The sequence below is a fragment of the Exiguobacterium sp. J17977 genome, assembly GCF_018616375.1.
In the GTDB taxonomy this organism is placed as follows: domain Bacteria; phylum Bacillota; class Bacilli; order Exiguobacteriales; family Exiguobacteriaceae; genus Exiguobacterium; species Exiguobacterium mexicanum.
This window is the reverse complement of the sequence record NZ_JAEQBB010000003.1, coordinates 286,984-343,090: the sequence shown is the minus strand read 5'-3', so window position 1 is coordinate 343,090 and position 56,107 is coordinate 286,984. Positions and strand designations below refer to the sequence as shown.

Sequence of the window (56,107 nt, the reverse complement as noted above, 5' to 3'; positions counted from 1 at the left end):
ATTCATCAAGACCGGTCACCTCGTAGTTCGGTACACCGCCCGCTAAGATAGACAAGGCGTACGGAATCTTCAAGGCGCCACGCACTTCGTAACCGCCCGCTCCGTCTTCTTCAAGCCATCCGCCTAGAATCAGTTCGGCTTCCGAGGAGGTTTCAAAATGCCACTCCGCTGCCGCCAATTTGTCTGGCTGATACTTCGCCAAGTATTTACCTGAGAAGTCTCCCACGAGGGCAGTCGCAATTGCAAAGATGAGTGCGACCGTCATCGTCAAACGAAGACCCTTTTTATGATATTCGATTGACAACTTGTCGAGTTGGTTCCGTCGTTGACGGAGCAACTGGACAGCCGCGATAGCGGCCAGAATGAACGCCGATGTCAGAATGGCCGACGTCAAGACGTGCGCCATTTTGGTCGGCATCGCCGGGCTGAACATCGCCTCGAGCGGACTCACGTTGGCGAGTCGGCCATCGACGATATCAAATCCGACCGGCTGGTTCATAAAACTGTTGACGGTCGTAATGAAGAACCCTGAGAACAAGGCACCGACCGCGACCGGAATCCCGACGAGCATATGATGCCACGGGTTTTTAAACCGATCCCACGTGTACAAATAAATCCCGAGGAAAATCGCTTCAAAGAAGAAGGCGAACGTTTCCATGAACAGTGGGAGTGCGATCGTTTGACCGGCGACCCGCATGAGGTTCGGCCAAAGTAAAGACAGCTGGAGCCCGATTGCCGTACCTGTCACGACACCGACCGCTACTGTGACGACGTATCCCCGTGACCACCGACGGGCCATCACGGTGTATTTCGGATCTTTCTTTTTAATACCTAGAAACTCTGCCAATAAAATGAGTAATGGAACCCCGACGCCGATTGTGGCAAATATCACGTGGAAACCCAACGTGAGTGCCGTTAACGCCCGGCTCATCAGGACAGGATCTTGAAACATCTATTGATTACCTCCTATCTCTCTCTAGCGCGTAAAACCAATGTCTATCGCGCAACATCACAGATGATTTCCCTTGGATACCCTTATCATAATGATTTTATATAGCGCTGTAATGTCTCAATGCTTGAGTTCGCAAAATGTTCACATTTGAGCAAGCTTAACAATATCGACGCTTTACAACTCTTACTTTTTTCCCAAATCTTTAACGGTTCACGCACAATTCAACACATTTCATACAAAAAAACGGACACATTCGTGTCCGCTTGCCTCATTTAATAATGGCCGTTCTAAAGAAATGATCGAACAGCTCGATGGCGACATCGATGGCCCGTTCATCCGGATTGAGCGTCGATTGATGAAGTCCCGATCCCATATCGTTCACGCCGAGCCATACCATAAACCCTGGTACTTGTTTCAGCATGTAGCCAAAATCTTCCCCGGTCATGGCCGCTACACACGTCTTGTATGAGTATCCGACTTCCTCGACCGCTTCTTCAAATTGGAACAAATACCGCTCGTCGTTGACGACCTCATGGTATCGGTTACCGAACTCGAGGTCGATGTGGACGTTATACGTCATCTCCACCCCGGCGATGATTTGACGGATACGACGCTCGAGCACGACCATCTCTTTGTCCGACAAAGCCCGAATCGTACCATCGAGCTTCGCCGTGTCCGCAATGATGTTCTCTTTCGTCCCGGCCACGACTTTCCCGATTGAGACGACCGCGCTGCCCATCGGGTCGATGTTCCGCGAGACGACCGTTTGCAGCTGCATAATCAATGCGGCCTGGACGATGACGGCATCAATCCCGGCGTGCGGGAAGGCGCCGTGACCTCCTTTCCCATGAATCGTCAGATGCAATTCGCGCGCACTCGCGAACAACACACCTGGACGCGACGCAATCGTGCCGACCGGGTATTCCGGTGCGACGTGAAGCCCGAACATCGCATCGGGCCGGAAGTGATAGAACAGTTCCGACACGGCCATCGGTTCGGCACCGCCCGGACCTTCTTCGGCCGGTTGGAAGAAGATGACGAGATGGTGGTCTAGCGGTTCTTCGACGGCACGCTTAATCAATCCAAGGGCGATCGCCATGTGAACGTCGTGGCCACAGGCGTGCATCATCCCTTCATGAACCGAGGCGAACTCGAGACCCGTCTCTTCCGTGATCGGCAAGCCGTCCATGTCAGCCCGGTAACCGATCGTCTTCTCTCCGACGAGCCCATCGATGCGGACGAACAAACCGGTGCGCCAATGCGAGATGTGCACCCGCGACGAGTTCAAGGACCGAATCAGTTCCTCAAGTGTCGCCTGTGTCTTGAACTCCTCATAGCCTCGTTCTGGAATCAAATGTAACTGCCGTCTTGCCTCAATTGCCCAACTCATTCCACACTCTCCTTTGTCACTTCATCAACAATTTCCCAAAACGCCTTCACTTGCGCCAACTCGAGCATCGACTCGGTCGAGAGCATCCACGTATCCCGGACGAGCGGTGTTCCGTCTGACGAGGTGAGCGGAATCTTATTCATCGCCTCGACATCTCGAAGTGTCGACTCCGGTAAAATCGCGAATCCGATGCCGTGTAACGCCATCTGTTTGCACGTCTCGATTTGGTCGACGACAAGCGTCGTGAGCGGCGGGCTCGAGAAGCGCTCTTGCCACCACTCCAAAATTTCTTGATAATACGTCGAGTCGCTCTTGAATTGGATGAACGAACGCTCGTTATTTTTTAATTGTTTCAAGTCGGTCATGCGCAAGTCGACCAGATGGAGCGAATCCGAGAACAGTTTCATTTTCTCGCCGCGCCAATCCGGATTCCCGCGAATGATGCCGATATGGAAATTTTCCTCTAGCATATAGCGCATCATCTCGCTTGACCAGCCTGTGACGAGTTTGACCCGCACCGACGGATACCGCTCGACGAATCGTTTCAAAACGCGCGGTAGCCAATACTGCCCCATGATGGATGCGACGGCGATTTTTAATGTACCGTACACCTCACCTTGTTGCGCTGTCAACTCCCCACGCAGCTCCTGCTCTTCGCTATACATCTTCTTCGCGAAGTCGATGATTTTTTCACCGTCCGGCGTGAGCGCGAGGCCCCGTGTCGAACGAACGAATATTTTCTTGCCCCACTGATGCTCGATTGTGACGAGTCGCTGACTGAGGGCGGGCTGGGAGACGAACAAGCGCTCCGCCGCTTTCCGCATATTCAACTCTTCGGCGAGGACGATTAACACTTCCACTTCTGATACTTGCATGACGTCACCTATTTCTCTATCGTTTCAAAGATTGTATACTGGATACGTTATTGCTTCACTGTATCATATCATGTTTGTCGATTAGTTTTGAATCGTCAGGAGGAAATCAGATGCAACGTCATCATTTTGCCTTTATTGTCGCCACCATTGCGACGCTCGGCAGCCTTTATTTCTCAGAAATCATGTTGTACGTGCCATGCAAGCTATGCTGGTTCCAACGCATATTTATGTATCCGCTCGCCATCTATTACTTGACGGTGCTACTCTCGAACCGTTCCGTGAACAAATTGTTCGTCGGCCTTATGGCCGGAGCGGGTTGGGCGATTGCGCTCTATCACGTCATTCTCGAACGCATCCCGAACGGCGACGCATTCTGCAGTAACGATTGCTTGATTCGTTGGGTGAACTACTTCGGGTTCCTCACGATCCCGCTGCTCAGCTTGATTGCATTCACGCTCATCTTGCTCATCCAATTCGTGCCGACACACTCGAAGCGCTAATGAATCATTCGTCAAAATGGAACCGGTCTATCGATCGGTTCTTTTGTTTGATTTACGATTGCTTTGGCCGGCACCCTCCGTTCCTGGGGCGATGCGGATGCCTCCGCATCGTGAATCGCGCTTTACGGGGTCATCCTTGCATCGCTCTCCCCTAGGAGTTCGGTTGCCGGCTTTTGACATCGATTGATCTGTAGCATAGTGAAATCCCCTCAATCCGGCCCGTGGCGCCCTGACTCATGCAGGAAAGCAATCCGACGAAGACCCCGCAGTGCCGGATTCGGCGCGAGGAGGCTTCGGGATTGCCTGCTGAAAGCATGAGCGCCTAAAGGGACGGTTCGAAAATTACCACATAAAAAAGAACCAACCCGAGGGCTGGTCCACTGTGATTACTGCCACCACTCGTCATAGAGCGAAGCCGGCATATGATGTTTATGGCGCGACCGTTTGAAGATCGTCTCAATCCGTTCGGCGATGGCTGGATCGACTGACTTCCCTTCTAGATAGTCATCGAGTTGGTCATACGTCATCCCGAGAGCGACCTCGTCCGGGAGCCCCGGCTTGTCATCTTCTAAATCCGCCGTCGGTACTTTGTAAATCAAGCTCTCATGGGCTTCCAGTTCATGGAGCAGCGCCTTCCCTTGACGCTTGTTCAACCCAGTGAGCGGCGTCAAGTCGGCCGCCCCGTCCCCGTGCTTCGTGTAAAAACCAGTGACGTATTCGGCCGCATGGTCCGTGCCGACGACGAGGGCCCCAAACGTGGCCGCGATGTCGTATTGCGCTTTCATCCGCTCGCGCGCTTTCGTGTTCCCTTTATGGAAGTCGCCGAGCTCGAGTCCCGTCGCTTCAAGGAACGATTTGGCTGAGGCATCGACGGCCGGTTTCACGTTGACCGTGAGCGTCTTGTCTGGTCGAATGAATTCGAGCGCACGTTTGGCGTCGGCCTCATCATGCTGCTCGCCGTATGGAAGACGAACGGCGTAGAATGTATAGTCCGCGTTTGTTTCTTCACGCAACTCTTCCATCGCGAGTTGGCAAAGCTTGCCCGCGAGCGATGAGTCCTGACCTCCCGAGATTCCGAGGACGAGCCCTTTCGCGCCTGCCCGTTTAACATAAGCCTTCAAAAAGTCGATTCGGCGACGAACTTCTTCGGCCGGGTTGATGGATGGTTTGACGTGTGTCGATTCGATGATATGTTGCTGCATTCTCAACTTCCTCCCTGTCTAATATCGGTTTGCCTAATTGTCTGACAATCTATGGATGCCGTCAACTTGTTTCATTCCCGAAACAAAACGACGGAAACCTAAGTTTCCGTCGTCCGGTTATTGTATGCGGAACGATGCGACGTCGCCGCCGATCGGTGTCATCTCCAAGAATAACGTCTTTCCTGCCGCTGGTTCTTCATCCAATAAGACACCAAATGTGAAGCCGCCGCTCGTCACTTCGGCCGCACCTTGGGCATACAGGTTATGACCGTCCGAGACGCTCCATTCGAATTCTTCGACGTCCGTGTAGCCAGAAACGTCAAGCGTATTACCGTTCAATTTGATGGCTACATCGCGGAACGAACCGTCCGTTTGCGCAGGTTGATCGCTCGGCGCTTCTGCCGGTTCTTCTGTCGTCTCTTCGGTCGTATCTTCAGCCGGCTCTTCCGGCGTTTCTTCCGTCGGAACTTCGGCCGCTTCAACGGTCAACGACTGCTGATCTGTGACCGCCATCTCAGGAGCACCTTCGACTTGGGCCAGACCGACGAAATCCACCGTGTACTCGCCCGCTTCGAGCGTGAGTGGGAACACCTCGTCAAACACTTTCTTCTCGCCCGGCGCCCACGTCTCTTCAATAATCGATTCTGTAAACATATATTCACTGCCGTAATCAAATACGGTCGTATCCCCGTTCATGACCGTCATCTGAAAACGCTGCGATGAATTGAACGTCACGTTGACGGGCACCTCGTTCGGATTCGTCATCGACACCGTTGCCGACAACTGTTTTGTCTCGGCGTCGTAGCTTACATCCGTCTCAAGCGTCAATAAGGCAGGCGGTGTCGACGCGTTGCCGTCTACATCGCTCGGATTCGCTTCTTCTTTGCTGCATGCCGCGACGACCAATATCATCGTCGTAACGATGGCCAATAACCAAGTTTTCTTCACGTATCCCACTCTCCTCTGCAAAATAAAAAAACGTCTATAGCACTAGTGTATACGTTCGTGCAGACGTTTGTAATGGGTTTACGGATATTATTCACCTTTATTATGAAACTTGGACGTTTTCCACGTATTGTTGCCATCCTGTCATGAACAGCGCGTCAGCGACGTCGATATCGGATCGAACTTGTGCAGAGATCGAGAACGTCTCGCTGTGAATCGACTCAAAGATGACCGTGATCATACCATCGACGACTTCCTTATAGGCTACGAGTTCTGGTGTTTCTGCAAAAAGCATCATGAGTGTGGCTCCTTTTCGGTTATAAGATATGTATAGTGTATCAACGATTAGATTGAGAATAACGTCCCATCGTTCGACAGGCCAAAAGACCCGTTTACCCAACTGTCGAATTGCTGGTATCGATTGTTAGTCTTTTGGATGAATTATCAAATTATTCGTGCAAAAAGAGAGACGAATCGCAATCTGATTCGTCTCTCTTCCTGTAACTGTAAAAATAATTAAATGCAAAATTGTCGAATGATTTGTTACTTCGTTCGGTTTGAAATTTGTTGCCACACTGTCCCAAGCGCTGTTTCGCCGCTCGTAATTCGCTCTTTGGCAAGCCGAGCCTGCAACGACACCTCGAACTCACGATCGTCTTCGGCGATTTTGAGGGCGGGCACAGCCTGCTCATCTCCGCAGTCGAACAAGAATCGAGCGGCCCGCCACCGGACGAGCTTGCTCTTATCCTTGAGCGCCTCGATCATCGACGGCTGCGACTGCGGCAACGCCCAATCGGACACCGTGTCGCCGGCGGTACGGCGGACGATCGGTGACGAGTCGACGAGTGCTTGCTCGATGTACGTGACGTACTCTTCCCGATTCTCTTCGAACATGCCGATCATGACGACCGCTTGTCGACGAATGGCCATCACTTTGTCCTCGAGGGCCCGGCGGAAGTACGCCATGTTGTCCGGGGTAATCTCGAGCTCGTCCAAGAACGCCAAGCGCGCTTTCCAATCGTCTGATTGCAATTGGTTCGCATTGGCCTCATAGTCGGCTTCCCGGCCAAACGCCCGGGCGACGATGCGGGCGACCCGCTCTTCGGGATACGCCGCCTCGAGCTCTTCTTGCGCGACGACGCTTACGTCTTCGAGTTCGCCGTAACGTGGGGCTTGTTCGACCCAGCGCCGGTCTTGAATGACGTTTTTTACTTGAGCCTGCACGTCGAGTGCGGCATCGACGAACCGTTTCGACAGGCCGACCCGTTTTTCCGAGTCGCCTTTGACGAGTTTCAATTGCATCGGGACGTCGAGAACGAACTGGACCGAGACGTGAACTGGTTCATAGTCCGCCGCCATTTGGCTCGCCTCGACTTCCGGCACGTCTTCCCCGAACGCGCGGCGAATCTCGTTCATGACGTCGTGCCAATCATGTTTCGGATGGCGTTCGACGGCGAGGAAATCGGAGACGGCATAGACCGACTTGACCCCGCGTAAGCCGACGATGTCCTCGATAATCGGTGGCATGTCACGGCTCGCCTTGTCATACGTGACACCTCGGCCCGTGAACGCCGGTTCGACAATAATCTTCAAGTTGTTTGGACTTGGAGTTGGTTCGATTGCTACTAATTTCATCCTCATCACCTCACTCTCAATCGTGACGAAAACGACAAAAAAACGCAAGCGAGTCGCTTGCGTCGTGAACATCAAAATAGGGCGATGAACTGTTGGAGCGAATACTCGTCTCCTTCGACGGTGAACGTATCATCTGCTGACACGGGCTCGAGGAAGAAGCGCTTCTCCCCATCGGCCTTGACGTATCCGAAGATATGGCTCGTTTGATAGAACAACTCCACAATCGTCACCCGACCGAACGTCATCCCATCATTGATGATCGCCCGATCCTCCAACTCGCCGCCATTATACAGTTCAATATACGTTTGCATGTTTGTCGTCGCTCCCTTTGTGTTTGTTTTCACAATTCATTTCTATCAAACAATCAGGGCGACTTCAAGTTAATTTTTTGCGTGACGCTTCCAAAAATCAATCCAGTTATAATACTCAGATAACACTCGGTCGATTTGTTGACGTGACTTTTCATCATGCAATCCAGTATCATCAATCTTTTCTTTACAATGCGTGATAAAGATTTCGTTTCCTGGTAAAACGTTAGCACGATTTGTGGCAAATACTTGACGGAGATGAATTTGACATCGTGCCGTCCCAAGCATGCCCGGAGACGCCCCGGCAATCATGACCGGTTTCTCACGGAGCGGCGTACCCGGTTCGAGCGACAACCAATCGATTGCGTTCTTCAACACGCCCGGGATACTGTGGTTATATTCTGGGGTGACGACGAGCAGACCGTCCGCCTCGCGCACGGCTCGTTTGAAGTCGAGCACGACGTCGGGTTCATCCGGGTCGATCAAGTCGTCGTTATAGAGCGGCATCTCAATCGAAGCGATCTCGACGTCGAACCGATCTTGCCCGAGCTCGATAATGGAATGGAGTAGCGCCGTATTGTATGACGCCTTACGCAGACTTCCTGATACGGCAACGAGTTTGAATTTAGACATCCTGTACCTCCTTGAGCCATTCATTGATGAGTCGTGCTTCGATCTCAGGTACTTCCATCATGCCCATATGACTACAAGATACGCTCTCGCGTGTATGGCGCTCTGCCCCGAGGAAAGCGCGGGAGCTGTCCATGTTCGGGTCTTTGTCACCATAGATGAATAGACCCGGTAGTTCGGTCGACCGGACCGTCTCCGTCTCATCGGCACGGTCGCGGATGGCCATCTGTGCGGAAATGATTCCTTCTTTCGACATCTCGTAGCCGATTTGTTTGGCGCGTTCAATCAGCGCGGGGTCGGATTCAGCGGCAAACACACTCGGGATCATCGTGTCGATGAACGGATGCACGCCTTCTTCCATCACGCGTTCAATCGCTTCATTCCGCTTCGCTTTGGCTGCCTCTGAATCAGCCGCCGCTGTCGAATGAATCAATCCGAAACCGGATAGCGCGTCCGGATGACGGCGGACGAGGTTGGTCGTGATGTAGCCCCCGAACGAATGACCGAGCACGATCGGACGCTTGAGATCGCGCAGTTTCATCTCAGAAAGTACCCAATCCGCAAACTGATCTATCGTCTCTGGTCCGGCCTCCGTCCCGGCATGTCCCGGTAATGTCAGCGCGTATACGTCCGCGTCCATCAACGGAATGAGTTCCTCAAAATAGTCAGGTGATCCACACAATCCATGTAACAGCACAACTTGTCTCAACGTCATTCCTCCCTTTCGTTCCATTCGTCTTTCAAGAGACGATACATCGTCAAATCCATGAAACGTCCGTGACTATAGGCATAATCATGGAGCAGCCCTTCCTCCGTGAAGCCGAGCTTTTGCACCAACCGGTTCGACCCTTCGTTCCCCGGGGCGACGAGCGCCGAGATGCGATGAAACTTGAACTCGTCAAACCCGTATCGAATAACGGCAGACGCCGCCTCGTACGCGACACCCCGGCGCCAATGGCTCGGCGCGACCTCGAAGCCGATTTCGGCCCGAAAATACTGCGGGGTCCAGTTGTGAAAGCCAATCGTCCCGATCAGTTCGTTCGTTTCGCGGTCACAGATCGCCCAGCGAATCGCTTTTCCTTGCTGGAACTGATCTTTGAAATACGCGATGACGTTCTTCGCCTCGTAGACGGCCAGCAAAGGATCGGACCCGTAATAACGCATCACTTCCTCGGTCGAAAGAATCACATAGAGTGCCCTTGCGTCACGGGGTTCGAGTTCCCTTAAGATGAACCGACTCGTCACGAGCTCGGGAAAGCTTTTTTTCAACCCCCACATATGGAATCCGCCTTTCTGCTTCTTTTCCTCAATTATAACCATTTTCCCAAAAAAACCATCATCTCAATCCTCTAGAACCGCTCAAACATGGCGCACCACGAACGGATTTGCTAGAATCAAACTATAGTGACTTCGAACTGAGGGGATAAATATGTCAAAACAGTTGTTCTATATTAAACAAGACCGAGAACTGCAACGTTTTACACTGCATGGCGTGACTTTAAACGATGTCACCGAGGCGTTATCACTCGCCCGCCCGATGATTATTTGTCGGACGGACATGAAAGGGATGAGACAGTCGTCCCGGACCCGGTTCCGCTATATCGAGGCGCACGAACTGTCGACGTTCTCGACCAAGTATTTGAATAACCAAACGAGTTTCACCGCCATCGACTTTCCTGACTATCATCTGCTCGAATCGCTGTCGGATCACGAGATTGCTGAAATCTTGTTCCTCAGTCATATGGAACGCGGCTTAAAAGGACCGTTCCTGAACTCGATTCAAAACGAGATCGCCTTCTTCAACGAATCGAACGATCGTCACAGCAGCCTGTACATAAAAGACTGGTCGACGATCTCGCACTTCCTGCAGAGCGTGTTGCAAAGCAAGCTCGACCGTGACATTCGCAATATCAGTTTCGTCCCGATTCCGCTTCCGGTCATCGATGAGATTTTGGCGCTGTCACCGCAAGGCTTGATTATCGATTTTGATCATACGAAACGGAGCCTGTTCAATCGCCAAGTCTCGATCGCTTTTTATGTCGCCGGGCGTTACGAGGACATGTCGGTGCTTGAAGAAGACTTTGATGCGAAGAAAGAATCCATCGCATTGAAAGGACAATTGACGTATCGCCGTCGCACGTGGGAGATTGAGCGTTTTTGAGTTCATCCATGCAGTAATCATTGTCGAACCTGATTCAATCAGGTTCTTTTTTGTTATCCCGCTCATACGGATCACGTTTTAAATCCCATTGCCAAGCGCCTGAGACACTATTTTTAAAAATTGATAACAAATTGTCTTAATTTTTCGTTAAATTAACTCTTTTCTTTTATCGCGAGGAGGGTATACTAGGAATAACCTTCTGGAGGAATGGAAGGCAATATAGAGAAAGCGAGGTGAAAATCTATTCATCACGCGGATGAATAGATACACGAGATGGAACAACTGAAAGTACAGGGAATGTCTTCGTTCACCAAGTTTGCGACGAATGGAAAAATGCTGAAATTAAAAGATGCAGTAGCCGGCGAGCAACGGATTTCGCTTCAAGAAGCGACCGATATTCAAGTCTCGATGCTCGACGAGGACCATTCGCGCTTCACTATATTCGGTCAGTCACACCCACTTGTCGAACTGACCCTTCCTCACCATTCTTGTGAAGTGTTACATGCCTGGTTATTACACAAGTTAAAACGACAAAAAATCAAATTGGCTTCTAACGCCTAAACAAACAAAGCGCGTTCCTCTTATGAGGACGCGCTTTGTTTGTTTTTTCGATAAATCGTCACGCCTCCATGTTTCGCTTCCCCGACGACTTCAAACAGCCAGCCCTTGTCGACCAAGAGCGAGCGGACCGTCAAAAAATCGTCTTTCGGGACGATGAGTTCGTCGACCGTCCCGTCGAGAAGTTCTTGAATCTTTGGTTCCCATTCGTTCATTTCAGTTCATCCCTCTCCGTTTGTTGTCGGTTCGCCCAGGCGAACAATCGTTCACTCGTCTGCATCACATTTCCCGGCACGAACAAATCTTCGGGAACACGGGGATGCGACGCGGCCGGCTCATCGATGGCGAGCACGACCGTTTCACCGAGTGCCCGCTCCACATAATCGGCTACAAACGCGAGCCGTTCACTGTACGTTTTTGGCGCAGCGTCGTCAAGTGCGGCCGCATATGCCTCATCGACTTCGTTGTCCTTTAATAACACACGGCCCGATTCGAGGATGGCGAATGGCGGGACCGCGTCGACGTGAAACACCTCATAGGCGCGGTATGCCCCCTCATCGCATGATAAGAGCGGCACGAAACGACGTTGCCCCGTCCACTTCTTGAGCTGGAACAACGTCCGCATCGCTGTGAACGATTTTGCCCCGGACGCATCCTTTTCGACCAAAATCGTCGGAACATCGGCCGCGTCCGCTCGATGTTGGTCCATGAATAACCATGTTTCGACTTGTGAGACTAAAATCAATGTTGTTTCCTCCTTATCACTTCTGACCCTGCCACGATGACAAGCGCGACGAGCCAGCCGCCGATGACGTCACTGAAATAGTGGACGTTCAAGATGACCCGGCTGAACGAGACGGCCAACACCATCGCCACAAGCAGGCCGAACCCGATCAAGTTCTCATTGCGGCGGTACATCACAATCGCCAGCATGCCGTACAAGGCGAGTGACCCAGAGGCGTGTCCGCTCGGGAAGCTATACGTCGTCGCGTCGAGCGCGGCATCGATGGACGGTCGGTCAACCCCGAACACGAGCTTCAGCACTTGTGTCACGAGGAGTGTGGCGATGACGACGATCGGCAAACGGAACGCCTCAAAGCGGTTTCCTTGCCATAAGAAATAAAGCATGCCAATAAAAGATAGACCGATCAACACTTTCACACTGCCGAGCTCGGTCACATAAACGAACAACGGTCCTGCGAGTGGTTCAAGTGAAGCGGTGACAAAACGGTCGACCGGTACGATCCAACCTAAAACGACGACCACCGAGAAGAGAACGAATCCAATCGTCCCGGTGATCGCCAGCGCTCGTGAGCGAGAAGTCATCAATATAACCCTTTTCGTTCCCGCATCTCGTCTTCGCCAAAGTCGGTCATGTCACGCAGACGGTGCGCCAACCGGCCCGAGGCGTTCGCCGCGATGGCACCGACGAGGTCATCCATGAACGTGTGGACTTGGCCATCGTCCATTTTCGTGTCGAGTTGTTTGATGATCCCGATTTTCGCTTTGTCTAAGTATCCGAACGTCGTGACGGCAATCGAACCATATGTGTTGACGGCCCCGATCGCAATCGTCTCATCGACACCGAATAAACCTTCATCCGATGCCACGATTGACAAGAGCGGCTCCGACAATTGCCCGCGCTCGGCGAGAATATCGAGTTCTGACCCGACGAGAATCGCGTGTTGGAGCTCACGTTTATCTAACACGGCCTCGACCGAGTCCATGCAGTCTTTCAATGACAGGTGTGGCGAATACGGTGCTTGCATTTGATAGACGATTTCGGCGATCGATTCGATCGATACGCCCCGTTCAATCAAGCGAGCCCGTGCCGCGTCGCGTACGTCGCGTGAGTGTGGTACATGTTTCATCATAGATGCGGGAACATTCCCGCTACACATCCTTTCATCTCGAGAAAGAGCTTCTCGAAGTACTCATTGTCTATTATACTGAAAACTCGAAAAAAAGACTAAGCCCGCTTTGACTTCATTCAATAAATCGGTCATCATAAAAAAGTAGACCACTTTATAAAGGGGGAACTGGAATGAAGATTGGGGTAGTCTTATTTCCATCAAAACAAGTTCAAGACTTCGCTAACTCGTATCGGAAGCGATACGACACGAAGTATGCGTTGATCTCACCTCACGTGACGATCAAGGAACGCACTGAAATCGACGAGGCCGATTTGCCGAAGGTGCTCGAGTATCTCCAGCAAGTCGCCGACTCGACCAAACCGGTTCAATTGAAAATCGACGGGGTCCGCTCGTTCGCACCGACGAACAACGTCCTTTACTTAAAAGTATTGCCGACGCGCGAACTGTCAGCGCTTCACGACAAACTGCACGACGGTCTGCTCAAGCAACCTCCGAAATACGAGTTTCTGCCGCACATCACCATCGGGCAAGACTTGACCGATGCCGAACTGTTCGACGTGCTCGAGCGGATGCGGATGGAGCAAGTGCATTTCGAGGAGACGATCAATCGCATGGCCGTCATGTATGAGCTCGAAAACGAAACATGGAACGTCTATGAGACGTTCCGGTTCCGAGGTTAAGATTACACGCTCCGGTCGACGAAACGACCGGGGCTGTTTTGTTGTTCGGCTTCTAACCATTCTTCTTGACGGGGCCGGATGCGTTGGACACGTTGAATGCGTGTGACCGGCTCGATGTTCGCCCGTTCTGTTGGTTGAACTTGGCGATTTCCGTATTGGACGACTGTGAAATCAATCTGATAAGGACCCATGATTCAACCTCCTTCACAAGTCCTTACCCGAAATTGTTTCCCGATAATACAAAAAAGAGCGTATCGCTACGCCCTTCCCCATCTTTACAAAATGTGATACCCGCTGTCGACGTGGATGACTTCTCCTGTCACGCCGCTGCCCATGCTCGACAAGAGGAACAGGCCGGTCGAGGCCACTTCTTCTACCGAGACGTTGCGGCGCAATGGCGCTTTTTGCTCGAGTTCAGACAAGATGCTGTTAAAGTCGCCGACTCCTTTAGCTGATAACGTCCGAATCGGGCCAGCCGAAATCGCATTGACGCGGACGCCGTGCGGGCCGTACTCGTTCGCCAAATATTTGACGCTCGAGTCGAGCGCCGCCTTGGCGACACCCATCAAGTTATAGTTCGGGACGACGCGCTCGCCGCCGAGATATGTGAGCGTGATGACCGATGCGTCTTCTGCGAAGTACGGTTTGGCCGCTTTGACGACAGCCGTCAAGCTGTATGCCGAAATATCGAGCGCTTGCGCGAACTGGCCGCGTGTCATCTCTGAGAATTCACCGCGGAGCGCTTCTTTGTCTGCGAATGCGATCGAGTGCGCAATTCCTTGAATCGGGCCAGCTTGTTCATGGATCGTGCGGAACGTCGTGTCGATGGCTTCGTCGTTCGTGACGTCACACTCTAACAGTAAGGCTTCTCCGTTCAAATCGGCTGCAAGCGACTCGAGACCTGACTTGAAGCGTTCGCCCGCATATGTGAGTACGAGCTTCGCGCCTGCTGCGTCGAGCGTCTTCGCGATCCCCCAAGCGATCGAGCGTTTATTGGCGATTCCCATGACGACATACGTCTTATTCGTTAACGTTGGATAGATTGACATCGTAAACTCCCCTTTTTTAGTACCTGGTGATAATATCTGTTATCAGATTACAGAATGGTGTCTGTTTTGTCAACTAGCGCGTAACGTATTGCGATTTTTTTAACTTACGGTAAGATAAAATACGTAGAGAAAGGGTGAGACGACTTCATCATGAACCGCATTCAATCTTATTTTAAAAGTTTAGACACAACACTTTTGACAATCGTCTTTTTCTTGATGATCATCAGTCTAGGTGCCATCTATACGGCCCAGCCGATGTTGCCGACGCGATTGCAACATATTAACTTCGCCTTTGACCAAGGCATCCGCTATATCATCGGGTTCTTCGCCATGTTCGCCATCATGACCATCGAGTACGAACAGTTGCGAAAAATCCACTGGTATTTGTATGGCTTCGGGTTGCTGCTGCTGGCCGGCTTGATTCCGCTCCGCGATACGACTCTCGTTCCGAATATCAACGGGGCGTACGGCTGGTATAACGTACCGGGGTTCAGCTTCCAACCAGCCGAATTCATGAAGTTGTTCTTATTGATTTCCATGGCGACGATCGTCTATGACCATAATAAACGCTACGGTTCGTCCCAACAGGACACGTGGCTGTTAATGAAATTGGTGTTCCTCGCCATCCCGCCTCTCGCGCTGATTGTCACCCAACCAGACTTGGGGACAGGGCTCGTGCTAATCACGATGCTCGGAGCGATCATCATCGTGTCCGGTATCGGGTGGAAATGGTTGCTCGGACTGTTCAGCGCCGCTGCCCTGACGATCGGTGGCTTCATGTACTTGTTCTTCTCGCATTTCGAGTTGTTGCAAAGTTTTGTGCCGGGCCACGCCTTGAATCGATTCCAAGCTTGGATTTATCCGTACGAGTATTCCGATGACCTCGCGTTCCAGTTAATCAAATCGCTCCAAGCGATCGGATCTGGCCAAATGTTCGGGGCCGGCTATGGACAAGGGCTCGTCTATCTGCCAGAGTCGCAAACCGACTTTATCTTCGCCGTCATAGCTGAACATTACGGCTTCATCGGGGCAGCGATCGTGATTATCGTCTTCTTCTTGTTCTTGTACCGGATGATTCATATCGCCCTCGAGGCGAGCAGTCCGTTCGGAAGTTACATCGTCACGGCCGTGATTGCCATGTTCACGTTCCAAATTTTCCAAAACATCGGGATGACGATCGGCGTCCTCCCAATCACCGGTCTGACATTGCCGTTCATCAGTTACGGCGGGACCGGGATCATCATGAACATGATTGCCATCGGGCTCGTCATGAACGTCGCCTCTAAATCAAAAACGTATATGTTCGACGACGACTAAACAATAGTCCCGCACTCATCCGAGCGCGGGACTATTGTCGTTACGGCATCAATTGGAAATCAGCCGGTTCAGCGGCTTGGATGACCAGCCGCTCGCCGGTCATTGGATGATTGAACACCGCCGAGGCGCTATGGAGCGCGTGACGGTCGAGTACGGTCTTGCCGCCGTACATCGTATCCCCGAGCAACGGATGTCCGATATGGCGCAGATGGACACGGATTTGATGCGTCCGGCCGGTCTCAAGCGCAATCGATAGTGCCGTATACGCACCGCGCGGCTCCGCTTCGAGGATGTGTGTGACGGCGTGCTGTCCGTCCGCTGTCACGATTCGCTCCATGATTGAGTCGGGCGCGCGGCCGATCGGGGCATCGATCGTCTGTGGGTCGAGCGGCCCTTCAATCAACGCGAGATACGTCCGCGACAAGCCACCGCTCTGTTGCAACTCGCTGAAGCGATGATGCACGTACGCATATTTCGCGAACAGGACGACCCCGCTCGTGTCACGGTCGAGCCGGTTGATGACGTGAATCGCCGACTGCAATCCAATCTGTTCATAATAGCCGAGCACGGCGTTGGCGAGTGTATCGTCCGGATGGAGCCGGGACGGGATTGTCGCGATGCCCGCCGGTTTATCGACCGCGAGCAAATAGTCGTCCTCAAATAGGATTGTGAGCGGCCGCTTGGAACGGACCATCGTCTCCGCGGGCTGTTCGACCGGGAAGTGGACGGTCACCGTCTCCCCTTGCCGGATGTCATAGCGGACGGTGCGCGGCTGACCATCGACGAGGATGAGACCGCCTTGTTTGATTTGGGTCAACATCTTTCGCGAGATGCCGCAATCTGTCATTAAAAAGTCGCGCAACGGGACGGTTGTCTCCGCGACGCGACGTAATGTGAATCCGTACATCGGTTACTTCCCTTCTTCAATGAACGATTCGCGGACCCGTCGCCAAAATGGGAACGGCCGGAACCGGGCAAACGTCACTTTTTCTTTTGCGACCGCACAGCGGATGGAGCGCACGTTCGACCATGATAACGCCTCTTGATGATCGAACGCGAGTTCAAACTCGGTTTTCGTGTGCGGGGCAATCTTCACTTGATGATGTTTCGGCAATAACAGCGGTGATCCGATTGTGCGGTATACCAAGTTATTGATGGACGCCATCTCCGTCACTTGAATCGCCTCGATGGACGGATGGACGATGGCCCCGCCGAGTGCCTTGTTATAGGCCGTCGACCCGGACGGCGTCGAGATGCACAACCCGTCGCCCCGGAACGTCTCGAAGTAATCGTCGCGAATCGATAAGTCACAGACGAGTGTGCGCTTATAGTTTTTAATCGTACATTCGTTCATGGCGAGCTGTCGGTCAGTCGTCCCATCCTCGTAATCGATGAGCACCTCGACGAGCGGGTACGACACCGGCTCGAACGACTCGCTCGTAATCATCTCCGTCAACTCATCGAGTTCATCCGGTTGCCAGTCGGCGTAAAATCCGAGGTGGCCCGTATGGATGCCGACGAGCAACGTCTGATCGAGCCGATCGACATACTCGTGGAACGCCTGCAACATCGTCCCGTCGCCTCCGACCGAGACGACGATGCGTGGCTCTTTCGAGACCGAATGCCCCGCTTCGGTCAATTTATTCGTCAACTCTTGCGCGATGTCAGCCGACCGCGCGTCTCCCCGTGCTACAATCGCAAACTGCATGCCGTGGCCCCCTAGTCTTGGTCCGTCTGGACGTTCATTTCTTTATCCCGGAACACTTGCTGCGCATCTTGAATCTCGACGCGAAGCTGGCTCATCTCAGCGTCGAGCAAGAACGCCGCCTCGGCCGCTCGTCGCAACCGCTCTTGAACCTCGAGCGGCATATCCCCGTCGTATTTATAGTTGAGCGAATGCTCGATTGTCGCCCAGAAGTTCATCGCGAGCGTCCGAACTTGCACCTCGACGAGTGTCGGGAACTCACCATGAATCGTTTGCACCGGGTACTCGAGAATCAAATGATACGAGCGATAGCCCGATTCCTTTTGATGCGTGATATAGTTGCGTTCCTCGACGATTTTAAAATCGGTCCGATGATGGAGCAGTTCGAGGACGTGGACGATATCGTCCACGAATTGGCACATGATGCGCAGCCCGGCGATATCTTGCATCTCCGTCGACAACTTGTCATAAGGAATCTGCTTTCGCTTCGCCTTCTCGAGGATGCTGCCGACCGGTTTCACTCTTCCGGTGACAAACTCGATGGGAGAATGGTCATTTTGAGATTTATATTGCTTTCGAATCGCCTTGAATTTCACTTTCAGCTCATCGACCGCGATTTGATACGGCACTAAATATTGGTCCCAATCCATTGATTGCATATGCTGTCACCACTTTCGTTCGTATCGGAAAGCCCTGCTTTTTCCGTATGTATCCGATTGTATGGTATCATAAACCAACAATTGTTCATAGAATGGAGCGATGATTTATGACCCAAGAAGTGGAAATTGAATTTAAATCGATGTTGACGAAAGACGAGTACGAGACGTTGCTCGCCGCCTACGACTTGACGGACAAAGTGAAATGGCAAGCGAACGACTACTTTGACACGCCGACGTTCGAACTGAAGAACCACGGTGCCGCCCTTCGCATCCGTGAGAAAAAGAACGGCCAAGTGCTGACACTCAAGCAACCGCACGAGGTAGGCTTACTCGAGACGCACGCCGCCATCAACGAAGAGGAAGCCGAGAACCTATTCAAATACGGCATCATCCACGATGATCAAATGACGGCCGCGCTCGCTCCGTTCGACTTGTCTGGACCGCTCGAACACCTCGGTCGTCTCGAGACGAAACGGGCTGAACGAGAGACGCCGGACGGCCTGCTCGTCCTCGACGAAAGTCATTATTTGGAGATTCACGACTATGAAATAGAATTTGAAGTGACCGACGAGGCGACCGGTAAACTCGCGTTCGAACAGCTCCTCCGTGAGCACGGCATCCCCCTTCGTCCCGCTAAAAATAAAATCGTTCGATTCATGGAAGAAAAGGTGCGTCGAAATCAAGGTTGAGCAGATACGTTGCCAACCTTTTTTTTTCGTTGCTACAATGAGCATACGATATATTTGATTTTTGTTTACGAGAGGAGGCGACACAATGGAACTAGAACAATGTAATGAGTCATCCTGTTCACTGGAAGAATCTCCTATCCAAGTAACCTATAAGCCATTAGAGTTATTCTATTTCATGGACATTTCTGATCCAGACGGACTTCACGTGATGACGCTCATTAAAAAGCTCGAACTTGAATACGGTCACTTGATTCGTTTCCGTATGGTTTCGACGGTTCCTAGTTGTGTTGGCGGATGTCAAGAAGAGGTTCGCCTTCTCACGATGATTAAGGCTATGGAGTTACAAGGGAAACGTCATGCGATGCGTTTCTTACGCCATCTGCATATTAACGATATCTTTTTGAAGGATGGCTCGAGCGACAGCGACTTGTGGGAAATCGCCCGCTCATTCGTCGATTATGGGCTCGACATCGATGAGTTGGCGGCCGATATCCAATCCAATCAACTGCTCAGCGCCCTCGCGGTTGATCATGAGATTTTGAAAGATTGGGAGATCGAGTCATTGCCTGCTTTGACGTTCGTCACGCGTGACGAGGCGCTCAAAATAGAGGGATTGTACCCGTACGACGTCTATCAGGCCGTCATGGCCGAACTGCTCGGTTACGTCCCCTCTCGGGAGTCCGAGTGGAACGTCGAGAAAGTATTGGGGCGCTATGACGCCTCGACCATCACCGAGCTCGCTTTCATCTTGGAGCTCGAGAAGCCTGTCATCGAGAGAGAACTGAAAAAACTGTCACTCCAGCAACGGTGCCGACCTGTCCCAGGTTGCAGCGGACAAGCGTGGGCGACGAATAAATAACACAACAAAACCCACGGCCGGGGAGCCGTGGGTTTTTTGCGATGTTCCCCGCGGGGACGGAGAACATCACGACCCGAGTATCTATACAGATCACAGGTTGGGAGAAAGTTTACGGTCAATAAAGGGGTTTGTGATTGATTTCACACTTATAATATACCGAGACGGGCGCACCATGACAAGCACTTTGTTCATATTGTCACATAATGTTCACGCCCTTCCTCTCATTGGAACAATAACGTCTCCATCTCGTCGAGGACGGCCTCGAATTGATCGAGCGCTGCGAGCACCGGTGCTTTCGTCGTCATATCGACGCCGGCCGCCTTCAACACTTCGATCGGATAGTCGCTCGAGCCGGCCTTCAAGAACTTGTCGATGTAACGACGGACAGCCGGTTCGCCTTCGTCCATGATTTGTTGCGACAACGCGGCCGACGCCGAGATACCTGTCGCGTACTGATAGACGTAGTAATTGTAATAGAAGTGCGGGATGCGGGCCCACTCGAAGGCAATCTCACCATCGATGACGAGCTCGTCTCCGAAGTAACGCTTGTTGAGCTCAAGATACGTCTCATTCAAATATTCAGGTGTGAGCGAGACGCCTTCTTGGGCCGCTTTATGAATCATGTGCTCGAACTCGGCGAACATCGTCTGACGGAACAGTGTGCCCCGGAACGTCTCGAGTTGATTGTTCAACAGATAGAGTCGCTCTTGGCGGTCCGTGCGCGTCTTCAACAAGTAATCGTTCAAGAGCGCCTCGTTCGTCGTCGAAGCCACTTCGGCCACGAAAATCGAGTAGTCCCCGTACGGATACGGCTGGGTCGCCCGCGTATAATGGCTATGGACCGAATGACCGAACTCATGGGCGAGCGTGAACAAGTTGTTGACGTTGTCCTGCCAGTTCATCAAGATGAACGGTTGCGTGTCGTACGCGCCTGACGAATAGGCGCCGCTGCGCTTGCCGCGCGTCTCACGAACGTCGACCCAGCGGGAAGCGAGTCCGTCTTTGACGATTTGGACGTATTCGTCTCCGAGCGGTGCGAGCCCCTCGACCATCAAGTCTTTCGCTTCCTCATACGGGATTTTCATATCCACGTCTTTGACGAGCGGTGTATATAAGTCGTACATATGCAACTCGTCTACACCAAGTGCCCGTTTTCGGAGCGCGACGTAACGGTGCAACAAGTCGAGACGTTCGTTCACCGCCTCCACGAGTCCGTCGTATACAGACTCTGGAATGGAATTATGATGAAGTGCCGCTTGACGGGCACTCTCGAACTTACGGACCGTCGCATAGAAATTGTCTTTCTTCACGCTACCCGACAACGTCGAGGCGAACGTGTTCAAATATTGCTCGTACGTCCCGTACATCGCCTTGAACGCACCTTCGCGGACGCTGCGGTCACTCGATTCGAGGAACGTGATATAGCGGCCGTGCGTCAATTCGACCTCTTCGCCTTTCTCGTTCTTCACTTTCGGGAACTTCAAGTCGGCGTTGTTGAGCATGCCGAACGTCGAGCTCGACTGCCCGAGCACGTCACCGGCCTGGGCGAGAATCGCCTCTTCCGCTTCCGTCAACACGTGCGGACGTTCTTGCGCCAACTCGTCGAACGCGTGGCGGTAGACGTTGAGGGACTCGTGCTCACTCATGAACGCCTCGATTCGGCTTTCGTCGATGGCGAGTAGCTCTGGCGTCATGAACGCGAGCTGTGCCGAGATTTGAGCGGCGAGCGAACCGGCACGGTCGTTCAGTGCCTGATAATGGCTGTTCGACGTATCCTCGTCGTAGCGCATATGGGCGTATGTATAGAGCTTATGCAGTTGACGCGAGATGTCGTCACGCAGTTGCAGACCGGCGAACAACGAAGCAGCCGATTCTCCAAGTTTCCCTTTAAACTCGACCAAAGCCGGTACGCTTGCTTTCAACGCCTCAAAATCTTGTTCCCAAGCTTGATCGTCTGCATAAATCGTCTCTAAGTTCCACGTCTCCTCGACGGGGACTTGTTGTCGTGTAAGTACTTCTGACATATGTCCACTTCCTTTTCTTAGTTTGTATACGAATTCGCCATGAATCGCTGAAACCCTTGAAAGTATCGAAAATCGTGAAGCAACGCCGTGTCTAGCGTCTTAGGCACGTGCCAATCGCGCACAGCCTCCGTCACATCGAATACGTTCAACAGTTGTCTCCATTGTACTTCAAACGCTTGCAGAAAGTCGCTTGTCGGGGTCACCTCGAACTGGCGGCACGTCTTCTCGATGCTCCAACTGACGGAGTCTCCGGGCCAATCACGCCGGTTCAAGTAGAGTACCGTCTGGAACATGAACGGATGGACATGAATACCCCACAGTGACGGCATCGGCAAATAACAGTAGCTCGGCAATAAAGAAGGCAACATCCCGAGCGGATACAGCCGGTTCAAGATGAGTCGGCGATACTGTGGCGTCGGATAAGGCGGCGTCATCCGTCTCCGCCGAATGACTTGGGTCCAACGATGGGCATCAAAGCCATAATACGCTGCGAACGGTGAGATATCGAACGAGGTCGCGACCTGCCATTGGCCGACGCCCGCTCGGATGGAGACTGGGAACCCGACGAAGCGGTAGAGCGCCGGTCCGGTCGGAACGATCAGGCTATGTCGTCGCGCCAGTTCGGCCCGCATCCACGGTTTGAACGTCGCGACACCCCCGGGCTGCAGCCCGCTCGCCAACCAGACGACGTCGAGCTGGTTGTCACGATAATGTCTCGTCCGCTCGACGTAAGACTCGATTGAGAGCGTGGACGCCTGAATTTCGACGACGAGCCGTGTCTTGTCGCGTACGGCCACCAAATCGGCACGACGTGTGCCGATGACGACTTCTTGCTCAACCGCATACCCTTGGCCTTGTAGCCATTGCCGCACGCCCCATTTGTCTTCATGGTGTCCGGTCGACTCGCCGCATGCGCAAGGATTGACGTGGGCGAAATGGAGACGCCGTTTCACCCCTTGCCTGACGATGACCCGTTCCCCACATTCCGGGCACGAAAAAGGGGCAAACGGTTCAATCCGCCCCCGACTGAGCGTAAGGGCATCCACATACCCTCCAGTTCGACCGATGGCAAATCTCATTCCGCTTCCCCCTCATAAAAGTGGTGAAAACATCCGGGCCAATGATTCGACGAGTTTGATGAAGTAGGACCGTTCCGAGAACGCCCGGATCTCCAACTCGTGTGACCCTTCAAAATCTTTATACAAATCTTGTTTGAGCTGATGGACGGAGTTCGTGTTATACAAGAGCGCGTTCACCTCGAAATTGAGGTGGAAACTTCTGAAGTCCATGTTCGCCGTCCCGATCGTCGCCAGCCCATCGTCGACGACGATGACTTTCGAGTGCATGAACCCTTCCTCATACAAGTAAATCTTGACCCCGGCGCTGAGCAGCTCCTCGTAATACGATCGGCTCGCATAAAAGACGATTTTATGGTCCGGATAGCTCGGCAACACGATGCGGACATCGACCCCGGATAACGAGGCGGTCTTGAGCGCGCTCATGATATCCTCGTCCGGAATCAAGTATGGGGACGAGATGTACACCGACTTCTTCGCCGCATTGATCAGCGCGAAATAAATCGACTTCATCGTCTCATACGGCTCATCCGGCCCGCTCGCCACAATCTGCACGCCGCCGCTCGCGCTCCGCACTGTTTCGAGCGGCTCGAGATAGAACGGTGTGAATAGACGCTCGCCCGTCATGTAGTACCAGTCCTGCAAAAAGATGAGCTGGAGTTCCGACACCCCTTCCCCTCTGACGTATAGATGCGTGTCACGCCAAAATCCGAACTTCGAATGCTCACCCAAATATTCGTCGCCGACGTTCAACCCGCCCGTGAACGCCTCCGTCCCATCGATGACGACGATTTTCCGATGGTTCCGATAGTTCGTCTTACTTGATACGAGCGGCAGGACGACCGGAAAGAACGCTTTGACGTGGACACCCGCTTGGCGCATCTCGTCAAAGAACGTCCCGCTCGTATGAATCGAGCCGACCGCATCATAGAGGAAGCGCACCTCGACCCCGGCCTTCGCCTTCTGAATCAAAATCCGTTGAATTTCCCGAGAAATACGATCTTCCCGGAAAATATAATACTCCAGATGAATATGACGCGTCGCCCCTTTCAAAGCGGGCAACAACTTCGAGAACTTCTGTTGGCCGTTCGTCAACACTTGCGTATACGTGTTCGACGAAACGGGTAATTGATTCAGTGACGACGTCAAATGGAGCAACTTCTCATAATCGTCATGGGAGAACATGAGCGACGGCGACAGCGTCATTGCCTTCTGCCGATAGGCGAGGTACGTCTCTTCATCGAGCATCGCCTTTTCTTTGAACATGCGTTTCCGGCGGTAGTTCTGTCCGAACACAAAATAGGCGAACAGCCCGACGACCGGGAAGCCGAGCATGACGATGGCCCAAATGAGTGTCCGCTGCGGATTACGATTCTCGAGCAGGATGACGAGCAAGATGCTAAACGTCGTCAAAAAGACGAGCACCGAGAACAGCCCGATCACTTGCGAGCTCCAGTAATACGATAATACGGCAATGAGACCTGCGAGCAAAATCAGGGATAAAAGTACTTGTATGCGTCGCAACATATTATAAACTGACCTCGTTTCTGTCTTGTATTATCATAATTATACAACTTAACACCATCTTTTGAGGGGAGCGAACAAAATATGGGCACATTTTTGATTACTGGAGCGACGAGCGGGATTGGACGGGCCGTCGCCCTTCGTTTGGCAGAGGACGGACACGACGTCATCGGCATCGGCCGTGACGAGACACGAGGTGCCGCACTAGAGGACGCCTCATCCCGTATCACTTTCCTTACATGTGATTTAGCCGAATCCGAGCAAGTTGAAGCATTGATGGACCGTTTGAGCGAGGACAAGGTCGTCTTAGATGGACTGTTCAACAACGCTGCGACGTTCGGTCGCCCCGGGACACCAGAGCGGTTGCCGACGACCGCGTTCGACGACGTGTTCGAACTGAACGTCCTGGCGACGAATCGCATCATCCAACGCGCCATCCCCCTGTTGGTGACAGGAGGGAGCGTCGTCAATAACGCCGCCATCGTCGGTCACGTCAAATTCCCGCCGATGCTCGGTCCATACGCCGCCTCGAAAGCGGCCGTCATCGCTTTGACGAAGACGTTTGCCCACCGGATGAAAGGCAAAGTACGTTTCAATGCGGTCTGTTTCGGTCCAGTCGACACGCCGCTCAGTCATAAACTGTACGGTGGTGAGGCCAAATTCCAAGAGGCGATGACCCATCATTTCCGGGGACATGCCGCCAAGCCGGAAGAAGTCGCACCGGTCGTCACGTTCCTGTTGAGCGGCGCGTCAAGCTATATTAACGGACAAGCCATCACGGTGGATGGTGGCTATACGCTCTCATAAGCAGCAAAAGGGAGGGGTCTCGAGTGACCCCTCCCTTTCACGTCTGTACTTTTCGGGCACGCATCATCTGATTCGTCAGAAACGCGCGTTCTCGCGGATGCAACTCTTCAAAATCGAGCGACTCCTCAAAATAGTCGATGAACGCCTCGAACGTCTCTTCGTGTGAGGCATGCGCTTCTAACCGGGCGATGCGGATTGCCTCGAACACGGACGCCATCACAAAGATGTCATGGCTCGCATACGTCTTAATCGGAGCAAGCGCCTCGAACAACGTCGCCTCCATCGGCTTCCGTTTGGCGTGCCAGTCACTCTTGTCATTGGAAAATAAGAAATCCCCTTCAGGTAATCGGCTCAGTTCCCGCAAAATGTCCCCGATGTAATGAATGGCGTGAATCGCCGTATTCGGATCGTTAATCCCGGGCGAGATACCTTTTAACGCGATCTCGCTCAACTTCTCGATAACGAAGGCCGGATCTTGAATCGAGGAGCGAATCTCCCCGATTTGGAACACGTCAATCTCGAGCGCTTCTTCCCCGAGCCAATAGCCGAGCAAGTCCCCTTTCGCCACGAAATCCCCGACAGCCACGACCGACTCAAAATCGACGTCATGACTCTCGTGTTTCTCGCTTGCGAACAGTTGAATGTAGCCGGTGCGCGGGGCATAGATGGCGTGACCCTCGAACGTATGGACCGAACGCTTAGGAACGATATGCATCTTGCCGTCGTCGACCGCTTGTTGCTGTGTCTCGATGACGGACAACGCCTCGCGATGCAAGGCTGACAAGAGACGTTCGGCTTGAATCGAGACGCTGATTGTTTGGATGAACTTGACGAACGCCCAGACGGAACTGACGACGAGCAGCACGCTGACGCCCGAGGCGAGGACGACGTCCTCATCTGACGTCCGAATCAAAAATAAGTTCGTGATGCCGTACACGGTCGTCATGATGAACAAGCCGAGCGTATGCTTCGACGCCGAATTCGTCAAAAAGTTGTTGATCGTCCGCGGCGAGAACTGGGACGAGTACGTCGTCAAGACGACGAGAATCGTTGAAAAACTGAACGTCATCATCGTCATCAGACTCGTGAAGGACGATGATAAAACCGTCGCCGCCGAATCCTTATCTAAATAGACGATTTCGGGCAATAGTTCCCGAAAGAAACTTCCAAAGTATTGGGTAAGGAACGTCAAGGCAATCCCCCCGACCCCATACAAGAACGGGACGAACCAGGCACTATCGGCCAACATCAACTGCAAACGTTTCAACATCACGACACCTCGTTTATGTATAAGTTAGAAAAAAATCGCCTGTCCATATGAACAGGCGATTGGGGTTTAGAAATAGTGACGGACTTTGGCGAAGACGTCCCCATCGAGAATGAGCTTGCCGTATTCTTCGAGCATCGCTAACGTCTGCGTGCTGAACGTCAAGTACTCGGCCAAGAGGCTCAATACGTTCTCTTCTTCCTCTGGTTCCATCTCTTCCGGGAAGTCAATCCACAAGTAATACTTTTGATCGTAATGGAACAGTTTGAGGTCGATGTTACTTAACGTCTCTCCCGCCCGTTTGCTGAGCGAGATGATCGCCTCAAAGTCGTCCGTTTCCATGGCGAGCGGAGCCCACGCCTCCTGCTCGGTTTCTTCATCGAGTTCACTCAATTGGTCGAGAACCGATTGTTGATCGCGTGCCTCATCGATCGCCGAGCGCAGGAGTGATCCGAGCTCAGAATCATCTTCAGCGTCAATCACATTTTTCGCAATTGTCACGGTCACTTCAAGTCCTTTTTCAAAAGCTTGTACTTGTATCCATAGTGGACCATCAAACGAGATATCTTCTCGTTCGTGCGCTTCGTCCATCATCTGCCAGAACAGCTGCTCACCACGTTCTCGGTTATACCAGATTTCATCACGAGCGAAACCGCGTTTTTCGATATCGACATACGTAATGAAAAATTTGACGGTATTATCATTGATGCGCTCAATTTTCACGATTGTCCACTCCCTTCTCACCTCACTCCTACTTCAACAATTAAGGAGGAGAGGGGAAATTGTCTTGTTATCATAGTACCCTTTTTTTAACGTGTCAATCTATTGATGATGGGGTTATTACTATTATTTTATCGGAAAAACGGAATAATAAAAAGCACACTGCTTAGACAGTATGCTTCCTCACTCGTTGACGAGTCGTTGCGCTTCTTGAAGTTGGAACGTGCGGACCTTGCGCGGCAAGAATCGACGAATCTCATCTTCGTTATACCCGACTTGAAGACGTTTTTCATCAATCAAGATTGGACGGCGAAGTAGTCCTGGATACTCTTGAATCAAATCGTACAGTTGTTGAAGCGAAAGCGCATCGACCGATACGTCGATTTTAGAGAAAACTTTAGACCGGGTCGAGATGATTTCATCCGTCCCGTCCTCTGTCATACGTAGGATTTGTTTGATCTCATTGAGTGAGAGTGGTTCTGAAAATATATTTCGTTCCGTAAATGGGATATCATGCTCTTCAAGCCAAGCCCGTGCTTTTCGGCACGATGTGCAGCTCGGAGACGTGTAAAGTGTGACCATTTTCGTTCCTCCCTGATCAAATGTTCGTTCATCTTTTTCAAGTGACTCTATTTGTATACCCAAAAAATCGTTCACTTAATTATAATAATTCTTATGAATTGAAACTTCAATGATATTCTTTCTCATTCAGGTAAGAAAAGAGGACGCATTCTCGAGAATGCGACCCTTGATCGACCGTTCTAGGACGCCGGCATTCGAGAAACCGGTTGTGATACCGTCTCTTTGCCTGGCTTCACTTGCAAGTCTTTCAATTTCTTTTTGAGGACTTCCTTCAGAAGTTTCTTTTTCTGTTCCAATACTTTGTTACGTTCTTTCATGGTCTCTCACCCCCAACGCCAAAAGGACCGGACCGACCGTTACTGAATCTGAAAATCTTGAACTTGCACTAATCTACAATTAAATTATAGCACATTCTTATGAAAATGGTTGAACAATCTCCAAGTTTTTCATCATTTCACACGTTCCAGATTTGCTTTTCCTATTTGATTCCCGTATAGTTAATAGAAATAACCTTTGAAATCACCAAGGAGGAGAGCGATGATGAGAATTACGTTAGAGACGATTATGCAGCACCCGGTCACCCAAAAATACTTGACCCGTTCTGGCTTGAAACACGCTGTTGATGTGTGTGAACGCGCTCTCGAATTGGCGACGCGACGAGGCCTCGATACGGATTTGGCGACGAAAGCCGCCCTGCTCCATGACATCGGTCATTATGAATGGTACACCGAAGGGAAATGGAATTATGATTTGTATCGTCAAAACGATATCCATGCCATTAAAGGTGCCGAACGCGCCCACAAGCTGTTGATTCGCCTTGGCGAAGATCCGGCCCGGGCGAAAGAAATCTCGGTCATGATTTTACTTCACACTGACTCCTACTTGCCGCCTAACCGGATTCAACGGACGCCGCTCCAACAGCTCGTGCATGATGCGGACACGTACGTCGAACAACCTGGCGGACTGCACCATTATGAGACGATGGACATCGAAGACGCCCTGGCCCGCGTCCACCTGATCGATGCGGTCGTCGACCGGCTTTCGAATTTGCCACGCATCTCAAACGCCTGACACCGTCATCCTAGACGGTGTTTTTATTTGCCCAAAAAAGTCCCGCATCCGGTTGGATGCGGGACTTTTGAATTAAACGAGTTGTGCTTTATATGCTTCGTACTCTTCATCTGTCATTGAGACGTAGTGGCCAGGCTCGACTTCACGGAGTGCTGGGATGCTTGAATCCTCATCCGAACGTCCGACGGCACCGAGTGACTTCGACTCATACACGATCCGTTTACGTGTCCGCTCATGCTCTGGATCCGGAAGTGGGATCGCCGAGAGGAGTGACTTCGTATAGGCGTGGAGCGGGTTCTCGTACAAACGCGCTGCCGGAGCGAGCTCGACGAGGTGACCTTGATACATTACGCCGATTCGGTCCGAGATATACTTGACCATCGACAAGTCGTGGGCGATGAACAAGTACGTGAGATCACGGTCGCGTTGCAATTCTTTCATCAAGTTGACGACCTGGGCTTGAATCGATACGTCGAGAGCTGAAATCGGCTCATCGGCGATGATGAAGTCCGGTTCGACCGCGAGAGCGCGGGCAATCCCGATCCGCTGACGCTGTCCGCCCGAGAATTCGTGCGGGTAACGGCTCGCGTGCTCTTTAGTAAGACCAACTGTCTCGAGAAGGTCATAGACGCGGTTCATCCGGTCTTCTTTCGTCTTGGCAAGACCGTGGATATCGATGCCCTCGGCAATGATATCCGCGACGGTCATCCGCGGGTTGAGGGATGCATATGGGTCTTGGAAAATCATTTGCATCGCTCGGTTGAACTTCAACTTATCGGCGCTGCTCTTCTTGCCGTGGACGTTTTCACCTTTGAAGATGACGTCCCCGTCTGTCGCATCGTAAAGTCCGATGATGGTACGACCTGTCGTCGATTTCCCACATCCAGACTCACCTACGAGTCCGAGCACTTCACCTTTATAAATATCGAACGAGATGCCATCGACAGCTTTGACGACGCGGCCTCGGCCAATTTTAAAGTGCTGCTTCAGGTCTTTTACTTCGAGTAATTTCTCGCGTTCCATTATTCAGCACCACCTTTCAAAATCGATTTCGCGAACGCGCTGTCCGGACGATACTTGAGCGCAAGGTCACGGATCGCTTTCGGCGGGCTCACTTGCGGGGCTTGTGGGTGCAATAACCAGCTCGCCGCATAGTGTGTGTCGCTAATTTGGAACATCGGTGGTTCTTTTTCAAAGTCGATTTTCATCGCATACGGGTTACGTGGTGCGAAGGCATCGCCTTTAGGTGGGTTGAGCAAGTTTGGCGGTGTACCCGGAATCGCCGGGAGCGCCTCGTTCGGGTCATCGGTCGGACGCGGCATCGATCCGAGCAAGCCCCATGCGTATGGGTGACGTGGCTCGTAGAAGATTTCGTCGACCGTACCTTTCTCAACGATTTTACCAGCGTACATGACGGCAACGCGGTCTGCCATGTTCGCAACGACACCAAGGTCGTGCGTGATGAAGATGATTGCTGTGCCCGTCTTTTGCTGGATATCTTTTAAGAGTTCTAAAATCTGAGCTTGAATCGTTACGTCGAGGGCCGTCGTCGGCTCATCGGCGATTAACACTTTCGGGTTACATGCGAGCGCGATTGCGATAACGATCCGCTGACGCATCCCGCCTGACAATTGGTGCGGGTATTGCTTGAGGCGTGCCTCTGGGTTTGGAATCCCAACGAGTGTGAGCAATTCGAGCGTACGCTTCTTCGCATCTTCACCCGTCAGTCCTTGGTGTTGCTTCAAACCTTCGGCAATCTGTTTGTAAATTGTCATCGTCGGGTTGAGCGACGTCATCGGATCTTGGAAGATCATCGCGATATCGCGCCCACGAATTTTAAGCATTTCTTTTTCCGACAACTTCGCCAAATCTTTTCCTTCGAACAAGATTTCTCCGTTCGTGATTTCACCTGGCGGGTTTGGAATGAGACGCATAATCGCTTTCGATGTGACGGATTTACCAGAACCCGATTCCCCAACGATGGCGAGCGTCTCGCCTTTTTTCAAATCAAACGATACGTTGCGAACGGCTTGTACCGTTCCAGCATACGTATGGAACGAGACCGCTAAGTCGCGGACAGATAAAATCGTTTCCATGCACGAGTCCCCCTGTTTCTATAATTATTTACGCATTTTCGGGTCGAACGCATCACGCAAGCCATCGGCGAGCAGGTTGAAGCTGACCATGAGCAAGACGATGATGATTGACGGGATGACGAGCAAGTACGGGAATGTACGCAACTCTTTGTATCCGTCGTTAATCAACGTACCAAGCGACGCTTGTGGTGGTTGAAGTCCGATCCCGATGAAACTAAGGAATGCCTCGAAGAAAATGGCAGCTGGAATCGTGAACATAAGTGTGATGATGATGGCGCCGAGCGTGTTCGGAATCAAGTGTTTGAAGATCAAACGTGTACTTGAGGCACCGAGCGTACGGGCAGCCAAGACGAACTCTTGGTTTTTCAATTTCAAAATCTGACCACGGACGAGTCGACTCATCCCGATCCAGCCGGTGATGGTCATCGCCAAGATGATGGTGAAGACACCCGGGTCAAAAATCAAGATGAACAAGATAATTAAAATCAAGTTAGGAACACCAGTCAAAATCTCAACAATCCGTTGCATGATGTTATCGGTACGACCACCGAAGTAAGCCGAGATCCCACCGTAAGCGACACCGATGACCGTATCAACGATGGCCGCCACCAAACCGATGAAGAGCGAGATGCGCGTCCCTTCCCAAACACGTGACCAAAGATCACGGCCGAGATAGTCCGTACCGAACCAGAAGTTCTCTTCGACGTTCTTCTGTTCATAGAAGTTAATGTCATTGCCACCAAGGTTGGCCATCCCGTCAAATCCAGCCCATTCAAGTCCTGTGACTTTTGGCGGAAGTTTGGCTTGTGAGATGTTTTGTTCATATGCATCACGGCCAGACAGCATCGGGCCGAATAGAGCGAGCAAGACAAGAATGACGATAATCGATAACGACAAGATGGCTGCTTTGTTTTTCTTTAAGCGCATCCAAGCATCTTGCCAGAAGCTCAAGCTTTTACCAGAAATTCGTTCTGCGAGCTGTTCGTTCATCTCGACACGTTGGAACATGTCTTGGTCGAACTGCTCGAAATTCTTTTTGTTTTCAATCATCAGTTATTCCCCCCAAGACGAATACGTGGGTCAACGACTCCGTAGAGCAAGTCGACAAGTAGAATGATAATAATGAATAGGCCAGAGAAGAAGAGCGTCGTGCCCATGATGACCGAGTAATCATTCAATGTAATGGATGTGACGAACAATTCACCGAGTCCTGGTACAGAGAAAATCCGTTCAATAACAAACGTTCCGGTCAATAGACCGGCCGTCATTGGCCCGAGGATTGTGATCGCTGGAATCATCGCGTTACGCACCATGTGCTTCCAAACGATCGCATTCCCGGTCAATCCTTTCGCTTTCGCGAGCGTGACGTAATCTTGTCCGGTAACTTCTAGCATCTCGGTCCGGACGAAACGAGCGATGGACGCCGTGACCCCGAGCGAGAGCGAGATGGTCGGTAAAATTGTATGAGCCGGAGAATCCCAGAACGCAACAGGGAGCAATTGCAACTTAACTCCAACATAGTACTGAAGAAGGGCTGCAAAGACGAACGATGGGACAGAAATACCGATTACCGATATGAACATAGCACCGTAGTCAAGTACAGTGTTGTGACGAATGGCCGCCACAATCCCTAACAATAGTCCTGCTAACGTTCCTAGAACTAGAGCCTGAAGACCTAATTGAGCAGAAGGCCCGATTCGTTCCATAATCATTTCCGTCACTGGCCGGTTGGCCGTACGGAACGATACACCAAGGTCCCCTTGCACAAGGTTTCCTAAATAAGTCGCGTAACGAACTGGAAGCGGATCATTGAGTCCGTAACGATCGTTCAAGAGCTGAATTTGTGTGTCCGTCAATTTCTCCTGGTTTTGGTACGGCGAACCTGGAAGCAGGTCCATCAGGAAAAACGTGAACGTCGCAATCAAGAAGAACGTGATGAGGCCGTAAGTCAGCCGCTGAAGAATATAACGTCCCATAAATAAATACCCCCTGTTTTTCTAATGTGTCTATGCTTGCACCAACAGCATCACTATGACATATTTCCCTTTTCATGAATTCACAAAATGAAAGGAATTTTCTGAAAGAATAGGTCAAACGTCATCTCAAGGCTCTTAGCACAGCACATGAAAATTGAAGAATCCTTAGTTTGTAAAGTATTCTGAATTTTCACTGTTACTACATTATACTTTACCAACAAAACTTTTGAATAGTTTTTTCTCTGATTTCTAATTTTTTTTTAGAAAAGGGGGGACATGCGTAATGCATGCCCCCTTCTCATTTAGTTAATATCGACGTATTTGTACTGATAATCAGCACCGAATAGTTGACGGTTGAAGTTTTCGACGTTCGGACGGAGCAAGTAAGCGACACCGGCTTGGTAAAGCGGCATGATGGCTTGGTCTTGTTCAATCAAGAGCGTCTCTGCTTCTTTGAACTTGTCATAACGCGCATCGATGGCTGTTTCAGCTGATGCTTCATCAATCAACTTGTCGTATGCTTCCGACTTGTAGTTGATGTCGTTCTGACCGTTGTCTGATGTGAAAATGCCAAGGTTTGTGAGCGGATCTTGATAGTCAGGTCCCCAAAGGGCAAATGACATTTGATACTCTCCGTTCGCTTCGCGTTCGAGCTTGTTGTTGAACGGTTGTTGTGAGATGTTCACGGTCACGTTCGGCAAGTTCGATTCGATTTGACCTTTCATATACTCTGAGATTTGTTTCGCTACTTCGCTATCGAATGAGAGAAGTTCGATTGTGACAGCTTCGCCGCCAGTCGCTTCTTCCCAAAGCGATGCTGCTTCGTCAGCGTTCGTCTCAAAGTGTGTTACGCCTTCTGCATAATCTGTTCCGTCTTCATACTTGATGAATTCTTTCGGGACAAACGAAGTCGTTGCGATTGAGCCGTTGTTCAACAGCTGGTCGATAATCCCGGTTGGGTCGACCGCACGAGCGACTGCTTTACGGGCGTTGACGTCAGCAAAGAGTTCATCTTCGTGGTTGAACTTGAAGTAACCGACTGTTGAACGAAGACCTGTGCTGTAGTCATCATTCTCTTGGAACGCGGCAACTTGTTCAGATGAGAGGCCGGCGTAGTCGACTTCTCCTGCTTCATACAAGTTGACGACTGTCGATGTGTCTTTGACGACGCGAACGTCGACTTTCTCTAGAGCTACATTTTCAGCATCCCAATACGATTCGTTTTTTGTCAAGACGTATCCTTGCTCGCGATCCCACTCCGACCATGTGAATGGACCGTTGTAAATGTGGTTTTCTGGTGACGTTGAGAAGTCTGCGCCTTTTTCAGTCGCGAACGCTTCGTTGATCGGTGTGAACGTACCGAACGATGTGAGCGAGATGAACGATGGGTCTGGACGCTCGAGTGTGACTTCAAGTGTCTTTTCATCGAGTGCTTTCACACCGAGTTCTTCTTTAGGAAGCTCTCCTGTGTTGATGGCTTCGGCATTTTTAACCGTGTTCATGATGTATGCGTATTGTGAACCTGTTTCAGGATCTACAGCGCGTTGCCAAGCGTAGACGAAGTCGTTTGCTGTGACAGGTTCGCCGTTTGACCATTCCGCGTCACGGAGTGTGAACGTGTAGACTGTTTCGTCTTCACTCACTTCTGGCTCTCCTTCGGCGATTGCTGGAACGGCATTTCCGTCTTGGTCAAGACGGTAAAGACCTTCCATCGTGTTGGCAATCAAGTTGAACGCCACAGCGTCCGTCGCGAGTGCCGGGTCAGCTGTTGTAATGTCAGACGTGTCCGTCAACCGGAGAATCTTTTCTCCGTTCGAAGACGAACCGCCGTCAGAGTCTCCGCCAGTCGAGCAAGCGGCGAGCACTGAACCGAGTGCCAAGATGAGTGTCATCATGAGCAAAATCGATTTTTTCTTCATTGCGATGTCCCCTTTCTGTATCGTGAAGCATGGCGTTTCGTCGAACCGTAACATCTTACTTTTTCTTTAATTTTCTGAATATTTCATTTTGTATCCGACGAAAGAACGTTAGGGCTATTGTAAAAAATTTTTAATCAAACTGTCAACTCCCCAATAAACTGCTGTCATTTTTATCACGAACTTCTCGCCATACATGCTGTACAACGGTATTATAGAGCCATAGGGCGGATGACTCGGTGGAGCGCATCCACGCTGAAAGGAGTTTGTCATATTGAAAAATTTTAGAAGTATATTAATCGTTTGGGGAATTGTCACAATTGCCTACACGATTTGGTCGACTGTCTCCTACTATCAAGATGAGACGGTCTGGTTCCATTTAAGCGGCGGCTTGTTCGTTGGCGGCATTCTTGTCTTTGCCGTCGGTATGTTTTCTCACATGGGTGCCACGGGATTATTCGATGGATTCATGTACGGCTTCAGACGCAATCGCCGGGCCAAGCTGAAAGAAATCGACCCCGACTACGAGGAAGACGAAGAAGCGTCACCGGAAGAGCGCGCCGATCAAAGACGTTCGGCTTGGCGATGGGTGTATGTCGGTGTCGCAAGCGTCATTCTTTCCTACGTGATCACGCTCGTTTGACCTTCCGATTTCACGGTTGATATGCTACACTATGGCTAGAACAATACGAAACACAAAGAAGAAGACAAGTACCTCGAATCCCCTTTCCCCCAGAGAGTCTACGTTGCTGCGAGTAGATGGAAAGCGTCGAGCGAATGGACTTCGGAGTGGCTCGCCTGAACGGTAGTACGGCGAGACGGTCACGCCCGTTAACGCGATCAAGTGGCATGAGTTTCATGCAAATTTGGGTGGCACCGCGGTTATTCGTCCCGATTTATCGGGCGGGAAACCGCGGTTTTTTATATTCTCTGGAGGTGCAATCATGGCAAAAATCTTTTCTGGTATTAAACCGACCGGCGTCGTGACGCTCGGTAACTACTTAGGCGCGATGAAACAGTTCGTCGAGCTGCAAGAAGAACATGAAGCGTTCTACTGTGTCGTCGATCTCCATTCCATCACGGTTCAACTCGACCGCGTCGAGTTGATGGATAACACGCGCAAGCTTGCGGCACTCTATCTCGCTTGCGGACTCGACCCTGAGAAGTCGACGATTTTCGTCCAATCGGAAGTGAAGGCGCACGCCCAGCTCGGATGGATGTTGACATGTATCGCCGGCATGGGTGAACTGAGCCGGATGACACAGTATAAAGACAAATCACAGAACAGTGAAAACATCGGCGCTGGCCTGTTCGTCTACCCGACCTTGATGGCGGCCGATATCCTCTTGTACGGCACGGAACTCGTCCCGGTCGGCGATGACCAAAAACAACACGTCGAATTGACGCGTGATTTGGCCGAACGCTTCAACAAGCGATACTATGAGACGTTCACGATTCCTGAGCCGCTCATTCAAAAAGAAGGCGCGCGCATCATGAGTTTGACGAACCCTGTCAAAAAGATGTCGAAGTCAGATGCGAATGCGAAAGGATTCATCTCGATGCTCGATGAGCCGAACGTCATCCGTAAGAAAATCAAGAGCGCGGTCACGGACTCGAGCGGTGTCATCAGCTTCGATCGCGAGAATAAACCGGGCATCTCGAACTTGCTTGAGATTTACTCACTTTCGACCGATACCCCAATCGATGAACTCGTCGAGCGTTACAAAGATTCGAATTATGGAACGTTCAAGCAAGACGTCGCCGAAGCGGTCGTCGCCATGCTCGAGCCAATCCAGAATCGCTATCACGAACTCGTTGACTCAGCTGAGCTCGACGCCATCCTCGATGCGGGACGTGAGAAAGCAGAAGCCGTCGCCAACAAAAATCTCGCCAAAATCGAGAAAGCGATGGGTCTCAACCGGAAACGGGCCAAAGTGAAAAAATAACATGAAGCCGCCCTTTGCGTTCAAAGGGCGGCTTGTTTTTACAACGCGGTAGCTCAAACTGAAGGCACAAAAAAAAGAGACAGGCGTCCCTGTCTCTTTTTTGTATGCGTGTTGTTTCTTATTGCTCTTTGCCTTCGATGAATGCCCACTTGTACGAGTAGTCAGCGCCGAACGCATGTTCAACGATTCCTTTAACGTATGGCTTCGTGAGGCGAGCCGATCCACGTTGGTAAACTGGCGAGATTGCGTTCTCTTCAAGAACGATTTTCTCTGCAGCTTGAAGGTCAGCCCAACGCTGTTCAGCATCTGTGCTTGATTTCGCAGATTCGATGAGTGCATCGAATTCTTCGTTCGACCACTTACCACGGTTGTATGGTCCGTCAGTGACGAAGAGGTCAACGAATGTCATTGGATCCTGGTAGTCAGGGCCCCATCCAGCGAATGTCAACTCGAACTCACCTTTGTTCTCAAGGTCAAGTTTGTTGTTGAACGGTTGTTGCTTGATTGTAAGCGTGATACCTGGAAGGTTCTTCTCAAGTTCACCTTTGATGAACTCACCGATTTGCTTCGCAGATTCTGAGTCGTAGTTGAGGAGCTCGATTTCGACAGAGTCTTGACCGATTTCTTCAAGTCCTTTTTCCCAAAGATCTTTCGCTTTGTCCACGTCGTAGCCGCCGATGTCGCCGTTCGCTTCACGGAAGTCTGCGCCGTCTGGTCCAGTTACGAAGTCTTTTGGTACGAGGTAGTTGGCAGGGATTGAACCGTTCGCAAGGAGCGTTTCAGAGATCGCTGCTTTATCGTATGCCGCGTCGATCGCGTTACGGATGTTTTGGTTGTCGAGTGCTTCAACCGCAGTGTTGAACTGGAGGTAGAAGAGTGTTGGCTCAACGACAGTCGAGAAGTCTTCGTTATCTTGGTATTGAGCAACGAGTTCAGAAGTCAAACCAGTGCGGTCAACGTCACCGTTCTCGTACAAGTTTACGCCTGTTGAAACTTCTTTAACGACTTTGACGTTGATTTCGTCAAGTTTGACGGCTTCAGCATCCCAGTAGTCGTCGTTTTTGACCATTTTCCAGCCTTGCTCGCGCTCCCAGCTTTCGAGTTTGAACGGTCCGTTGTAGAGAGTTGTCTCTGCAGATGTACCGAAGTTCTCGCCTTGCTCTTTGTCGAACGACTCAAGTTTAGGCATGAATACGCCGAAGCTTGTGAGACCGAGGAAGTACTCAGCTGGTGCAGTCAATTTAACTTCAAGTGTCTGCTCATCAGTAGCTGTGACGCCGACAGCGTCGCGCTCGCCTTCGCCTGTGTTATAGGCTTCAGCACCTTCGATGATTGACATTACGTAAGCATATTGTGAAGCGTTGTCCGGGTTAAGGACTTCTTTCCAAGCGTATTCGAAGTCGTTAGCTGTTACAGGCTCGCCGTTAGACCAAGTTGCGCCTTCACGGATTTTGAACGTGTACGTTTTACCGTCTTCAGAAACTTCGTGTGACTCCGCGATCCCTGGTGTTGGATTATCTTCGTCGTCCATACGATAAAGACCTTCGTTAACGTTGTTCAAGACGTTGAATGAAACTGCGTCTGTTGCAAGCGTTGGGTTAAGTGAAGGGATGTCTGAGCTATCGAGCAAGTTGAGGACTTGCGCTTCATCAGTATTTTCTGATGCGTTGTTATCATTTGTTGCTCCCTCTTCCTCCCCTGTCGAACATGCCGCTAGGAATGCGCTAGATAGAAGCGTTACCGACGTTGCTAAAGCAAAACCTTTTTTCTTATTCATTGCGATGACCCCCTGATTTTTTTCGTTTTAACGAAATGAACGATGGTAGAAAATTCTGATAGTTTACTTTACAAAATTTGTTACCACAATCCCGTTGAAGCAATAATACAATATTCTGATAATTTTGCAAAGTGTTTATTTTGATTTTTCTAAAAAATTTTTACTATAGGCTAAAAGCCCGCCTAGGGAGACGGGCTTTTAGCTCATTTTTCATAAACTTTAGAAAATGTTAGGACGTACGAAGGACCGATGGTCGGAAAGCCGATTTCCGCATATTTGGAATCGACCGCGTAAGATCTTCCAGCTTGGTAGATTGGGATAACGACAGCTTCTTCCAGCAGTCGTTTTTCCGCCTCTCGATACACCTCATCGCGGGCATCGAGCTCTTCCGTCGAACTGGCCTGATTCATCAATCGATCAAACGTTTGGTCGGCAAATCCGCTCGAATTCAAATAATTATCTGTCTCAAATTGGGTCAAATAGGCACTGAATAGCGGATAGTCTGGCTGCCAACCTGAAAGCGACAACGCATACTCTCCTGCGACTTCTTGCCTAACTTTGTCCCCGAGCGGGAGTTCAACGACGTTCACTTGCAGACCCGGAAGTTTTTCAAGTTCCGTTTCAATCGTCTGGGCGATTTGACGTGCCTCGTCATCGACAAAACTGAGCAACTCGATTTCAATCTCGTCTTCCTCGAGTCGCTCGAGCACATCCTCGAACAGCGCGGCCGCTTCCCCGTCGAGTGAAGGATCGAGTTCCGCTTCATCGGTGACGAGCAATCGTTCGGTCGTCACTTCGGCCCGTGCGAGCGAATCTTCCAAGGCTTCCCGATTTAAAGCGAGGGCGAGCGAGCGCCGGAAATCGGCATCATCGAACGGATACTCATCCACATTCGGTTTCAAATAGAAGACGCCGCTCCGCGGGACGTCGACGAGCTTCCCTTCAAGCGAGTCGATGGTCGCTTCGTCCGTGCCGTACGGAATCGGATGGATGCCATCCGGTTCTGAATCCAGTCCTTCATCCGCCAATAGCATAATCTTTTCAAGCGTGATACGGTCGGCATCGTAATACGCCTCGTTTTTCGTCAGTGTGATTTGGGCCGCATCCAACGATTCGATTTGAAACGGTCCGTTCGCATCAAGCTCTTGCCATTCACCGACCATCGTCTGCGGCAGAAAGGCCGGCATCGCCAAAATCTGCTCGAACCCTTCCATCGGACGTTCGAGTGTCAACTCAAGCGTCCGCGCATCGACCGCCTTCACGCCGAGCGTCTCTGGTTCTTTCGTCCCGAGACTGATTGCTTTTCCGTTCAGAACGTCCTCCAAGAGGAAACTGAACGGAGAGTTCGTGTCGTCATCAGCGAGCATCCGGAAATGATCGACGAACGTCTCGGCTGTGACCGTATTCCCGTTCACGGTTTGACTTTCTTTCAACTTGAACGTGTATGTCGCGCCGTCTTCTGATCGGGTCATCGTCTCGACGAGTCCCGGTTCGATCTCCCCGTCCGCACCGAAGCGATACAATCCTTCATAAATATGCGATAGCACGGTCTGTGAACTCGGGTCGATGGCGAGCAGCGTATTCGGTTGCTCCGGCAACATCTCCCCATGAATCGTCACGATTTGTTCTTCAGGTGGTACTAATTCTCGTGCCTGCTCTCGTTGTCCGTACCATATAACGAAAAAAAGGATAAGGACTGAACTCAACAAGGCGGCACCGATGAAAAATCGTTTCATCTGGCATTCTCCTCTCTGTTAGCTCAACCCTTATACCCTACCCGTTTTTGCCACTTTTTTCTACTATTAGTCGTTTACTTTTGCGAACGCGAGCGTCGCGTTATGGCCTCCGAAGCCAAGTGAGTTGCTGAGTGCGTACTGGATATCAAGTTCCCGATTTCCGTCACGGACATAATCTAAATCACAATCGTCTGCCGGTGTCTCACAGTTGATCGTCGGGTGAATCCGTCCCTCATGAATCGATAGCGCTGTAATGACGGCCTCGACTCCGCCGGCTGCACCGAGCAAGTGCCCGATCATCGATTTTGATGAGTTGACGGCCAAGTTGTGCGCATGGTCACCGAAGACGTTGTGGATGGCTTTCGTCTCCAACATATCGTTGAGCGGTGTGCTCGTCCCGTGAGCGTTGATATATTGCACATCTTCTGGACGAATCCCCGCGTCCCGAAGCGCCTCGTTCATCGCTTTCGATCCACCTTCCGCTTCTGGTGACGGCGCCGTGATATGGTAGGCGTCCGAACTCATGCCGTATCCGACGACTTCCGCATACATTTTCGCACCGCGCGCTTTCGCATGCTCGTATTCCTCGAGAACGAGCACGCCCGCACCTTCACCCATGATGAACCCGTCACGGTTCGCATCGAACGGTCGGCACGCCGTGTTCGGGTCCGGATTCGTCGATAGCGCCTTGTTGGCACAGAATCCTGAGAACGAGAGCGGTGTGATTGGCGCCTCGGCCCCACCCGCGAACATCGCGAGCGCATCGCCGCGTTGAATGACTTTGAATGCTTCCCCGATTGAGTTTGTTCCAGAGGCACAAGCCGTGACCGAACAGTTGCTTGGTCCTTTCGCCCCGAGATAAATCGAGACTTGACCGCTCGCCATGTTCGGAATCATCATCGGGATGAAGAACGGGCTGATGCGGCGTGGTCCCCGCTCATGCAAGATGCTCGCTTGTTTGTCGATTGTCTCGACCCCACCGATTCCGCTTCCAATCCAAATCCCGACTTCGTTCGCGATTGCTTTCACATCTAGACCGCTATCCCGATGCGCGGCGTCAGCGGCTAAAATCGAATATTGGATGAACGAATCCATCTTGCGCGCCTCTTTCGGCTCGACCAAGTGATCAATGTTCCATTCTTTGACTTCAGCCCCGACTTTGGCGGGATATTGGCTAATATCAATCTTCGTTAACGTATCGACTGCATTGTCCCCGTTCAACAGTCGCTCCCACATTGCCGTAACATCGTTCCCGAGTGGGGATACGACTCCTAATCCTGTGATGACTACTCGTTTCATGCGTTAATCTCCTCCGTGATGTTAGCGTTATTCCATGTTAGACAACTCGCTCCCCATGTGAGCCCGGCGCCGAATCCGGCGACGACGACCGTCTGACCGTTTGAAATCTTCCCGTGCTTGACCGCTTCGGCCAAAGCGAGCGGAATCGAAGCGGCTGACGTGTTCGCATGGTCTTGAATCGTGACGACAACTTTTTCTTCTTGAAGCCCTAACCGTTCAATCGCAGCGTCGATGATGCGACGGTTGGCTTGGTGCGGCACGAGGACGTCCAGGTCATCAATCGATTTCCCGGCTCCTTCTAATGCCTCGAGCACGATATCCGGCATTTTACGAACAGCGAACTTGAAGACTTCGCGTCCGTTCATGACGATTTTACCTTCTTCGTTCTCATATAAGAACTTTCCGCCGGTCCCGTCGCTGCCGAGTACGATGGAATCGATGGCGGCGACGTCGTCTTCACCGAGGACGACGGCACCTGCCCCATCACCGAACAAGACGGCCGTCGAGCGATCGTCCCAGTCGATGAGGTTCCCCATCTTCTCGGCCCCGATGACGAGCGTCCGTTTCAAGCCTTTCGCCTGCATCATGCTCTTCGCCGTATCCATTGCGAAGATGAAGCCGCTACAGGCGGCACTGACGTCGAAAGCGACCGCTCGCTTGGCTCCGAGGTTGGCCTGAACGAGACACGCTGTCGCCGGGAACGAGGGCGCCGTCGCCGTCGCACAAATAATCGCGTCGATATCTTCAATTGAGACGCCTGCGCTTTGGAGCGCCCGCTCGGCAGCATGTGTGGCCATATCGGCGACCGAGAGATCAGCGTCGGCCAAATGTCGCGCCTCGATCCCGGTGCGGGTCCGAATCCATTCATCGCTCGTATCCATTCGTTTTTCCAAATCGATGTTCGTGACCCGGTGCTCCGGAAGGAACGAACCGATTCCAATGATTCCAATGTTCATATTGATGACCCCTATTCTTAGTATCTGGTACTAATATAAGGGAATAAAAAAGGGATGTCAACGCATCCCTCTCGATTATTCACTTTGACCGAGTCGTTTCGTGACGGCCATGACCATTTTTGCCGAGTTGATTGATGCCGTCTCTAAAAATTCGTCGAACGACAAGTTTGCTTCTTCGTCGGCACTGTCCGAGATTGAACGGGTCACGACGAACGGAATCCCGAACTGATAGCACGTCTGCGCAATCGGTGCGGCTTCCATCTCGACGGCCGCGACGCCTTCGAAATGCCCGAGGATGTCGGCGACACGTTTCGAGTCGTTGATGAATGAATCACCAGTCACGATGAGACCCGTATGCACGTTCACATCATGGAGGCTCTCAATCACTTCTTTACAGACATCCATCAGATGAGCATCAGCTTTGTACGCTGCCGGCATGCCTGGCACTTGGCCATACTCGTAGCCGAACGCGGTCACGTCAACATCGTGATGACGGACTTCGGTCGAGACGACGACATCTCCGACTTTCATTCCTTTTTTGAAGCCACCCGCCGAACCGGTATTGATGACGACATCTGGTTTGAACTTATCAATAAGAAGCGTCGTGCCGATGGCCGCGTTCACTTTCCCGATCCCTGACTTCAAAATGACGACTTCGACGTTGCCGAGGTACCCTTCGTAGAAGTGATAGTTAGCGATTTCCGTGTCCGTCCGTTCTGTCAATTCGTTGCGGAGCAAGTTCACTTCTTCTTCCATTGCTCCAATGATTCCAATTTTCATTATAAGTGCCTCCTCAGAAAGAGAGCGACATCCATGTGGAAGTCGCTCATTTGTGTTACTTGATTTCTTTGATTTCGACGACCATGTCGCCGCCTGGCGTTTGCACGTTGACGACATCTCCGACCGTACGGCCGAGAAGTGCTTTTGCAATCGGTGATTCGTTCGAGATTTTCCCTGTGAACGGGTCAGCCTCAGCGCCACCGACGATTGTGTACGTCTCGTTCTCGTTATCTTCTTGAATGAAGAACGTCACGGTCTTTCCGATTGCGACCATCGAGTTATCAGCCACATCGTCTTGGATGATGACTGCGTTACGAAGCATCTCTTCGAGTTGAGCAATCCGTCCTTCGACCATTGCCTGCTCTTCTTTCGCTGCATCGTATTCAGCGTTCTCAGACAAGTCTCCGAAATCGCGGGCAATCTTAATATTCTCAACGACTTCTTTACGGCGTACCGTCTTCAGTTCGTTCAATTCATTTTCGATTTTCGCTTTTCCGTCTAACGTCATGTAATGTTGTTTTTCAGCCATTTCTGTCACTCCTTCATTGTCTCCTAGTATATTACAGCTAGGTTAAATTGAAAACGATTTATTTCCTTTATGCCCGGTTGCGTTCCGTGAGCACCCAGCGAATCTTCGTCACGAGCAAATCGATGGCGACAAAGTTCTCTCCGCCTTCAGGGACGATGATATCCGCGTAGCGTTTCGTCGGCTCACAAAATTGAAGATGCATCGGCCGGACGACGTTCGTATACTGGGCGACAACCGAGTCGATTGACCGGCCCCGCTCATTCAAATCACGTTGCATCCGGCGTAAAATCCGCACGTCCGCGTCCGTGTCGACGAATACTTTAATATCCATCAAATCACGGAGACGGTCGTCCTCGAGCGCCAAAATACCTTCGACGATGACGACATCGACCGGTTCAATCAAAATCGTCTGATCCGAACGTGTGTGTGCGGCATAATCATATACCGGCTTCTCAACCGCCTTATGTTCTTGTAACTGTTTGATATGTTCAATCAATAAATCGTTATCGAATGCGAACGGATGGTCATAGTTCGTCTTATACCGTTCTTCCATCGTCATCTCTGACTGGTCTTTATAATACGCGTCTTGCTCGATCATGACGACCGATTGTCCTTTGAACGCATCCACGAGCGCGCGGGCCACGGTCGTCTTGCCTGATCCGGTGCCCCCGGCCACGCCGATAATGACGGGTTTATGTTGCATCAAAGTTAAATCCTCCTCATCGTAATTTACGACTGATTGCTAGGCCATCACCAAGGGGCAAAATTGCAGTATGATAATCGGTCCGTGCCATCAATTGCTCAGTAAACTCTTTTACGAGACGGACGAGCCGGCGGCGGCGGCGGTCAAGCACTGACACGTCTTCGAGCAGGACGTCCCCTCGTAAAAATAAATTATCGCTGTAAATCGTACCACCAATTGGTACTAAAGCGCCATACCCATCAAAGAATTTTTGATACTGGCCTTTGGCCGCATCGATAAAGACCGCATCGAATTCTCCTTCAATCGTCCCAATCAATTCGACCGCATCTCCATGGATGACGGTGATTCGGTCCGACACGTCCGAGCGTCCGATAAAGCCGAGCGCCTCTTCGTGACGTCGCGCATTCCGCTCGATTGTGACGATTTCAGCGTCCGGTAACAGCTCGGCCATCCGAATCGCGCTATAGCCGATGGCTGTCCCGACCTCGAGGATGCGGGCCGGGCGCTGCAACGCCAGAAGCGACAGCAACACTTCTGAACCGGTCAAGTCCATGATTGGCACGTGGTGTTCTTTCGCGAACGCCTCCATCTCCGCCAAGAGCGGGGACCGCGGCGTGACCAAGTTTTCCACGTAACCTTCATAGGATGAATGTTCCACGTCGTACACCTCTTACTCTCTATTCATTCAAACGACCGGAAGCCTAGGCTTCCGGTCGCATATCCGTCAATTGTTGTTTGCTTCTTCGAACGCTTCCCACTCCGGACGGTACTTGTTGACGTTTTGTTGGTGCGCCTCATAGTCCACTTCGAACAAGACTTCCCCGTTCGGGAATCCTTCACGTGGTGGTCGGGCGTAGAAATAAACGTTATCCGTATCGTTCGGGTTGAGTGTGGCGACGAACGCGTCACGACTGACCGAAGCGATCGGCCCAATCGGGATGCCTTCATAGCGGTACGTGTTGTAAAGCGAATCGTTTTGAAGGTCGTTGAACGATGTGAAGATTGACGTCTCCCCAGTGCCGTACCAGACGGTCGGGTCAGACTGCAATTTCATGCCATCGGCTAAACGATTTTCAAACACGCCGGCAATCTCTTGTCGGTCTTCCGTCGACACGGCCTCTTTCTCGACGACCGAGGCAAGCGCGAGCGTCTCATGGAACGTGCGCCCTGAAGCTTCGACTTCACTTTGATACTCGACATAGAGCTGTTCGGTCGGCTTCAACATCTCATCGATAATTTGTGTGAGTGTGACACCTTTGTCGAACTCATACGTGGCCGGGAACAAGTACCCCTCGAGTGGATGATAAATCCCATCGGCGAGTACTTCGTCGGTCAACATCTCATGCTCATTGACGAGCGAGCGGATATACTCCTCGTCGCTCAGCTGGGCCGAAATCTCTTCTTTCGGAATCTCCGCAACTTTAGCGAGACGTGAGATGACCTGGTCGATCGTAAAGCCTTCCGGAATCACCAATTTGATGTCCGGGACGACGATGACTTTCCCGGTCTTCAGCGTGGCGATCAACTCGTCAAGCGACTGTGACGGAGACAATGTATACGTCCCCGCTTGGAACGATGATTCATTTTTAAATCGTGTATAAAAACGGAAAATCGTGCTATTCCTCACGAGCCCATTCTCTTCGAGTAGTTCGCCAATGTACCCTGAACCTGCACCGAGCGGGACCTCGACCTCGACCGATTCGGTCGAAGACGGATCGACGGGTTCGAGCGATCGTTTCACGAACGCATACGACACCGCGGCACCTGTGGCGATAACTAGAAGAAAGACAGCAAGGATGATGACCGTAATTCGCCGAACGATCCGGTTACGTGCACGCTTCTCATCAAACATCGATGGATGGTTCATGCGCATTTCTCCCCTGTTCTTCTGTTATGAAGATGGGCGACGAGGGTTTCCCCTAGCCGCCCGCCCACGTATTAGTCTAATCCTACTTCGTCATTGACGATATCGAACGCTTCCATGACTTCCTCGAAGTCAGCGTCGTCTTCGACGATCTTCAAGACGAACTCTTCGTCTTCAAGTTCTTCGATTTCGAACGCGTATACTTCGATTGTGTCTTCATCTTCCGTTTCCGGGTTACCGACCGGCTCAAGAACGACAAACGTCTTGTTCGTGCGGTCACTCGTCATACGGAAAATTTCTGCGAATAAATGCTCGTCTCCATTTTCATCTGGAATACGGTACATTTCTTCTTCGTTACGGCTAAGTTCTGCCATACGTAATTCCTCCTTATTTGCCTGCGCGATCCAGGTAGTTTTGTAAAATCATGACGGCTGCCATCTTATCGATGACGGCCTTTCTCTTTTTTCGGCTGACGTCTGCTGAAATCAGCATCCGCTCCGCTTGCATCGTCGTCAAACGCTCGTCGACGAGAATCGTCGGCAAACCGGTCGCCTCGGTGAGGGCTGCGGCAAACGCCTGTGACGCCTCGCCCCGAGGTCCGATCGTCGCGTTCATGTTCTTCGGTAGACCAACGACGACTTCTTTCACATCGTACTGCTCAATAATCGGTTGAAGCAGACGGACAGCTTCTTCAAAATCCGGCTCGGTCCAGTAGACCGTCTCCACACCTTGCGCCGTCCATCCCATGAGATCGCTCACGGCGACCCCAATCGTCTTCGAACCGACATCGAGCCCCATGACTCGCTTCATATTAATCCTCTCTACGATCGTTCAAATACGATTTGACCAGTTCTTCGAGCAGTTCATCTCGTTCGATTTTGCGAATTAAGTTTCGCGCATCGTTATGACGCGGGATGTAGGCAGGGTCACCTGACAACAAGTATCCGACGATTTGATTGATCGGTTGGTAGCCTTTCTCCTCGAGTGCTTGATACACCGTAATCAGTGTTTCCCGAGTGTTGGCTCGATTATCATCTTCTGGAAAATTGAATTGCATCGTGCGATCCATTTGGCTCACAAGAATCCACCTCTTTCCGTTTGCACTTCACATTCTATTATGCCAGTGATTGAACGTAATGTGAAGCAAACTTCAATGCTTCGTCCAGTTTTGTCGCATCACGGCCACCGGCTTGCGCCATGTCAGGACGGCCACCGCCGCCTCCGCCACAACGTGTCGCCACTTCTTTAATCAATTTCCCGGCATGGAAGCCGCGGTCGTTCAAGTCTTTCGTCACCCCTGCGACGAGGTTGACCTTGTCGCCGTTCGCCGAACCGAGCAAGATGACGGCTGAACCGAGCTTGCCTTTCAATTCGTCGACCATACCACGGAGCGCGTCCATATCTTGTCCGTCGACGCGCTTGGCGATCAATTGGACATCACCGAACGTCTCGATGGCATCTGTGAGTGACGACGCTTCGATGTTCGCAAGCTTCGCTTTAAGCGATTCGCTCGCACGTTCGAGTTCTTTCATTTCAGCTTGAAGCGCTTGGACACGTGTCGGCACTTCGAGCGGTTTCGTCTTGAGCAATTTCGCTGCCGTCTCGAGCGTCTCGATATGCTGGTTCATCACTTCGTAAGCCCCAGCTCCTGTGACCGCCTCGATGCGACGTGTGCCGGCTCCGATTCCTGACTCCGACAAGATTTTGAAGAGTCCGATTTCAGCCGTGTTCCCGACGTGGCAACCACCGCAAAGCTCGACCGAGTCACCGGCCGCGACGACGCGGACGACGTCCCCGTATTTCTCACCGAAGAGTGCCATCGCACCTTTCGCTTTCGCGTCGGCAATGTTCATCTCTTCGATATCGACACCGATTGACGCCCAGATGCGTTCGTTCACTTGACGCTCGATCGACTGAAGCTCTTCAGCCGTCACTTGACCGAAGTGCGAGAAGTCGAAGCGAAGACGATCTGGTGTCACGAGTGAACCCGCTTGGTTGACGTGTTCACCGAGCGTGTCTTTTAACGCGCGATGCAACAAGTGCGTCGCCGTGTGGTTTTTGATAATCGCTTGACGTGAGTCAAAGTCGACCGTTGCCGTCACTGCGACCTCTGCCTTGGCGACACCCGATGTGACCGTGACCGTATGCAAGTTTTGGCCGTTCGGTGCTTTCGAGACATCTTTCACGTGAAGGACGAAGTCCGACCCGACGATTTGACCTTTGTCACCGATTTGACCACCGCTCTCCGCATAGAATGGCGTCTGGTCAAGGATGACTTGCGCTTCTTCCCCTGCTGCGACGACGTCGACGAGCTCACCATCATGAATCAAACTGATGATTTTTGCTTCCGTGCCGAGGTTCGTGTAACCGACGAATGATGAGGCAAGTGTGATGTCTGCGAGTACACCTGACTGGATTTGCATCGACTCGACGTCGGCACGGGCTGTCCGGGCACGTTCGCGCTGTGCGTTCATCGCTTGTTTGAAGCCGTCCTCGTCGACTGAGAGGTTATGGTCTTCCGCATACTCGATCGTCAATTCGAGCGGGAAACCGTACGTATCGTACAGACGGAACGCATCTTCTCCGCTGATGACGTTCGAACCGGCTGCTTTTTGTGCTTTCGCGACTTCGTTCAAGATGGCAAGACCGTCATGAAGCGTCTCGTGGAAACGTTCTTCCTCGTTCTTGACGACTTTTTTGATGAAGTCTTTCTTCTCACGGACTTGCGGGTAGAAATCAACCATGATATCACCGACGACATCGACGAGCTCATACATGAACGGACGCTCGATGCCTAGCATCTTCGCATAGCGGACGGCACGACGGAGCAAACGACGAAGGACGTAGCCACGGCCTTCATTCGATGGGAGGGCCCCATCCCCAATCGCGAACGACACGGTCCGGATATGGTCGGCGATGACTTTGAACGCCACATCTTTGCTGCTGTCGGCGCGATACGTCTCGCCGCTGATTTTCTCCGTCTCGCGGATGATTGGCATGAACAGGTCTGTATCGAAGTTCGTCGGCACGTCTTGCATGACGCTCGCCATCCGCTCGAGACCCATCCCCGTATCAATGTTCTTCCGTGGGAGCTCGGTATAGTTCCCGTGCCCATCATGGTTGAACTGACTGAAGACGATGTTCCAAATCTCCAAGTAGCGTTCGTTCTCGCCACCCGGATACAGTTCTGGGTCGGTCGGGTCGTCACCGAACGCCGGTCCGCGGTCGAAGAAGATTTCTGTGTTCGGGCCAGACGGGCCTTCCCCGATTTCCCAGAAGTTCTCTTCGAGCGGGATGATGCGGTCAGCCGGAACGCCTAATCCGAGCCAGATTTGTTTCGCTTCTTCATCTTCTGGGTGAATCGTCACCGACAGACGGTCCGGATCGAGTCCGTACCACTCATCGCTCGTGAGGAGTTCCCAGCCCCATTTAATCGCATCTTCGCGGAAGTAGTCGCCGACCGAGAAGTTCCCGAGCATCTCGAAGAACGTATGGTGACGAGCCGTCTTCCCGACGTTCTCGATGTCGTTCGTCCGAATCGACTTCTGCGCGTTGACGATGCGCGGGTTGGCTGGAATGACGCGGCCATCAAAGTATTTTTTAAGTGTCGCGACACCTGAGTTGATCCAAAGAAGCGTCGGATCCTCGACCGGTACGAGTGAGGCACTCGGCTCGACACTGTGTCCTTTTGATTTGAAGAAATCTAAATACATTTGGCGAATCTGTGCGCCAGTTAATGGTTTGAGCGGTTTCATCAACAATTCCTCCTTCAGTTTAAACGAAACGAAAAAAAGCGATGCTCATCCCTGTGGAAAGGGACGAAAGCATCGCTTCGTGGTACCACCCTCGTTCGCACGGCAAAGCCGTGCCTCGAACATCCGATAACGCGGATGAGGCGCCCAGGGTGAGTGGGGACTCCAGACTAGCTTCGGTCGACCGGATCCCCATCTTCTCACAGCCTAGGAAGATGTCTCTGGTGAGGCGGTTACGACGTACTCATTTCCTTCATCGTCTTTAATCGTTTCAGTTTTCTATTCGTCATTATCACACGTCAGTCGAAAGACGTCAAGACTTGCCGCCTAGCCGTTCGACGAGTTTCGTCCGGCGCACCGGTTCCTCTTCCCGTGTCGCTGCCTCGAGCGCACGCACGTCCCCGAACAAGAGCAAGCTCTTCTTCGCCCGCGTGACAGCCGTATAAATCAAGTTGCGCGACGAGCGGAAACCGCCGTTGAAGAAGACGGGCATGAGCACGATCGGGAACTCGGACCCTTGCGACTTATGAATCGTGATGGCATAGGCGTGGGTGAACTGGTCCCATTCGCTCCGGTTATACTCGACCTCGGTTTGATCGAAACGGATATAGATTTTATCGACCTTATCGACGTTCTCTTTGGCGTAAAAGATGTTCGTGATTTCGCCGATGTCACCGTTATAGACGTTCTCCTCGGCGTTATTGACGAGTTGGAGCACTTTGTCCCCGTTTCGATACGTCCGGTTGCCGTGCTTCACTTCACGGGCGGCCGATTTCGGATTGAACACGTTTTGGAGCGCCTCGTTCAACCCGTCGATGCCGCAAATCCCACGGTACGTCGGAGCGAGCACTTGGATGTCGAACGGCGAATAGCCTTTCCGGAGCGCGGCCCCTGCCATTTGGCAGATGGCCTGCAGCGCCGTCTCTTGGTTGGCCGTGTAAAAACGACGGTCCGGCAGTGCCGCCAGTAAATCGTCTGGCATTTGTTTCGCGTTGAGCGCGTGCGCCAGGCGCAGAATGCTCGACTCGGACGCCTGCCGATGGACGACATCGAGTCGGACGACCGGGATGCCGTCGGTTGCCATCAAATCGGCGAGCACTTGGCCAGGTCCGACCGAAGGCAATTGATCACGGTCCCCGACGAACAGAATCTTCATCCCGTTCGGCACGGCCCGGAGCAGACTCCGGAACAAGAAGATATCAATCATCGACGCCTCGTCGACGATGAGCACTTTTCCGACGAGCGGATTCGTATCATCGACTTGGAATGAACTGCCGTCAAACTTGAGCAACCGGTGAATCGTCGAGGCCGGCAGCCCCGTCGACTCACTGAGCCGTTTCGCGGCCCGGCCGGTCGGTGCGGCGAGCACGAACGGGAACGGTTGATTCTGTACGGGTTCGAGCTTCCAATCGAACACGTCGCTGAGCGCGTGAATGATGCCGCGGACGACGGTCGTCTTCCCGGTCCCCGGTCCACCGGTGAGCACCATGAGCGGCGACTTCAAGGCGAGCTCAATCGCTTCCCGTTGTTGCGTCGCATATTCGATTGAGAACATCTCTTCGACGCGTCCGACCGCATCGAAAATCGTCGTCATATCGACGTCTTCTGTCGTCGAGGTCGACATGATGCGCGCGAGTTCCTCGGCCGCTTTTTGTTCGGCCCGGTACACCCGCGGATGATAGACGACCCCGTCTTCGACGATGACACGCTCGTCATTCGCGAGCGTCTCGAGCGCCGAGACGAGTGCCTCGCCCGGATCGCCGCCGATGATGCGTGGCATCTCGCTCGCGAGTTGGTCGGCCGTGACGAACAAATGCCCGTTGCCTTGCTCGAGCTCAAGGACGTATAACACGGCTGCGGCAATCCGCTCCGGGTGAATTCCTTGAATCCCGAAGTGGGCGGCGATGGCATCGGCCGTCTTGAAGCCGATTCCAGGGACGTCATACATGAGGGCGTACGGATTTTTTTCAATCGTCTCCATCGCCCGTCCTTCATACTCTTTATGAATCTTTGAGGCGAGGCGCGGCGTCACGTCGAACGGCGCTAAAAATAAGAGCAACTGGTCGACCCCATACAAGATGTTCAACCGTTCGGTGATGACGCGGGCTTGTTTCTCTTTCAAGCCATCGACGTTTGACAAAAGGCTCGGATGCTTGACGATTTGGTCGATGCAGTCGTCTCCGAGTGCATCGGCAATCTTCTGGGCCGTCTTTTGGCCGATCCCGGGGAACGAACCGTTCGTCAAAAAGCGGACGGCGGCGCGCTTCGTCATCGGGACGACCCGGCGAATCCACTCTGCTTTCATCTGTTTCCCGAACCGGGGATGGTCGACGAGCCGGCCGTGCGCCTTATACGTCTCGCCTTTCTCAATACCGACGCCGACGCCGGCGATGACCATCTCGGTCTCGTCTGTCTCAAAATTCTTTTCTTTTATACGTACGAGCGCGATCGTGTGCGCTTCTTCTTCCGATTGAAACAGGACGCGGATGACTTTTCCTGTCAACTCGTAAGGTGCTGCCATCATTCGAGCCACCTCCAGCTAGTTTTCCATCCCCCATTATAGCCCGAGTTGAAACGATAGGACAAATCGCCTAACTGAACAAGTTGAGGATGCGCTCGAGTTGGTCGAGGTCGACCCGTTCGAGGATGCGAATCAGTTGATCGACGTCGATTCGGTTCAAAATCCGTTCCAGCTGTTCCAAGTCTACATTCTCGAGCAACCGCTCGAACCGCTCCAGTTCGCCCGAATTGACGTAGCCTTCGATCCGCTCGAACAATTCGGTCCGTTCGATGCGGAACAGTTGCTCGAGCGATGGCCGCTGAAGCAACAAGACAAGCCCTGCGGCAACGACATGGACGCCCCAATTGAGCACGACATGACCGAGCCGCACCGTCTGTCCGACGAACGGGATGAGCGGGATGAACGACAGTTGCAACACGATGATGACGAGCTGGACGTATGGATTCGGGATGAACCAAGCCACAATCGCGAGCAGGGCCGGTACGACCCAGGCCACCCCGACCGTCCCGAGCGTTACAGACCAAGACCGCTGGGCCGACAACACCCAGTGCATAAGGACACCAATCACGAAGAACGTCGCAAATAAAAGTAACAGGACAGTCGTCGCCCGCTCCGACTCGACGACGACACGGAACAACAGATTATTCGTCCATTCGCCCGTCGCTAAACGTTCGTCGATGGCGGCAAACAGACGACCGAGCATGAACCATTCGATAATCAAAAAGACAAAGACACTGACCAGACTGATTAAGCGCATACACTTCTCCCCTCTCAATTGTTATCTCATTTCCCGAACAATCGGACGGCTATGCACGTTTTTCGTCGAATCAAAGCGGGAACTGTCGGAGTGAACCTATGAAGGAGGGACTATGTATGACGAAACGTATTCCAATTAGTGGCTTGTGTGAACTCGTGTTAGAAGTGACCGATATGGAGGCAGCCGTCGACTTTTGGCACGGCAAACTCGGACTCCCCGTCGTCGAACAATGGGTCGGTGACGATGCCGAGCCGAGCGAAGCACAAGAACAGGCGGACGAACCGTGGGCGACGTGGCTCTATGTCGGCGGGAACACCCGTCTTGGTCTCTGGCTGAAACGTGATTTCACATCGGAAGAAGAATCGAATCGCCAAGAGGACGTGACCGAGTGGGACACACTCTATGATGAGGGCGGTGCCCACGTCCACTGCGCGTTCTACGTGCCGATGGACTCGTTCGATCAAGCGCTCGAGGTGTTAGAGGCGTCAAACATCCCGACGAAACTCCGGACGTGGGACGAAGACGAGACGGTCAATGGCAAAGAGCGTTCGGCCTACTTTAAAGACCCGAGCAAAAACGTCATCGAGCTGTATACGAAAAACATGGACGAGGCGTATGAGAAGTTCGGTGGCGAGCCCGTGAAAATCACGACGAAGCAGCTCTGATTCACATATACGCTCGACCACCTGCATGATACGATGAGAGAAAATGGAAAAGGTTGTGTCTTATGCGTTTCTTTCCGCTTCTCATTATGACGGGGTTAATCCTACTCACACTCGGACTCTATTTCGTGATTGATACGTTTCCCACACTCGACCGGCCGACTTCGTTTGCAGCGTTGTCGTTTTTGTCATTCGGCGCCATGTTGCTTATCGTAACGGACGGAATACGTCGGGCCAAATCAGGAACGGGCGTCATATGGAGCTATATCGCGCTCGCCGGTATGTTGTTCGTGACGATGTTTAATATTTCGGTTTGGATTATCGGGGAGGTGTCGGCATGACGCTTATTCTCCCAACATGCATCACCGGTTTTTCATACGGCGACTGCCCCACCCCCGAGTTTGATGATCGAACATTCCAAATGGTTTGTTTCGATTACGCCCGTCGGAAAGGTGGGACGTGTAGCATCATCCTCGGGGACTCGGTCACCCCGAACTATGACCAAGCGACGATCACCATCCGAGGACGAAGCATCTATGTGCTGCTCAGCAGAGTGTATCCGATCATAGGCATCTCGAAGCTCGAACCGTTCCAGTATGAATTCATCGATGTACCCGAGCTGACCGACTTGTTTGCTGACACTTACCAGACTCCATCGGCGGTGGAGCTTAACGAACGGTTCGATGTGACGCTGCAGCCGTTATTAAACGATGCAGAGCGGAACCAAATCGAATATTGGGAGCCAAAGACGATTGGTAACGTCATCTTCCATTATTGGGACTAACAAAAAGCGCTTCTCGCAAACACTGCGAGAAGCGCTTTATTGATTCAGTTGCCGAGCAGCTCATCCATTTTCGCTTTTGCGTCAAAGGCGAGCGCGTGATCCGGTTGCAACTCGAGCACACGTTCAAGCTCGGCGTACGTCTTGTCTTGTTCACCGAGGAACGCGTAGGCGATCGCTAAGTTGTAACGGGCGTCCGTATGGCTCGCGTCGAGGTCGAGCGTATGCTCGAGCGCTTCGACGGCCAAGTCGAGTTGTTCGTTCTGTGCGAGCGCGAGCCCGTACTGGAACGAAATCTCGACGTCTTCCGGCGCCTGCTTCATCGCTTCGCGAAGACGTGGCAACGCGCGAACGAAATCGCCCATCGCCTTGTACGTCAAGCCGAGCATGAAATGAAGGTCGGCGTCGTCCATCCCGGCAAGGAGCGCCTGACGAAGCGAAGCCTCGGCCAAGTCGAGCTGTTCGAGCTCATAGGCGAGCGCCCCCTTCGCATAGTGGGCCGCGCCGAACGCGTTGTCGAGTTCGAGCGCCTTATCGTAAAAGACGACGGCCCGTTCATGGTCCCCGATCGCTTGCAAGAGTGTACCCATATTGACGTAACCGGTCGGGTCGGTCGAGTCCGCTTCGATGGCCGCGTTAAACTGCTTGGCCGCCTGTTCGAACTCACCTTGTTGCATCGCTTGAATACCTAATTCGTTTGCGTTCATCCTCATCACCTCATCCGATATAGTCGAGTCGTTTTCCGTTTCGATACGCTTCGTCAATCGTCGCACCGCCGAGGCAGATGTCGCCGTCATAGAAGACGACCGCTTGGCCTGGCGTGATGGCACGTTGCGGCTCATCAAATTTGACGAGCACTTCGCCATTTTCAAGTGGTGCGATCGTCACCGGCACGTCCTGTTGACGGTAGCGGAATTTCGCTGTCGCCCGGAACTCGCCTGTTGGTACGGCACCTGTCCATGACAGCTTCGATGCGAGCAACGCGTCCGAATAGAGC

General features: G+C 52.0%; 63 protein-coding genes and 1 other annotated feature (2 of these 64 running past the window's edge). Of the genes, 14 read left to right on the top strand and 49 right to left on the bottom strand.

All coding sequences use genetic code 11. The features are described 5' to 3' along the window. The 3 genes from KNO58_RS07925 to KNO58_RS07915 all read right to left on the bottom strand — a co-directional run. Positions 1-952 carry the 5' portion of a cytochrome ubiquinol oxidase subunit I gene (locus KNO58_RS07925; protein WP_214752849.1) on the bottom strand. The gene continues 437 nt to the left of window position 1, outside the view, so 952 of the gene's 1,389 nt are visible here — the first part of the coding sequence; the start codon lies at positions 950-952; its stop codon lies off the left edge, out of view. Positions 953-1,220: 268 nt separating this feature from the next. Further along, complete coding sequence (locus KNO58_RS07920; protein ID WP_214752846.1) at positions 1,221-2,342, bottom strand: N-acetyldiaminopimelate deacetylase; 1,122 nt, start codon at positions 2,340-2,342, stop codon at positions 1,221-1,223. Further along, positions 2,339-3,217: a transcriptional regulator CcpC gene (locus KNO58_RS07915; RefSeq protein ID WP_214752843.1), complete on the bottom strand. Its 879-nt coding sequence runs from the start codon at positions 3,215-3,217 to the stop codon at positions 2,339-2,341. The genes KNO58_RS07920 and KNO58_RS07915 overlap by 4 nt, the downstream gene beginning before the upstream one ends. A gap of 110 nt (positions 3,218-3,327) precedes the next feature. Here KNO58_RS07915 and KNO58_RS07910 point away from each other — a divergent pair, with 110 nt between their 5' ends. Next, positions 3,328-3,717, top strand: coding sequence for a disulfide bond formation protein B (locus tag KNO58_RS07910; protein WP_214752841.1), 390 nt, complete (start codon positions 3,328-3,330; stop codon positions 3,715-3,717). Positions 3,718-4,103: 386 nt separating this feature from the next. Here KNO58_RS07910 and nadE read toward each other — a convergent pair whose 3' ends face one another. From nadE to KNO58_RS07870, 8 genes are all read right to left on the bottom strand, one after another. Then, positions 4,104-4,919, bottom strand: a complete 816-nt coding sequence (gene nadE / locus KNO58_RS07905; protein WP_214752839.1) for an ammonia-dependent NAD(+) synthetase — start codon at positions 4,917-4,919, stop codon at positions 4,104-4,106. 117 nt (positions 4,920-5,036) lie between these two features. Further along, positions 5,037-5,867, bottom strand: coding sequence for a BsuPI-related putative proteinase inhibitor (locus KNO58_RS07900; RefSeq protein ID WP_260570654.1), 831 nt, complete (start codon positions 5,865-5,867; stop codon positions 5,037-5,039). Between the two features lie 100 nt (positions 5,868-5,967). Next, entirely contained in the window at positions 5,968-6,162 is a 195-nt protein-coding gene (locus tag KNO58_RS07895) for a hypothetical protein (RefSeq protein ID WP_021066980.1), read from the bottom strand. Positions 6,163-6,407: 245 nt separating this feature from the next. After that, the gene (locus KNO58_RS07890; RefSeq protein WP_214752835.1) at positions 6,408-7,499 is read right to left on the bottom strand and encodes a virulence factor; all 1,092 of its coding nucleotides are present in this window, start codon (positions 7,497-7,499) and stop codon (positions 6,408-6,410) included. A 71-nt stretch (positions 7,500-7,570) separates the two neighbouring features. After that, complete coding sequence (locus KNO58_RS07885) at positions 7,571-7,810, bottom strand: hypothetical protein (RefSeq protein WP_214752899.1); 240 nt, start codon at positions 7,808-7,810, stop codon at positions 7,571-7,573. A 69-nt stretch (positions 7,811-7,879) separates the two neighbouring features. Then, positions 7,880-8,440 carry an NADPH-dependent FMN reductase gene (locus KNO58_RS07880; protein WP_214752833.1) on the bottom strand — a complete coding sequence of 187 codons (561 nt, stop codon included), beginning with the start codon at positions 8,438-8,440 and terminating at the stop codon, positions 7,880-7,882. Continuing rightward, positions 8,433-9,146: an alpha/beta fold hydrolase gene (locus KNO58_RS07875; protein WP_214752832.1), complete on the bottom strand. Its 714-nt coding sequence runs from the start codon at positions 9,144-9,146 to the stop codon at positions 8,433-8,435. The genes KNO58_RS07880 and KNO58_RS07875 overlap by 8 nt, the downstream gene beginning before the upstream one ends. Before the next feature lie 2 nt (positions 9,147-9,148). Then, on the bottom strand, positions 9,149-9,715 hold the full coding sequence (locus tag KNO58_RS07870; RefSeq protein WP_214752829.1) for a GNAT family N-acetyltransferase: 567 nt from the start codon (positions 9,713-9,715) through the stop codon (positions 9,149-9,151). Positions 9,716-9,866: 151 nt separating this feature from the next. Between KNO58_RS07870 and KNO58_RS07865 the strand changes: the two genes are divergently transcribed. Together KNO58_RS07865 and KNO58_RS07860 are read left to right on the top strand one after the other, a co-directional pair. Next, a complete protein-coding gene (locus tag KNO58_RS07865; RefSeq protein ID WP_021066974.1) occupies positions 9,867-10,598 on the top strand; it encodes a hypothetical protein in 732 nt (243 codons plus the stop codon). Between the two features lie 273 nt (positions 10,599-10,871). Further along, on the top strand, positions 10,872-11,159 hold the full coding sequence (locus KNO58_RS07860) for an FHA domain-containing protein (protein WP_029595769.1): 288 nt from the start codon (positions 10,872-10,874) through the stop codon (positions 11,157-11,159). 20 nt (positions 11,160-11,179) lie between these two features. On the opposite strand, the gene KNO58_RS07855 is transcribed toward KNO58_RS07860, so the two are convergent. Genes KNO58_RS07855 through KNO58_RS07840 form a run of 4 tightly spaced genes read right to left on the bottom strand, consistent with a single transcriptional unit; the run spans position 11,180 to position 13,027 of the window. After that, complete coding sequence (locus tag KNO58_RS07855; protein ID WP_214752826.1) at positions 11,180-11,371, bottom strand: hypothetical protein; 192 nt, start codon at positions 11,369-11,371, stop codon at positions 11,180-11,182. Next, complete coding sequence (locus tag KNO58_RS07850) at positions 11,368-11,901, bottom strand: hypothetical protein (protein WP_214752823.1); 534 nt, start codon at positions 11,899-11,901, stop codon at positions 11,368-11,370. Before KNO58_RS07850 ends, KNO58_RS07855 begins: the two co-directional genes overlap by 4 nt. Then, positions 11,898-12,482, bottom strand: a complete 585-nt coding sequence (locus KNO58_RS07845; protein WP_214752821.1) for a phosphatase PAP2 family protein — start codon at positions 12,480-12,482, stop codon at positions 11,898-11,900. The genes KNO58_RS07850 and KNO58_RS07845 overlap by 4 nt, the downstream gene beginning before the upstream one ends. Continuing rightward, positions 12,482-13,027 carry a phosphatidylglycerophosphatase A family protein gene (locus KNO58_RS07840; RefSeq protein WP_214752893.1) on the bottom strand — a complete coding sequence of 182 codons (546 nt, stop codon included), beginning with the start codon at positions 13,025-13,027 and terminating at the stop codon, positions 12,482-12,484. Before KNO58_RS07840 ends, KNO58_RS07845 begins: the two co-directional genes overlap by 1 nt. Before the next feature lie 173 nt (positions 13,028-13,200). On the opposite strand from KNO58_RS07840, the gene KNO58_RS07835 reads away from it, so the two are divergent. Further along, positions 13,201-13,710: a YjcG family protein gene (locus tag KNO58_RS07835; protein ID WP_021066965.1), complete on the top strand. Its 510-nt coding sequence runs from the start codon at positions 13,201-13,203 to the stop codon at positions 13,708-13,710. 2 nt (positions 13,711-13,712) lie between these two features. Here the strand turns inward: KNO58_RS07835 and KNO58_RS07830 are convergent, their stop codons facing one another. Beyond that, entirely contained in the window at positions 13,713-13,901 is a 189-nt protein-coding gene (locus KNO58_RS07830) for a hypothetical protein (RefSeq protein ID WP_021066964.1), read from the bottom strand. 84 nt (positions 13,902-13,985) lie between these two features. Next, positions 13,986-14,759: an enoyl-ACP reductase FabI gene (fabI, locus tag KNO58_RS07825; RefSeq protein ID WP_058763280.1), complete on the bottom strand. Its 774-nt coding sequence runs from the start codon at positions 14,757-14,759 to the stop codon at positions 13,986-13,988. A 150-nt stretch (positions 14,760-14,909) separates the two neighbouring features. Between fabI and KNO58_RS07820 the strand changes: the two genes are divergently transcribed. Beyond that, positions 14,910-16,076: an FtsW/RodA/SpoVE family cell cycle protein gene (locus KNO58_RS07820; protein WP_214752819.1), complete on the top strand. Its 1,167-nt coding sequence runs from the start codon at positions 14,910-14,912 to the stop codon at positions 16,074-16,076. A gap of 40 nt (positions 16,077-16,116) precedes the next feature. Here KNO58_RS07820 and KNO58_RS07815 read toward each other — a convergent pair whose 3' ends face one another. Genes KNO58_RS07815 through yjbM form a run of 3 tightly spaced genes read right to left on the bottom strand, consistent with a single transcriptional unit; the run spans position 16,117 to position 18,440 of the window. Beyond that, a complete protein-coding gene (locus KNO58_RS07815) occupies positions 16,117-16,983 on the bottom strand; it encodes an RluA family pseudouridine synthase (protein ID WP_214752816.1) in 867 nt (288 codons plus the stop codon). Positions 16,984-16,986: 3 nt separating this feature from the next. After that, positions 16,987-17,784 (bottom strand): NAD kinase, encoded by a 798-nt coding sequence (locus tag KNO58_RS07810; RefSeq protein WP_214752814.1) that lies wholly within the window; start codon positions 17,782-17,784, stop codon positions 16,987-16,989. Between the two features lie 11 nt (positions 17,785-17,795). Then, the gene (gene yjbM, locus KNO58_RS07805; protein ID WP_029595776.1) at positions 17,796-18,440 is read right to left on the bottom strand and encodes a GTP diphosphokinase; all 645 of its coding nucleotides are present in this window, start codon (positions 18,438-18,440) and stop codon (positions 17,796-17,798) included. A gap of 107 nt (positions 18,441-18,547) precedes the next feature. On the opposite strand from yjbM, the gene KNO58_RS07800 reads away from it, so the two are divergent. Continuing rightward, the gene (locus tag KNO58_RS07800) at positions 18,548-19,129 is read left to right on the top strand and encodes a CYTH domain-containing protein (RefSeq protein WP_214752812.1); all 582 of its coding nucleotides are present in this window, start codon (positions 18,548-18,550) and stop codon (positions 19,127-19,129) included. 322 nt (positions 19,130-19,451) lie between these two features. Continuing rightward, the gene (locus KNO58_RS07795; protein WP_251026143.1) at positions 19,452-19,988 is read left to right on the top strand and encodes a DsbA family protein; all 537 of its coding nucleotides are present in this window, start codon (positions 19,452-19,454) and stop codon (positions 19,986-19,988) included. 221 nt (positions 19,989-20,209) lie between these two features. On the opposite strand, the gene pepF is transcribed toward KNO58_RS07795, so the two are convergent. Genes pepF through cls form a run of 3 tightly spaced genes read right to left on the bottom strand, consistent with a single transcriptional unit; the run spans position 20,210 to position 24,615 of the window. Next, positions 20,210-22,012: an oligoendopeptidase F gene (pepF, locus tag KNO58_RS07790; RefSeq protein ID WP_214752808.1), complete on the bottom strand. Its 1,803-nt coding sequence runs from the start codon at positions 22,010-22,012 to the stop codon at positions 20,210-20,212. 17 nt (positions 22,013-22,029) lie between these two features. Further along, positions 22,030-23,091, bottom strand: a complete 1,062-nt coding sequence (locus tag KNO58_RS07785) for a competence protein CoiA (protein ID WP_214752806.1) — start codon at positions 23,089-23,091, stop codon at positions 22,030-22,032. A 12-nt stretch (positions 23,092-23,103) separates the two neighbouring features. Then, positions 23,104-24,615, bottom strand: a complete 1,512-nt coding sequence (gene cls, locus KNO58_RS07780; protein ID WP_214752804.1) for a cardiolipin synthase — start codon at positions 24,613-24,615, stop codon at positions 23,104-23,106. A gap of 81 nt (positions 24,616-24,696) precedes the next feature. Here cls and KNO58_RS07775 point away from each other — a divergent pair, with 81 nt between their 5' ends. After that, positions 24,697-25,419: an SDR family NAD(P)-dependent oxidoreductase gene (locus tag KNO58_RS07775; protein WP_214752802.1), complete on the top strand. Its 723-nt coding sequence runs from the start codon at positions 24,697-24,699 to the stop codon at positions 25,417-25,419. A gap of 37 nt (positions 25,420-25,456) precedes the next feature. Here KNO58_RS07775 and KNO58_RS07770 read toward each other — a convergent pair whose 3' ends face one another. The 4 genes from KNO58_RS07770 to KNO58_RS07755 form a co-directional block, all read right to left on the bottom strand. After that, positions 25,457-26,689 (bottom strand): DUF2254 domain-containing protein, encoded by a 1,233-nt coding sequence (locus tag KNO58_RS07770; protein WP_214752799.1) that lies wholly within the window; start codon positions 26,687-26,689, stop codon positions 25,457-25,459. Positions 26,690-26,755: 66 nt separating this feature from the next. Then, the gene (gene mecA / locus KNO58_RS07765; RefSeq protein ID WP_029595784.1) at positions 26,756-27,409 is read right to left on the bottom strand and encodes an adaptor protein MecA; all 654 of its coding nucleotides are present in this window, start codon (positions 27,407-27,409) and stop codon (positions 26,756-26,758) included. 180 nt (positions 27,410-27,589) lie between these two features. Continuing rightward, a complete protein-coding gene (gene spxA / locus KNO58_RS07760; RefSeq protein ID WP_015881217.1) occupies positions 27,590-27,988 on the bottom strand; it encodes a transcriptional regulator SpxA in 399 nt (132 codons plus the stop codon). 179 nt (positions 27,989-28,167) lie between these two features. Then, a complete protein-coding gene (locus KNO58_RS07755) occupies positions 28,168-28,305 on the bottom strand; it encodes a hypothetical protein (RefSeq protein ID WP_198922699.1) in 138 nt (45 codons plus the stop codon). A 220-nt stretch (positions 28,306-28,525) separates the two neighbouring features. On the opposite strand from KNO58_RS07755, the gene KNO58_RS07750 reads away from it, so the two are divergent. After that, positions 28,526-29,059, top strand: a complete 534-nt coding sequence (locus tag KNO58_RS07750) for an HD domain-containing protein (RefSeq protein ID WP_214752797.1) — start codon at positions 28,526-28,528, stop codon at positions 29,057-29,059. A 72-nt stretch (positions 29,060-29,131) separates the two neighbouring features. Here KNO58_RS07750 and KNO58_RS07745 read toward each other — a convergent pair whose 3' ends face one another. The 5 genes from KNO58_RS07745 to KNO58_RS07725 form a co-directional block, all read right to left on the bottom strand. Next, positions 29,132-30,082: an ABC transporter ATP-binding protein gene (locus tag KNO58_RS07745; RefSeq protein ID WP_214752795.1), complete on the bottom strand. Its 951-nt coding sequence runs from the start codon at positions 30,080-30,082 to the stop codon at positions 29,132-29,134. Then, a complete protein-coding gene (locus KNO58_RS07740) occupies positions 30,082-31,155 on the bottom strand; it encodes an ABC transporter ATP-binding protein (RefSeq protein ID WP_114165401.1) in 1,074 nt (357 codons plus the stop codon). Before KNO58_RS07740 ends, KNO58_RS07745 begins: the two co-directional genes overlap by 1 nt. Before the next feature lie 24 nt (positions 31,156-31,179). Beyond that, positions 31,180-32,205 carry an oligopeptide ABC transporter permease gene (gene opp3C, locus KNO58_RS07735; RefSeq protein WP_285222558.1) on the bottom strand — a complete coding sequence of 342 codons (1,026 nt, stop codon included), beginning with the start codon at positions 32,203-32,205 and terminating at the stop codon, positions 31,180-31,182. Beyond that, positions 32,205-33,131, bottom strand: coding sequence for an oligopeptide ABC transporter permease (opp3b, locus tag KNO58_RS07730; RefSeq protein WP_214752793.1), 927 nt, complete (start codon positions 33,129-33,131; stop codon positions 32,205-32,207). The genes opp3C and opp3b overlap by 1 nt, the downstream gene beginning before the upstream one ends. A 302-nt stretch (positions 33,132-33,433) precedes the next feature. Then, entirely contained in the window at positions 33,434-35,050 is a 1,617-nt protein-coding gene (locus tag KNO58_RS07725; protein WP_214752791.1) for a peptide ABC transporter substrate-binding protein, read from the bottom strand. A 271-nt stretch (positions 35,051-35,321) separates the two neighbouring features. Here KNO58_RS07725 and KNO58_RS07720 point away from each other — a divergent pair, with 271 nt between their 5' ends. Both KNO58_RS07720 and trpS read left to right on the top strand, forming a co-directional pair. Beyond that, positions 35,322-35,690 carry a DUF3899 domain-containing protein gene (locus KNO58_RS07720; RefSeq protein WP_214752789.1) on the top strand — a complete coding sequence of 123 codons (369 nt, stop codon included), beginning with the start codon at positions 35,322-35,324 and terminating at the stop codon, positions 35,688-35,690. A 46-nt stretch (positions 35,691-35,736) separates the two neighbouring features. Beyond that, positions 35,737-35,944: a binding site (T-box leader), on the top strand. A gap of 47 nt (positions 35,945-35,991) precedes the next feature. After that, a complete protein-coding gene (trpS, locus tag KNO58_RS07715; protein WP_214752787.1) occupies positions 35,992-36,993 on the top strand; it encodes a tryptophan--tRNA ligase in 1,002 nt (333 codons plus the stop codon). A gap of 118 nt (positions 36,994-37,111) precedes the next feature. Here trpS and KNO58_RS07710 read toward each other — a convergent pair whose 3' ends face one another. From KNO58_RS07710 to KNO58_RS07640, 15 genes are all read right to left on the bottom strand, one after another. Continuing rightward, entirely contained in the window at positions 37,112-38,770 is a 1,659-nt protein-coding gene (locus KNO58_RS07710) for a peptide ABC transporter substrate-binding protein (protein ID WP_214752785.1), read from the bottom strand. Positions 38,771-38,973: 203 nt separating this feature from the next. Continuing rightward, complete coding sequence (locus tag KNO58_RS07705) at positions 38,974-40,506, bottom strand: peptide ABC transporter substrate-binding protein (RefSeq protein WP_214752783.1); 1,533 nt, start codon at positions 40,504-40,506, stop codon at positions 38,974-38,976. Positions 40,507-40,572: 66 nt separating this feature from the next. After that, the gene (fabF, locus tag KNO58_RS07700) at positions 40,573-41,805 is read right to left on the bottom strand and encodes a beta-ketoacyl-ACP synthase II (RefSeq protein WP_214752780.1); all 1,233 of its coding nucleotides are present in this window, start codon (positions 41,803-41,805) and stop codon (positions 40,573-40,575) included. Further along, positions 41,802-42,761, bottom strand: coding sequence for a beta-ketoacyl-ACP synthase III (locus KNO58_RS07695; protein ID WP_214752778.1), 960 nt, complete (start codon positions 42,759-42,761; stop codon positions 41,802-41,804). Before KNO58_RS07695 ends, fabF begins: the two co-directional genes overlap by 4 nt. Positions 42,762-42,836: 75 nt before the next feature. Beyond that, positions 42,837-43,541, bottom strand: coding sequence for a 5'-methylthioadenosine/S-adenosylhomocysteine nucleosidase (mtnN, locus tag KNO58_RS07690; protein WP_214752776.1), 705 nt, complete (start codon positions 43,539-43,541; stop codon positions 42,837-42,839). Positions 43,542-43,596: 55 nt separating this feature from the next. After that, a complete protein-coding gene (gene greA / locus KNO58_RS07685) occupies positions 43,597-44,070 on the bottom strand; it encodes a transcription elongation factor GreA (protein ID WP_138859707.1) in 474 nt (157 codons plus the stop codon). Positions 44,071-44,137: 67 nt separating this feature from the next. Beyond that, positions 44,138-44,773, bottom strand: a complete 636-nt coding sequence (gene udk, locus KNO58_RS07680; RefSeq protein WP_214719530.1) for a uridine kinase — start codon at positions 44,771-44,773, stop codon at positions 44,138-44,140. Positions 44,774-44,789: 16 nt separating this feature from the next. Further along, complete coding sequence (locus tag KNO58_RS07675) at positions 44,790-45,431, bottom strand: O-methyltransferase (RefSeq protein WP_214719531.1); 642 nt, start codon at positions 45,429-45,431, stop codon at positions 44,790-44,792. Positions 45,432-45,497: 66 nt separating this feature from the next. After that, positions 45,498-46,640, bottom strand: coding sequence for an endolytic transglycosylase MltG (gene mltG, locus KNO58_RS07670; RefSeq protein WP_214752774.1), 1,143 nt, complete (start codon positions 46,638-46,640; stop codon positions 45,498-45,500). A 71-nt stretch (positions 46,641-46,711) separates the two neighbouring features. Beyond that, positions 46,712-47,011: a DUF1292 domain-containing protein gene (locus KNO58_RS07665; protein ID WP_021066932.1), complete on the bottom strand. Its 300-nt coding sequence runs from the start codon at positions 47,009-47,011 to the stop codon at positions 46,712-46,714. Between the two features lie 13 nt (positions 47,012-47,024). Then, the gene (ruvX, locus tag KNO58_RS07660; protein WP_214752772.1) at positions 47,025-47,447 is read right to left on the bottom strand and encodes a Holliday junction resolvase RuvX; all 423 of its coding nucleotides are present in this window, start codon (positions 47,445-47,447) and stop codon (positions 47,025-47,027) included. Position 47,448: 1 nt separating this feature from the next. Further along, positions 47,449-47,715 carry an IreB family regulatory phosphoprotein gene (locus KNO58_RS07655; protein ID WP_029595797.1) on the bottom strand — a complete coding sequence of 89 codons (267 nt, stop codon included), beginning with the start codon at positions 47,713-47,715 and terminating at the stop codon, positions 47,449-47,451. 37 nt (positions 47,716-47,752) lie between these two features. Then, the gene (gene alaS, locus KNO58_RS07650; RefSeq protein WP_214752770.1) at positions 47,753-50,392 is read right to left on the bottom strand and encodes an alanine--tRNA ligase; all 2,640 of its coding nucleotides are present in this window, start codon (positions 50,390-50,392) and stop codon (positions 47,753-47,755) included. Positions 50,393-50,702: 310 nt separating this feature from the next. Beyond that, complete coding sequence (gene recD2, locus KNO58_RS07645; protein ID WP_251026142.1) at positions 50,703-52,910, bottom strand: SF1B family DNA helicase RecD2; 2,208 nt, start codon at positions 52,908-52,910, stop codon at positions 50,703-50,705. Between the two features lie 70 nt (positions 52,911-52,980). Further along, entirely contained in the window at positions 52,981-53,667 is a 687-nt protein-coding gene (locus KNO58_RS07640; RefSeq protein WP_214752766.1) for a magnesium and cobalt transport protein CorA, read from the bottom strand. Positions 53,668-53,783: 116 nt separating this feature from the next. Between KNO58_RS07640 and KNO58_RS07635 the strand changes: the two genes are divergently transcribed. The 3 genes from KNO58_RS07635 to KNO58_RS07625 all read left to right on the top strand — a co-directional run bounded on the left by KNO58_RS07635 (position 53,784) and on the right by KNO58_RS07625 (position 55,113). After that, positions 53,784-54,332, top strand: coding sequence for a VOC family protein (locus KNO58_RS07635; protein ID WP_251026141.1), 549 nt, complete (start codon positions 53,784-53,786; stop codon positions 54,330-54,332). A 62-nt stretch (positions 54,333-54,394) separates the two neighbouring features. After that, a complete protein-coding gene (locus KNO58_RS07630; protein ID WP_214752764.1) occupies positions 54,395-54,670 on the top strand; it encodes a hypothetical protein in 276 nt (91 codons plus the stop codon). After that, entirely contained in the window at positions 54,667-55,113 is a 447-nt protein-coding gene (locus KNO58_RS07625; protein ID WP_214752762.1) for a hypothetical protein, read from the top strand. The genes KNO58_RS07630 and KNO58_RS07625 overlap by 4 nt, the downstream gene beginning before the upstream one ends. A gap of 44 nt (positions 55,114-55,157) precedes the next feature. Here KNO58_RS07625 and KNO58_RS07620 read toward each other — a convergent pair whose 3' ends face one another. Both KNO58_RS07620 and mnmA read right to left on the bottom strand, forming a co-directional pair. Further along, complete coding sequence (locus KNO58_RS07620) at positions 55,158-55,817, bottom strand: tetratricopeptide repeat protein (protein WP_214752760.1); 660 nt, start codon at positions 55,815-55,817, stop codon at positions 55,158-55,160. Positions 55,818-55,827: 10 nt separating this feature from the next. Then, on the bottom strand, positions 55,828-56,107 hold the end of the coding sequence (mnmA, locus tag KNO58_RS07615; RefSeq protein ID WP_214752758.1) for a tRNA 2-thiouridine(34) synthase MnmA. The gene runs 842 nt beyond the window's last position; 280 of the gene's 1,122 nt are visible here — the last part of the coding sequence; its start codon lies off the right edge, out of view — the gene reads right to left on this strand; its stop codon occupies positions 55,828-55,830.

Bases quoted from the DNA above. Each gene is read 5' to 3' on its own strand.
- trpS (WP_214752787.1), top strand. From the start codon at position 35,992: ATGGCAAAAATCTTTTCTGGTATTAAACCGACCGGCGTCGTGACGCTC.
- KNO58_RS07625 (WP_214752762.1), top strand. From the start codon at position 54,667: ATGACGCTTATTCTCCCAACATGCATCACCGGTTTTTCATACGGCGAC.
- KNO58_RS07890 (WP_214752835.1), bottom strand. From the start codon at position 7,499: ATGAAATTAGTAGCAATCGAACCAACTCCAAGTCCAAACAACTTGAAG.
- fabF (WP_214752780.1), bottom strand. From the start codon at position 41,805: ATGAAACGAGTAGTCATCACAGGATTAGGAGTCGTATCCCCACTCGGG.
- yjbM (WP_029595776.1), bottom strand. From the start codon at position 18,440: ATGCAATCAATGGATTGGGACCAATATTTAGTGCCGTATCAAATCGCG.
- KNO58_RS07745 (WP_214752795.1), bottom strand. From the start codon at position 30,082: ATGGAACGCGAGAAATTACTCGAAGTAAAAGACCTGAAGCAGCACTTT.
- KNO58_RS07815 (WP_214752816.1), bottom strand. From the start codon at position 16,983: ATGTACGGATTCACATTACGTCGCGTCGCGGAGACAACCGTCCCGTTG.
- KNO58_RS07870 (WP_214752829.1), bottom strand. From the start codon at position 9,715: ATGTGGGGGTTGAAAAAAAGCTTTCCCGAGCTCGTGACGAGTCGGTTC.
- KNO58_RS07915 (WP_214752843.1), bottom strand. From the start codon at position 3,217: ATGCAAGTATCAGAAGTGGAAGTGTTAATCGTCCTCGCCGAAGAGTTG.
- KNO58_RS07785 (WP_214752806.1), bottom strand. From the start codon at position 23,091: ATGAGATTTGCCATCGGTCGAACTGGAGGGTATGTGGATGCCCTTACG.
- KNO58_RS07665 (WP_021066932.1), bottom strand. From the start codon at position 47,011: ATGGCAGAACTTAGCCGTAACGAAGAAGAAATGTACCGTATTCCAGAT.
- KNO58_RS07795 (WP_251026143.1), top strand. From the start codon at position 19,452: ATGATTAAGGCTATGGAGTTACAAGGGAAACGTCATGCGATGCGTTTC.
- mltG (WP_214752774.1), bottom strand. From the start codon at position 46,640: ATGAACCATCCATCGATGTTTGATGAGAAGCGTGCACGTAACCGGATC.
- recD2 (WP_251026142.1), bottom strand. From the start codon at position 52,910: ATGGCAGCACCTTACGAGTTGACAGGAAAAGTCATCCGCGTCCTGTTT.
- KNO58_RS07910 (WP_214752841.1), top strand. From the start codon at position 3,328: ATGCAACGTCATCATTTTGCCTTTATTGTCGCCACCATTGCGACGCTC.
- KNO58_RS07770 (WP_214752799.1), bottom strand. From the start codon at position 26,689: ATGTTGAAACGTTTGCAGTTGATGTTGGCCGATAGTGCCTGGTTCGTC.
- fabI (WP_058763280.1), bottom strand. From the start codon at position 14,759: ATGTCAATCTATCCAACGTTAACGAATAAGACGTATGTCGTCATGGGA.
- KNO58_RS07750 (WP_214752797.1), top strand. From the start codon at position 28,526: ATGATGAGAATTACGTTAGAGACGATTATGCAGCACCCGGTCACCCAA.
- KNO58_RS07705 (WP_214752783.1), bottom strand. From the start codon at position 40,506: ATGAAACGATTTTTCATCGGTGCCGCCTTGTTGAGTTCAGTCCTTATC.
- KNO58_RS07800 (WP_214752812.1), top strand. From the start codon at position 18,548: ATGACCCAAGAAGTGGAAATTGAATTTAAATCGATGTTGACGAAAGAC.
- KNO58_RS07640 (WP_214752766.1), bottom strand. From the start codon at position 53,667: ATGCGCTTAATCAGTCTGGTCAGTGTCTTTGTCTTTTTGATTATCGAA.
- KNO58_RS07865 (WP_021066974.1), top strand. From the start codon at position 9,867: ATGTCAAAACAGTTGTTCTATATTAAACAAGACCGAGAACTGCAACGT.
- KNO58_RS07695 (WP_214752778.1), bottom strand. From the start codon at position 42,761: ATGAACATTGGAATCATTGGAATCGGTTCGTTCCTTCCGGAGCACCGG.
- alaS (WP_214752770.1), bottom strand. From the start codon at position 50,392: ATGAAACCGCTCAAACCATTAACTGGCGCACAGATTCGCCAAATGTAT.
- KNO58_RS07740 (WP_114165401.1), bottom strand. From the start codon at position 31,155: ATGGAAACGATTTTATCTGTCCGCGACTTAGCGGTCTCGTTCCATACG.
- KNO58_RS07885 (WP_214752899.1), bottom strand. From the start codon at position 7,810: ATGCAAACGTATATTGAACTGTATAATGGCGGCGAGTTGGAGGATCGG.
- KNO58_RS07755 (WP_198922699.1), bottom strand. From the start codon at position 28,305: ATGAAAGAACGTAACAAAGTATTGGAACAGAAAAAGAAACTTCTGAAG.
- ruvX (WP_214752772.1), bottom strand. From the start codon at position 47,447: ATGAAGCGAGTCATGGGGCTCGATGTCGGTTCGAAGACGATTGGGGTC.
- KNO58_RS07855 (WP_214752826.1), bottom strand. From the start codon at position 11,371: ATGAACGAATGGGAACCAAAGATTCAAGAACTTCTCGACGGGACGGTC.
- KNO58_RS07635 (WP_251026141.1), top strand. From the start codon at position 53,784: ATGACGAAACGTATTCCAATTAGTGGCTTGTGTGAACTCGTGTTAGAA.
- greA (WP_138859707.1), bottom strand. From the start codon at position 44,070: ATGGCTGAAAAACAACATTACATGACGTTAGACGGAAAAGCGAAAATC.
- KNO58_RS07775 (WP_214752802.1), top strand. From the start codon at position 24,697: ATGGGCACATTTTTGATTACTGGAGCGACGAGCGGGATTGGACGGGCC.
- KNO58_RS07920 (WP_214752846.1), bottom strand. From the start codon at position 2,342: ATGAGTTGGGCAATTGAGGCAAGACGGCAGTTACATTTGATTCCAGAA.
- KNO58_RS07630 (WP_214752764.1), top strand. From the start codon at position 54,395: ATGCGTTTCTTTCCGCTTCTCATTATGACGGGGTTAATCCTACTCACA.
- KNO58_RS07820 (WP_214752819.1), top strand. From the start codon at position 14,910: ATGAACCGCATTCAATCTTATTTTAAAAGTTTAGACACAACACTTTTG.
- cls (WP_214752804.1), bottom strand. From the start codon at position 24,615: ATGTTGCGACGCATACAAGTACTTTTATCCCTGATTTTGCTCGCAGGT.
- pepF (WP_214752808.1), bottom strand. From the start codon at position 22,012: ATGTCAGAAGTACTTACACGACAACAAGTCCCCGTCGAGGAGACGTGG.
- KNO58_RS07710 (WP_214752785.1), bottom strand. From the start codon at position 38,770: ATGAATAAGAAAAAAGGTTTTGCTTTAGCAACGTCGGTAACGCTTCTA.
- spxA (WP_015881217.1), bottom strand. From the start codon at position 27,988: ATGGTCACACTTTACACGTCTCCGAGCTGCACATCGTGCCGAAAAGCA.
- KNO58_RS07620 (WP_214752760.1), bottom strand. From the start codon at position 55,817: ATGAACGCAAACGAATTAGGTATTCAAGCGATGCAACAAGGTGAGTTC.
- KNO58_RS07840 (WP_214752893.1), bottom strand. From the start codon at position 13,027: ATGAAACATGTACCACACTCACGCGACGTACGCGACGCGGCACGGGCT.
- KNO58_RS07880 (WP_214752833.1), bottom strand. From the start codon at position 8,440: ATGTCTAAATTCAAACTCGTTGCCGTATCAGGAAGTCTGCGTAAGGCG.
- KNO58_RS07810 (WP_214752814.1), bottom strand. From the start codon at position 17,784: ATGCAGTTTGCGATTGTAGCACGGGGAGACGCGCGGTCGGCTGACATC.
- opp3b (WP_214752793.1), bottom strand. From the start codon at position 33,131: ATGGGACGTTATATTCTTCAGCGGCTGACTTACGGCCTCATCACGTTC.
- opp3C (WP_285222558.1), bottom strand. From the start codon at position 32,205: ATGATTGAAAACAAAAAGAATTTCGAGCAGTTCGACCAAGACATGTTC.
- KNO58_RS07860 (WP_029595769.1), top strand. From the start codon at position 10,872: ATGGAACAACTGAAAGTACAGGGAATGTCTTCGTTCACCAAGTTTGCG.
- mtnN (WP_214752776.1), bottom strand. From the start codon at position 43,541: ATGAAAATTGGAATCATTGGAGCAATGGAAGAAGAAGTGAACTTGCTC.
- nadE (WP_214752839.1), bottom strand. From the start codon at position 4,919: ATGCAGCAACATATCATCGAATCGACACACGTCAAACCATCCATCAAC.
- KNO58_RS07830 (WP_021066964.1), bottom strand. From the start codon at position 13,901: ATGGGTCCTTATCAGATTGATTTCACAGTCGTCCAATACGGAAATCGC.
- KNO58_RS07835 (WP_021066965.1), top strand. From the start codon at position 13,201: ATGAAGATTGGGGTAGTCTTATTTCCATCAAAACAAGTTCAAGACTTC.
- udk (WP_214719530.1), bottom strand. From the start codon at position 44,773: ATGCAACATAAACCCGTCATTATCGGCGTGGCCGGGGGCACCGGATCA.
- KNO58_RS07725 (WP_214752791.1), bottom strand. From the start codon at position 35,050: ATGAAGAAAAAATCGATTTTGCTCATGATGACACTCATCTTGGCACTC.
- KNO58_RS07845 (WP_214752821.1), bottom strand. From the start codon at position 12,482: ATGACTTCTCGCTCACGAGCGCTGGCGATCACCGGGACGATTGGATTC.
- KNO58_RS07895 (WP_021066980.1), bottom strand. From the start codon at position 6,162: ATGATGCTTTTTGCAGAAACACCAGAACTCGTAGCCTATAAGGAAGTC.